Raw genomic sequence first — 56550 nt, forward strand, 5'->3', positions numbered from 1 at the left:
TCTGATGCGTGTTGGGGAGGAAAGCGACTCGGCTTCCGGCTACCCGACCCCGATGGGAGGCGATACGGTGACCGCTGCGGCACCCGTCTTCACCGGGGGAGATACCTGGGTGACCAGCGCAGGCCGAGGGAGGGCCGCGACGTTGCCGGCTGAGCTTGCCGACTTCGGTGCTTTCGTGCAGGCGACCTTGCCCGGCTTGCTGCGGTACGGCCACGCGCTCACCGGCAACCCGCACGACGCGGCGGACCTGGTGCAGACCGTGCTGGAGAAGATCGGTTCGCGCTGGACGTACGTGCACGAGAAGACCGGCGACCCGCTGGCCTACGTCCGCCGGTCGATGGCGAACGCGCACGTCAGCCGCTGGCGGCGGACGCGGCGCGAGAACCTGGTGGCCGACCTGCCGGACACCAGCCCGCACGTGCCTGCGGACCCGTTCGAGCACGAGCCGCTGTGGCGCGCGTTACGAACTCTGCCGCCGAGACAACGTGCGGTCATGGTGCTGCGTTACTACGAAGGCCTCTCCGAAGCGGAAATCGCCAGTGCCCTCGGCGTCACGCAGGGCACGGTGAAGAGCCAGGCCAGCAAGGCGATCGCCTCGCTGCGGATGAAGCTGCAACCGGCCGAAGGCGAAGGGAGTGATGCGGGTTGAACATCTCCGAGGAGGAGCTGGAACAGCGCCTGCGTGAACTGTTCGCCGACGAGCGTCTCGACCTGCCGCCGCCGTCCGGCGCCGCCCCGGTCATCGTGGCGGGCGCGCGACGGCGCCGCCGTCGCCGCCACGCCGTGCAGGCCGTGACGGGTGTCGCCGCGGCCGCCGTGGTCGTCGCGGGTGGGCTGGCGATGCTCCGGCTCCACACCGAAGACAGCACCGCGGTGATGTCCGCCGACGGCGGCACCCTCGGCGTCGCACCACCCGAGAACCTCACCCCCGGCCGTACCCCGCAGCCCTCGCCGTCGACGCCGGGCCCGACCGGCACCCAGAGCATGGCCGGTTCCGTGCCGCCCGGGGCGCCGGCGTCGAAGCCGTCGCGGCCGCCGTCCGCCGCCCAGCCGTCCCGGCTGCCGGACGTGACCACCGGGCCCCTGCTCGCGGCCGACGGCTTCGGCAAGCTCAAGCTCGGCATGTCGCAGGCCGACGCCGCCCAGGTCGTCACGCTCACCGAGACCACGGCCACCCCGGCCTGCACCATCTACCAGGCGCAGGGCGCCGGCGTACCCGCCCCCGCGACCGTCGTCATCTCGAAGTCCGTCGGCGTCGTCACCGTCAGCCCGGACGGGCCCGCGCACACCGCCGAAGGGGTCGGCGTCGGGTCGACCAAGGAGCAGGTGCTCGCCGCCTACCCGACGGCCAAGCAAGACCCCAACGGCGTCGTCGCCCCGGCGAGCGAAAGCGCCACCTACAGCTTCCGGCTCGGGGAGAGCGGAGTCGTCCAGACGACGCTCGCCAGCATCACCCAGGACTGCGCCGGCTGACCGGCCGGCCGCATGCGAAAAGCCGGGCTGTCCACAGGGGGAGAGCCCGGCTTTTTCGTCGCTGCGTGAAGCTCAGAGCTTCCCGCCGGCCACCGGCGGCATCTGCGAGTCGGTGCCGCCGTCGCCGACGGACTCGCGGTACAGGTGGTTCTCGACCTCGAACAGGTTGCCGTTCGCGCGCTTGACGACGTTCAGCAGCGTGTTCATCTGGGAGATCTCTTCGACCTGTTCCTTGAGGAACCACTGCACGAACTGCTCGCTGATGTAGTCCTCTTCGGCGCGCGCGGCCTTGGCCATCGCGGAGATGTCGGCGGCGACCTCCTTCTCCTGGTTCAGCGCGAGCTCGATGAGTTCGGTGACGCTGGAGAAGTCGTTGCGCACCTCCCCGGTGCCCGGGATTTCGACGTGGTGGTCGCGGTCGAGCATGTACTGCACGAGCGCCATCGCGTGGTTGCGCTCTTCGACGGACTGCTTGTAGAAGTGCTTCGCCAGCTGCGGCAGGTCCTCGGCGTCGAACCACACCGCGAGCGCGATGTACTGCTGGGACGCGTTGAACTCGTTGTGGATCTGCGCCTGCAGCAGTTCGTAGAACTTGGAGCGCGGTTCTTTCTTCTTCGTGAGGGCCATGGCACCACCGTACGTCAGTGATCGATTGTTTTCCACTTCGGACTGGTGATCTGCCCCCTATTAGGGTTACCATTCCTAAAGAAGACTCACCTTATTTAAGTAAGCCTTCCCTAAATTGCCGGGCAATTTTAGGGAAGGCTTACTTCATTTACCGCAGTGGATCGCGCCGTACCGGGCAGGACATGCACCGCGGCCCGCCCCGGCCGGAGCCCAGCTCGGACCCGGCGATCGGCAGCACCTCGATGCCTGCCGCCTCCAGCCGCTCGTTCGTCTCGACGTTCCGCTCGTAGCCGACGACGACGCCCGGGGCCAGGGCGAGCGTGTTGTTGCCGTCGTCCCACTGCTCGCGCTCGGCGGTCACCGGGTCGAGGCCGGTGTCGATGACGCGCAGCCGGTCGATCTCCATCGCCTCGGCCGCGGCCGTCAGGAACGGCGCCGGGCCGGCCACCTTCACGCCGCCGTCGCCGGTCGGGCGCAGCGTGAACGCCGTCAGCGAGTCGCGGGCGAGCGGGTACATCACCACCGCGTCGGCGTCGACCATCGTGCACACGGTGTCCAGGTGCATGGTCGCGCGGGACTGCTCGATCGGCACCGCCAGCACGGTGTGCGCGATGCCGTCGGCGAACACCGACCGCGCCAGGGACTCCGCGCCTGCCGCCGTCGTGCGCTCGCCGACGCCGATGGCGAGCACGCCCGGCGCCAGCAGCATGACGTCGCCGCCCTCGATCGGCGCCGAATGCGCGCCGTACGCGCGGGCCGCGTGGCGGAACTGCGGGTGGTAGGCGTAGATCAGGTCGAGGACCGCGGTTTCGCGGCGGCGCGCGGGCATGGTCAGCGACGAAATCGCCACCCGGTCGGCGATCCACACCGACGAGTCGCGGGTGAACAGCAGGTTCGGCAGCGGGTCGACGGCGAAGTCGTGCGGGTGGTTCATCATCCGCACGAGCGACGCGCCTTCCGACGACGGCAGCTCCTCGAACGTCATCCCGGCCATCAGCACCTCGGCGAGGCCCGCGGCGTCGACGCTCGACAGGTGCGACCGCAGCGAGTCGGCGAGGTCGCCGCCGAGCCGCCGGTCGTCGACCGCCGCGTGCACGCCCGCCGCGTGGGCGCGGTCGTCCTCCAGCGCCGTGCGGAGCGCGTCGGCCAGCAGCAGGACGTCGACGCCGCGGCTGCGCAGCACTTCGGCGAACGCGTCGTGCTCGGCCTGTGCCCGGTCGACCCACGGGATCGAGTCGAATAGGAGCTGGTCGTTGTTGCGGGGCGTCAGCCTTTTGAGCTCGTTGCCGGGCCGGTGCAGCAGCACCGCGCGCAGGGGTCCGACTTCGCTGTCCACCCGGGGAGGTGTCGTTTCGTCGATCACCCGCCGAGCCTACTCAGGGCAACCAGGAAACGTGACCCTTGAGCAGCGAATATCCGACGAACGACACGAAGTCGAACAGCGTGTGGGCGGCGACCAGCGGCCACAGCCGGTTCGTCTTCTGCCACAGCCGCCCGAACACCAGCCCCATCACGAAGTTCCCCACGAACCCGCCGAACCCCTGGTACAGGTGGTAGGACCCGCGTAGCACCGCGGCACCGAACACGGCGGTGTTCTCCCGGACGCCGAGCTGCCGCAGCCGCGTCAAGAGATAGCCGACGACCAGGACTTCCTCGGCGAAGGCGTTGCCGAACGCCGAGAGCGTCAGCGAGATCGGCCGCCACCACGTGTCGCCCAAAGTGGACGGTTGCACCGCCAGGCTGAACCCCAGGTGGTAGGAGACGAAGTACAGCGCCAGTCCGGGGATCCCGATCAGCGCGGCGAGCAGGAGCGTCAGCAGCGTGTCGCGCCCCGGCGACCGGCGGTCCAGGCCCAGCTGCGCGCCCTTGATGCCCGCGCGCCACAGCAGGTACAGCCCGAGCGCGCCCCAGCCGACCAGCTGGGCGGCCGACAGCAGCTGCTTGAGCAGGTCGATCAGGCTCGCCGCGGCCTGCGGGACGTTCAGCTGGGCCTGCTGCTGGGCCAGCGGCACCGGCTGCAGCAGCGAGTCCACAAGGGACAGCAGGCTGCGCACGCCGGACAGGCCGAGCGTGATCCCGAAGACGATCAGCAGCTCCAGCTTGATCGCCCGGCGTTCGGCCGGGTCCTCGACCGTGCCGGGGAACTCCGGGCGGGACGGCGCCAGCCACGATCGCGCGGTGAACGTCATGGGCGCACGCTACCTTCGGGGTATGCCGAGGAGCATCGCCACCAACGAAACCGTCGACCGCGCCACGCTGGTCGAGTTCCTGTCCACCCGCCACCGCGCGATCCTGCTGACCACCAAGGCCGACGGCGGCCCGCAGCTGTCGCCGGTGACCTGCGGCGTCGACGGCGAGGGCAGGCTCGTCGTGTCGACCTACCCGAAGCGCGCGAAGGTCGTGAACATCAAGCGCAACCCGAAGGTCTCGGCCTGTGTGCTGTCCGACGAGTGGAACGACCAGTGGGTCCAGATCAACGGCACCGCCGAGGTGATCGACGTCCCGGACTCGGTCGAGCCGCTCGTGGAGTACTTCCGCAGCATTTCGGGCGAACACCCGGACTGGGACGAATACCGCGAAGCCATGGTCAAGCAGGGCAAGAGCATCATCCGCGTCACGATCGAGAGCTGGGGCCCGGTCGCGAAGGGCGGCTTCCCCGCCGAACTAGCCTGACGCGCCGCGCAGGAACGGGCAGCCGACCAGCCGCCGCAGCTCCGCCGCGAGCTGCGGCGGGCTCTCGACCGACCGCGAGAACGCCAGCCGGACGTCGTGGTCGCCCGCCTCGGACTCCACGCGCAGGCGCAGCCCGAACCGGTCGAGCCCGAGCGGGCGGATCCGGCCGCCGCGCAGCTGGGCGGGCAGGTGCTTCGCCAGCTGCTCGACGACGTCGGCGTGGTGGCTCTCCAGGTGCCGCAGCCACTGCGCCTCGTAGTCGTGGAACGGGTCGGGTGGCGCGGCACTGAACATGTGCGGGCGCAGCGAGTGCGTGCCTTCGGCGTCGGCGAGCACCAGGGACGCGGGCGTGAGCCGCAGCATCGTGACGCCGTGGCCGACGTCGAGCAGCCGCTCGTCGGGCCGCGTCTCGGCGATCGCGACCGCCCGCGCGCGGGCCGACACCGGCGAGAGCGGGCGCAGCCAGCCGGTGATCCACAGCAGGCCGCGGATCGGTTCCCGCAGGTCGACCGGCGCCTGGTCGGCCAGTTCGACCATCACGGCGAGTTCGCCGCGCTGGGTCTGTTTCGCCGCGTGGACCAGCGGGTGGTCGTCGGGCAGCAGCACGCTGACGCTGCCGCTGTGGTGGACGTGGTGCAGGAGGGGCACGACCCGCTCGCCGTCGAGGTTCGCGCGGTCGCAGGTGGGCATCAGCGACGCGGGCCCGTTGCGGGTCGCGATCGTCTTGGCTCGCTCGGCGGGGTTCGGTGCCGGCGGGCGGCGGATGGATGCGGGTGCCTCGGTCACGGCTCACCTCCTACTTAGGTGAGCCTAACCTGAATCCGCGGGATCTGGGTAGTCGCCCGATTGCGGCGACCGTCACGTCGCTTCGCTGAGCGGGGCATCCCGGTAACGCCGGTGTGCAATTCGTCGAAAAGCGGATGACCAAGACCGACCCGGTGGGGGCCCGCGTGGAGATCGTCCCGGTGCCCGAACGCGTGCGCGCGTTCGAGCTCGACCCCGCCATGCCGTCGGGGGCACTGCCGATCTTCGGCGAGTACCTCGACCGGCTCGGCAGGGCCACGGCCGACCGGCGGCTGCTGACCTGGCTGTTCCTGGTGTTCGGCGCCGCCCAGTTCTTCACCGGCACGGGCGTGGCGTTGTCGGTCGGCACGATCGCACTGGCCGGTTCGGCCGAGGCGTGGTGGCTCTACCGCGCGTACGTCCGGGTGCCCGAAACGCGGCTGAAGCGGGAGGCGTTCCGGCTGGTGGACATCGCCGCCGACGGCCTGGTCGCGGCGGGCCGCACGGTCGGTGTCCGCCTGCCCGACGGCCGCTGGCTGCACGTCCGGCTCGGCGAGGCGTACCGGCTGCTGCTGGCCGGGCACCGCCGGATCTGGCTGCTGGGCCGCGGTGCGAAGGTGTTCGCCGGCTTTCCCGGCCTGGTGCGGGTCCGCCGCGCCCGCATCCACGACGCGCCTCCGGCAGGAGCGGCGCCGCTGCCCGCGCCGGCCGGATCGGCGTCGCCGCGGCTCGACCCGGTGCTGGCCGCCCACCGCCGTCAGATCGCCCGCGAACTGCGCCGGACGTCGGCGTTCCTGCTGGTCCTTGCCGCGTTCGCGATCTGGGTGCGGCACGACTTCCCGCCGACGGGCTGGGTCGCGTGGACGTTCGCGGCGGGCGCCCTGCTGGGCGCGCTGGCCACGGCGGCCCGTGCGCTCGCCCACACGCGCCCGCTCCCGGCGGACCACTGGACGGAACTCCGCGCGGTCCCGGACGGCCCGGTCCGCATGGGCCGCCGCGGCTCGGCCCGGCTGAGCGGCCTGACCATGCTGGCCGACGGCACGGTGGTCGGCTTCCGCCTGCCCAAGGCGGACCCCTCGATGGCGGCCAACATCGCGGCGACGGGCCGCCTGTGGATCGCGGGAGTCCCCCGCCGCGGCGCGGCGACGACGGGGCTGCCGGGCTACCCGGTGCTGGGCACGGTCTGGCTGGGCTGAGCGGCCCACCCGGCCGCCACGCGCGGGTAACGCGGCAGCCGGGCCTTTCAGCCCATTCCGTCGGCGACCACCGAACGGCTGCGAGGCACGGTCTGGCTGGACTGAGCCCACCCCGGCCGCCACGCTCCGGCGACCTGCCGTCCAGGCCGCAGATACCGCCGAAGCGCCGCCAGCGCGGGATGCGGATCCTCGGGGCGCCAGACCAGCGAATGCGGGTAGACCGGCGTCGGATCCTCGATCCGCACCCGCCGCAGGTCGTACTCCGCGGGCCAGTGCAGCCGGGCGCCGGTGGCGATCAGCGTCGCGACTTCGGCCGACTCCGCGAGGGCGTCGAACACCACCTCCGTGCCGAAGTTCGGGCCCGCCGTGTCGATCGACAGCCCGAACGCCGCCGCGAGGTCCGCGTAGTACGCGGCCCACTCGGTGCCCGGGACGATGCCCGGCATCCACAGCCGGTGCCCGGCGAGCCCGGCCAGGGTCACCGACGGCTCAGCCGCCAGCGCGTGCCCGGGACCGCACAGCAGCTCGAGCGGCTCGTCCCACACCGCCGCCGCCGCGAGATCCGCCGGAAGACCGTTCACCGCGCGGAACGACGCGTCGATCGAACCCTCGCGCAGGGCACTCAGCGCGCTTCCGGCGTCGAACAGCGTCACGACCTCCAGCTCCACCTCCGGATGCGCTTCGTGGAACTCCCGCAGCAGCGCCGCCGGGCCCAGCCGCCTGCCGATCACGTCGACGCGCAACGCCCGCCGTCCCGAACGCACCGAGGCGATCGCGCGTGCCTCGGCCCGCAGCAGCTCGCGGGCATGCGGGAGGAACGCCTCGCCGTCGCCGGTCAGCACGGCTCCGCGGGCCGTGCGCGTGAACAACCGCGCCCCGAGTGTCTTCTCCAGTGCCGCGATGCGCTTCGAGACCGCCTGCTGCGTGATCGACAGGTCGGTGGCGGCGTCCTGGAACCGGCCCGCCGCCACTACGGCGACGAAGGTGCGCACGGCGTCGAGGTCCACGATCACCGACTCTAGATTCACAACGCCGCGTTGTGGCGTCGGTTGTTTGCCGCGCGGGACGCTTCCTCGCTTTGATCTCCCGGTGATGCGCGGGCGGTCGCTGGGACCGCGGTTCAGGTGGCTCTGGTCGGCCTACGCCGTGAGCGCGTTCGGGACGTGGCTCGGCTTCGGAGCCTTCCCGATGCTGGCGATCCTCGTGCTGCACGCCGGGCCCACGGCGGTCTCGGCGCTCGCCGCGGTGGGACCCGCCGTCGGGGCGCTCGTCGCCGTGCCGCTCGGGCCGTGGGTCGACCGCCACCGGAAGCAGCCGGTGCTGGTCGCCATGGACCTCGTCCGGTTCGCCGCGCTGGTCAGCGTGCCCGCCTGCTACGCGCTCGGCGTGCTGAGCTTCGCCCAGCTGCTGGTCGTCTCGGTGGTCGTCGCCGCGGCGGACATCACCTTCACGTCCGCGAGCGGCGCCTTCCTCAAGGGGTTCCTCCCGCCCGAGGACCTCCTCGTCGCGAACGGCCGGTTCGAGTCGACGAACTGGACGGCCACCGCGCTCGGCCCGCCGCTCGGCGGGGCGGCGTTCGCGCTGTTCGGGCCCGTGACGTCGGTTGCCGCCAACGCCGTCAGCTTCCTGCTCTCCGCGCTCGGGATCCGCGCGATCCGCGGGGACGAGCCGCACCCGCACAACGCCGGACGGCTGCGCGTGCGGGAACTCGCCGACGGGTGGCGTTTCCTGCTCGCCCACCCCGGCCTGCGGCCGCTGCTGTTCAACACCATGGTGTTCAACGGCCTGGTGATGGGCACCGAGCCGGTGCTCGCCGTGCTGATGCTCGACCGGCTCGGGTTCCCGCCGTGGCAGTACGGGCTCGCGTTCGCGGTGCCGTGCCTCGGCGGGCTCGCCGGGTCGCGGCTGACCCCGCGGCTGGTCGCCCGGTCCGGCCGCCACCGCGTGCTGGTGACGGCGGGCGCGGTCCGGGCCTGCTGGCTCCTCGCGCTCGCCTTCCTGCCGCCCGGCACCGGCGGGCTCGTCTTCGTCATGGTCGTCGAGCTGGGGCTGATCGTCAGCTGCAGCGTGTTCAACCCGGTGCTGGCGACCTACCGGCTCGAGCAGCTGCCGCCGGGCCGCGTCGCGCGGACGCTGTCGGCGTGGTCGGTCAGCACCAAGGCGGCGATCGCGACGCTGACCGCCGTCTGGGGCGTGCTCGCCGAGGTCATCGGGCCGCGGGTCGCGATCGGGGTGGCCGGGGTGCTCGTGCTGGCGACGCCGCTGCTGCTGCCGCGGCGCGACCGGACGCCGGTGACCGTCTAGCCCAGCGACCTCCGGGTCGCCTGCTCGGTCTCCAGCACGCCCTGCCGGATGCCCTCCAGCTGGTCGCTCAGCTCCCGCACGGCGCCGGTGTCCACGGTGACGTCCGTCGTCGCGGCCGTCAGCTCCGCGACCCGCGCCACCAGGCTGTCCAGGCCGAGGGCGCCCGACTGCAGCTGGGCCAGCAGCTTGTCGCGCGCGCCGGACAGCCGCGCGTGCACGTCGGCCTGTGCCTGGACCGCCGTCAGCGCCTGTTCGAGATCGGCGCGCACGTCCGCGTGGGCCGACCGCAGCTCGCGTTCCAGCCGGCGGCGTTCGCGGGCGACCGCGTCCAGGTCGACGCGGGACAGGGCGTTGCCGGTCGCCGACGCCCGGCCCGCCAGGCGCCGCAGCGTCGCCAGCGTCTCGCGGACCACCGGTTCCATGTCCGCGACGCGGTCGGCGAGCGGGCCGTGGCCGAGGGAGTCGCTCAAGGACACGAACCCGTCCGCCGCGGCCTCGGCCCGGCGCAGCCAGTTCTCCTCGGCCGAGCCGGCGGCGACGTCGAGCACCCGGGCTTCCCGCGGCGCCGGTTCCTTCTCGCGGGTGGCCACGGACACCCCGGCCCAGGCGGCGAGCACGGCGACGCCGATCCCGGCCGACGCGGCGACCGGCAGCTGCACGGCCCACGCCACGCCCGCCGACGTGGCGGCCAGCAGCAGTCCCCACGGCTGGGCGAGCTCACGAGCGAACTTCATGTCAGAAATTCGAGATCACGGAGGTGAACACCTGGTTGATCGAGTCCGGTTTGGACGAATCGTACTCCGATCCGGAGGTCGCTTCGGCGATCTGCTTGAGCACGCCCTGGTCGGCGTCCGAGCCGTAGGCGATGGTGAACAGCCGGACCGTCTCCGCGTTGCCCTCCGGCCGCAGCTGCGGCACCAGGTGCTCGAGGTCGATGCCGCCGGAGTCCTCGTTGCGGCCGTCGGTGAGCACGACGACCGCGTTGATCGCCGCCGGGTCGAGGTGGGACTTCAGGTACTCGTACGCGGCCAGCGACGTGTCGTACAGCCCGGTGCCCGACTGCGGCGTCAGCCCGCTCAGCCGCGTCGCGAGGGTCTCCTTGCCGTTCGCGCCGAGCGGCTGCACCGGCAGCAGCTCCTGGTAGTCCTTGTCGCCGTCGAGCTTGGTCGCGAACTGCCACAGCCCGACCTGGTCCCGCGGCACGAACTGGCCGAGCGAGTCGATCGCGGCCTGCTTGGCCAGGTCGATCTTGCTCTTGCCGGTGCCCTTGACCTCCTCGCCCATCGAGCCCGAGACGTCCACGACGAGCAGCATGTTCGCCTTCTTGCGCAGGTCGCTCCACGACGCCAGCAGCTTCGACAGCACCGGCGGCGCGGGCGGGCGCAGGAAGCTGATCTTCGCGTCCGGCTGGACGCCGTTCGCGGTCGTCACCTGCGGCCCCGGCTTGCCGTCGAACGACCGGAAGCCGAGCGCGGCGAACTTCGCCTGCGTCTCCTCGCCGCGCAGGTAGCCGAGGAAGTCCGCGGCGATCTGCCTGCGTGCCGGGTCCGCCCAGTTCAGCGTGACGAAGGGGTGGTCGGAGTTCAGCGTCCCGTCGCCGGGGTAGAGCGCGACCAGCGGCACCTTCGGCGGCGCGTGCTGCCCGACCTTCGCCGGGTCGTTCGTCGGGTTGCCCTGGTTGTAGCCGATCAGCGAGTTCTCTTCGACGGTGACCGCGGAGATGTACGACAGCGCGGCGCCCTTGTCGTCGGCCTTCTGCAGGTTGGTCAGGAAGGTGAGCGTGGTGTCGCCGTAGTGCACGATCGCCTGCTCGATGTTCGTGACGAACTGCTTCGCCTCCGGCTTGCCGAGCGCGGCCGCGGTGAGGTCGGACGACGTGCCGGTGGCGGCGTAGTAGGCGCCGATGGTGGCGTTCAGCCCGGACGTCGAGATGTTCGGGTTCGTCTTGCCGAGCCGGAACTTCCCCCACTCCGGGTGCCCGTACTTCGCCCAGCCCGCCGGGTCGGTGGCCAGCGCGGCGAGGTCCTTCCAGCCGATCGCCCTGCCCGGCCATCCGAGCGCCTCGGCCATCGGCTTCGGCATCGCGACGACCAGCGGCGAGTTCGCGACCGACTGCGGGTCGCCGTCGGGCACGATCGAGGCGGTGTCGCCCTTCGCGTTGACGCGCAGCAGGTTGACCCAGCCGCTCGCGGCCGGTGTCCAGACGTCCGGGCGCGGCCCGTCGGTGGCCTCGTTCCAGCCGTTGGCCAGCGCCTGCATCGCCACGCCCGAGGACTTGGACCGCACCTTCACGTCGACGCAGTGCCCGGCGACCGACCGTCCGGAGTAGGCCTTCGCGGCCTCCTGGAGGACGCCTGCCTTCTCCGGCGACGAAGCGACGTTGAGCGCGATCGCGTCCGAGCCGGTGCATTTCGCTTCGTCGGCGTCGTCCGAACTGCTGGTCCAGTACCGGATGCCGATGATCAGTCCGGCGGCGACCACGATCGCCGCGAGGAACGGAAGAATCTTTCTCCTGCGCCGAGCCGGCTGGGAATCGATCATCGAACCCTCCCCGTTCCGCCATCCGGATTTCCATTATCCGGGCGGCGGAACGGGATCGGGCCCGCGTTGCGCAGACTTGACTATTGCTTGGGGCCGCGCCGCGACCACGTCCACGCGTACCCCGGGTCTTCGGACGCCGCGGCGGCTTCGCCCAGGTCAAGCGGTGCGAAAGTGTCCACCATGACCGCGGTTTCGTCGAAGAACTCCGCGCCGATCGACGCCTCCGCCGCACCCGGCTGCGGGCCGTGCGTGAAGCCCGACGGGTGCAGGGAAAGCGAGCCGATCCCGATTCCGGAACCCTTGCGGGCCTCGTAGTTGCCGCGCACGTAGAACATCAGCTCGTCGGAGTCGACGTTCGCGTGGTTGTACGGCACCGGAATCGAATCCTTGTGGTAGTCGACCTTCCGCGGGCAGAACGAGCAGACCACGAAGTTCGGGCCCTCGAACGTCTGGTGCACGGGCGGCGGCTGGTGTACGCGGCCGGTGATGGGCTCGAAGTCGTCGATGTTGAACACCCAGGGGTAGAGGCAGCCGTCCCAGCCGACGACGTCGAAGGGGTGCGTCGCATACGTGTAGCGCGTCAGCCCGGCGCGGTGCCGGACGAGCACCTCGACGTCCTCGCCGTCCTCCAGCAGCGGCTCGGAGGGCCCGCGGATGTCGCGCTCGCAGTACGGCGAGTGCTCCAGGAACTGGCCCTTCGCCGAGAGGTAGCGCTTCGGCGGGCCGATGTGGCCGCGTGCCTCCAGGGTCAGCATGCTGACCTCGCCGTGGGGGACGACGCGGTAGGTGCACGACGTCGGGATCACCAGGTAGTCGCCGTCCCCGACGTCGAGGCGGCCGTAGATCGTTTCGACCGTCGCGGACCCGCCCTGGACGTAGCACAGCTCGTCGCCCGCGGCGTTGCGGTACAGCGGGCTGGGCGCGGTCGCCGTGACGAACCCGATGGTGACGTCGTTGTTGCCGAACAGCCGTCGCCGCCCGGTGACCGCGTCGGCGTCGCCGCCGAACTTGAGGTCCTGCGTCTTGAAGGCGCGCGGCTTGAGCGGGTGGTTCGGGGTGAGGGCGCCGCGGTCGTCCTCGACGGCGACGGCGTCGACGATCGCCGTCGGCAGGCCGCGGTGGTAGAGCAGCGCGGAGTCCGCGGAGAAGCCCTCGACACCCATCAGCTCCTCGGCGTAGAGCCCGCCGTCCGGCTTGCGGAACGCGGTGTGCCGCTTGTGCGGGATCTCGCCTACCCGCCGGTAGTAAGGCATCGACGCCCCCTTCTGACGTGTCCGTTGTGCGAACGATTTTGTCCTGATGTCGTACGCTACTAGCGTGTCAGTCGTGTCAAGCGCTGTGGAACTCACGCCCCCCGGCCCCCGTGGAATTCCTCCCCTGTTCGCGAGGCTCGTCGACGACTCGGCGCTGTTCCCTCCGGGCGACGCGGCCATGCCCGAAGCGCTCCGTGCGCACTTCGCCGTCCGGGAGTCCGAACACGCCGGTGTCCTGGGGGTTTTCCTCTGCCAGGCGTCCCGGCTGCCGGAACTGATCACCGAGCTGATCAAGATCAAGCCGAAGCAGCCGCTGCCGCTGTCGCTGATCATCGACACCGGCCTGGGCGGTGTTCCGAAGGCGATCTCGATCGTCGAATCGCGCAGCGAGCTGCTCGCCCTGCGGATGGTCGAGATGCCCGCGCCGTCGGACGTCGACGAGGTGTGGCTGGAGCGCGTCTCGGAGTTCGTCCCCGAGGACGTCATCCGCGTGGTCGAGCCGCGGCGCGGCGTCGGCTGGCTCGACGGCGTCCGCAAGGTGATCGAGCACGGCAGCTGGCCGAAGATCCGCTGCGGCGGCCAGGCGGGCGAGAACTTCCCCAGCGTCGACGAGGTGGCCGACTTCCTCGCCGTCGTGAGCGGCTCCACCGGGGCGTCGTTCAAGGCGACCAACAGCCTGCACCGCGCGGTCCGGCACATCGATCCGGGCACCGGGTTCGTGCACCACGGCTTCCTCAACCTGCTCGTCGCGTCCGCGCGCAGCCTGGCAGGCGGCGACGTCCGGGGCGCGCTGGAGTCGACCGACGCCAAGGCGCTGGCCGACGAGGCCCGTGCGCTCTCCGAGCCGGCGGCGAAGGCCGTGCGCGCGCTCTTCGCGTCGTACGCGGCGGCGTCGTTCGAGGAACCGGTCGCCGACCTGGGCGAACTCGGCTTGCTGTGACCAGCAGGGAGGGGTCGCTGACGCTCGACCGGGGCCTGGCGCTGCTGCAGGCCGTGGCCGACGCCGGTGGGGACGCGGCGACCATCTCCGAGCTGGCGGTGGCCATCGGCGCCAGCCGCGCGGCCGTCTACCGGCTGCTCGTGCCGCTGTCGGAGCGCGGGCTGGTGTGGCGCGACGGCACCAAGGTCCGGCTCGGCGTCGGCCTGCTGCGGCTGGCCGGGCAGGTGCTCCCGCAGCTGCGGGACGCGGCCGGGCCGGTGCTGCGCGAGCTGGCCGAGAAGGTGGGCGCGACCGCGCACCTGTCGGTCGCGCAGGGGACGCAAGCGCTTGCGGTGGCCGTCGTCGAGCCGACCTGGACGAACTTCCACGTCGCCTACCGCGTCGGCAGCCGGCACTCGCTGACCGCGGGGGCGGCAGGCAAGGCGATGAGCCTGCGGCCCGGCGGCGAGGGCTGGGTGACGTCCTCGGGCGAGCTGCAGGCGGGCGCGTCCGGCGTCGCGGCGCCGGTGCGCGGGGTGCCGGGGCTGAAGGCGAGCGTGGGTGTCGTCTCGCTGGAGCCGCTGGCGGCCGCGGAGGTGGGCCCGCAGGTCGTCGCGGCCGCCGCCCGGCTGGCCGACATCCTGCGGACGGACGCCTAACGGCGCGAGACCGCCAGGAGCGGCCGGACCATCGTCAGCAGCAGCGCGACGTCGACGGTGAACAGCAGGCGCTCGAACAGGCCGAGCGTGAGCGTGAGGACGAACCCGCCGAGCACGACGCCGACGCTGGCGAAGCTCGCCGTGGCCAGCCGCCGGATCGTCGTCCGGCGCGGCTCCCACGGGCAGCGCTCACGGCCCTTGCGGGTCAGCACGAACGCGGCCGCGGGCAGCGCGACGAACGCCGTGAGCGCGGCGAGGTTGTGGACCTGCCCGGCGAGCGAACGCGCCTGGCCGTCCGGGTCGACCGGCACGAGGCCGCACACCAGCAGCCCGGCCGACCAGACGCCGAGCAGCACGCAGACGGCCGTGGTGCCCGGCCGGTGCGCCTTCGCGATGCCGGCGAGCAGCGCGACCGAGCCCAGTGAGAGCGCCAGGCACATCACGCTGAACAGGGGAGCGGCCGAGGACGTGCCGAGCTTGCCGTAGACGTACTCCGACAGCGTCTGCCAGATCGGGCTGACCTGGCCGGAGAGCCGCAGGTGCAGGTCGATCGAGATGGTCACGGCGAGGCCGATGCCGCCGAGGGCGATCCGGCCGTGCAGCGGCGAGACCGCGGTCGATGGCTTGTTCACCTGGTGCTCTCCCCTTCGTTGCCGAAAGGTTACCGGGTGAACCTGTGAGCCTGCGGTCAGAAAGCCAGCTGGACCAGGGCGAACGTCGCGAACCCGGCAAACGCGAACCCGGCGCAGCGCTGGATCAGCTTCGGGCGGATGCGGCTGCGGAGCTTCGCGCCGATGAACACCGCGAGCCCGGCGACCACGACGAGCGCGCTGAACGCGCCGACGCCGACGGCGACGGGGTTGCCGATCCGGGCGGCGAGGCTCGCGGTCGCGAGCTGCGAGGCGTCACCCCACTCGGCGGCGAAGAGCACGCCGAAGGACGCCGTCGCCGACCGCAGGAAGGACAGTGGCGAGGGACCCGACCGCGAAGCGTCGTCGCCCGCTTCGTCCGCTTCGCTGAAGCCCTCGCGAAGGAGCATGAAAGCGCCGAGGCCGAACATCGCGGCGACGACGAGCGAAAGGACCACGTCGGGCAACAGCGTGAGCACGCTGCCGAACGCCACCGCGATGACGCATTGCACGGCAAACGCCGCGCACACCCCGGCAAATACCGGCCACGCACGGAAACGGGTGGTCAGCACCAGGGTCGCCACGAGCGTCTTGTCGGGCAGTTCCACGGCGAGGACCAGGCCGAACGCGCTGATCAGCGCCACCATCGCGGCAGTCATGAGTATTTTCTCGCCCCTTTCACTGCAACGATAAAGGGACGTTTCACCGTGCCGCAAGCTGATGGCTTGCGCGAAATTGCCCGATCGGCGGTCATGAATTTGTCATCCCGGGGTGGCGCACATATTTTTTCGGCGTACCGAATTTTGGGTTGCGGCCTGCGGTAGGTTGTCCGGCATGGGGTCTGGGGCGCGTGCTGCGCAGGTCGAAGAGGTCATCCGCCGGGTGGAAGCCCACTACGTCTTTCCCGACGTCGCCGCGAAGGTGGCGGAGGTGCTTCGCGCGCGTCTCGCCGAAGGCGCGTACGCGAACCTCGACGAGCCGGCGCTGGCGACGTCCGTCACAGCGGACCTGCAGTCGGTGAACGACGACAAGCACCTCCGGCTGCGCCACCACGTCGACCCGATCGCCGAGGACGGTGACGGCGAACACGCCCGCGAGGCCTTCCGGCACGCGGCCGAGCTGGAGAACTTCGGGATCGCGTCGGTCCGGCGGCTCCCGGGCAACGTCGGCTACGTCGACACGACCATGCTCTACCCGCTCGACCTCGCGGCGCCCGCGTTCGCCGCGGCGATGACGCTGGTCGCGGCGGCCGACGCGCTGCTGCTCGACGTGCGGCACAACCGCGGCGGCGACCCCGAGACCAGCGCGTTCCTGCAGTCCTACCTGGTCGCCGGGCGGACCCACTACCTCGACTTCTACGACCGCGATGGCGACCGCGTCTCCCAGATGTGGACGCTGCCGTACGTGCCGGGCCCGAAGTTCGGCGGCACCAAGCCGATCTGGGTGCTCACCGGCCCGGCGACGTTCTCCGGCGGCGAGGACCTCGCCTTCTCGCTGCAGCGGCAGGGGCGGGCGAAGACCGTCGGCGAGCGCACCCGCGGCGGCGCCCACCCGTGCGAACAGTACAAAGTGGACACCCACCTGGACGTCACGGTGCCGGTCGCCCGCTCGTACGACCCCGAGACGGGGGAGAACTGGGAGGGCGTCGGCGTGACGCCGGACATCCCGGTGCCCGCGGACGAGGCGTTCGACACGGCGTACAAGCTGGCGCTGGAACACGTGCTGACGCTGGGGGACACGGGCCCGCGGCGGAAGGTCGCGCAGGAGGCACTCGACCAGCTGTAGTCACCCGGGACGTTGGTCCTGTGCCGGACGGGACCAGTTGATCTGGCCGCTCCCTGGCACCGGGAGCAGGCTGGACCACGTGGAGGTCCTTGAGCTAGCGCGGTGGCAGTTCGGCATCACCACCGTCTACCACTTCCTGATGGTCCCGCTGACCATCGGGCTGTCGATCCTGGTCGCGGCGATGCAGACCGCCTGGGTCCGCACCGGCGAGCTGCGGCACCTGAAGATGACCAAGTTCTGGGGCAAGCTGCTGCTGGTCAACTTCGCCATGGGCGTGGTGACCGGCATCGTGCAGGAGTTCCAGTTCGGGATGAACTGGAGCGCGTACTCCCGTTTCGTCGGCGACGTCTTCGGCGCGCCGCTGGCGATGGAGGGGCTCGTCGCGTTCTTCGTCGAGTCGACGTTCCTCGGCCTGTGGATCTTCGGCTGGGACCGGCTGCCGAAGAAGGTCCACCTGGCGTGCGCGTGGGCGTTTTCGCTGGCCACGATGGCCTCGGCGTACTTCATCCTGGCGGCGAACTCGTGGATGCAGCACCCGGTGGGCGTGACGTTCGAAAACGGCAAGCCGACCATGAACTCGATCTGGGCGGTGCTGACGAACAACACGGCCCTCGCCGCGATCCCGCACACCCTCGCGGGCGCGTTCTCGGTGGCGGCGGCGTTCCTGGTGGGCGTCGCGGGCTGGCACCTGTGGCGCCGCCGAGGTCACGAGGACGTCTGGCGCTCGTCGCTGCGCCTCGGCGGCTGGGTCGGCGTCGCGGCGTTCGCGGTCCTCGCGATCACCGGCGACGCACAGGGCAAGCTCATGTTCGAGCAGCAGCCGATGAAGATGGCCTCGGCGGAAGCGTTGTGCCACACGGAAAAGCCGGCCAGCTTCTCGATCATCGCGATCGGCGACGTGTCGGGCGCCAACTGCGAGGACGTCAAGACGTTCAACGTGCCGGCGTTGCTCTCGTTCTTGGCCCACAACGACTTCACGACCGAGGTCAAGGGCGTGGAGAACCTGGTTTCGGAGTACCAGGCCAGGTACGGCACGAACTACCCGGACGACCCGGCCCTGGGTTCCCTGGCGGGCAAGCCGATCGACTACGTGCCCAACCTCCCGGTGACGTACTGGGGCTTCCGCATGATGATCGGCTTCGGCGCAGTCTCGGCAGGCATCGGCCTGCTGGCCCTGTGGCTGACCCGCCGCGGCCGCATCCCGGAAGGCCGCTGGTTCCCGCTCCTGGTCCTGGCCGGCATCGCCACCCCGTTCCTGGGCAACAGCGCAGGCTGGATCTTCACCGAGATGGGCCGTCAGCCGTTCGTGGTCGCCCCGAACCCGACGGGCGTCGACGGAGTGTGGATGTTCACCGCCCAGGCGGTCTCACACCTGACAACGGGCGAGGTGTGGACATCGTTGATCGCCCTGACGAGCGTGTACGCGGCCCTCGGCGTGGTCGAGCTGTACCTGATGCGCAAGTACATCCGCGGCGGCATCGAAGCCGTGATGCCCCCGGAAAAGCAGGATTCGGACAAGCCGGGCGAGGACACCCTCGCCTTCGCGTACTGAGGAGCCACCAGTGGATCCGAAGCCAGCCCCCACCCGTCCCGCCGGCGCCGCGGCAAAATCGCGGTCGCTTCCAGGCGGCCGGTGCCGAGGCGTAACGGCCGACGCCGCGAACAACGCATTCGCGACCTTGGACGCGGGCTCACGGGCTGCCCGGCTTCCGCGAAGGCAGGCCGCGCAACCGACCCCCACCCTTCCCGGGGGGACGTCCCACACCCAGTGTATCGGGGTGATCACTCTCGCGGGTTACCCACAGCAAATCTGTGGACAACTCGACCCCTTGTGGATAACTCCCGGCTACCGGGCCGCGGAGCGCCGGAATCGTCGGAGTGATGTGGTAGGTGCCCGATGACCCTGGAAATCGTCTGGTTCGTCGTCATCGCCTTCTTCTGGCTCGGCTACCTCTTCCTCGAGGGCTTCGACTTCGGCGTCGGCATGCTGCTGCCGGTCCTCGGGCGGGACAACACCGAACGCCGCGTCATGGTCAACACCATCGGGCCCGTCTGGGATGGCAACGAGGTGTGGCTGATCGTTGCCGGCGGGGCCATGTTCGCCGCCTTTCCCGGCTGGTATGCCAGTCTCTTCTCGGCCGCCTACCTGCCGCTGCTGCTCGTGCTGCTCGCCCTCATCGGCCGCGGTGTCGCCTTCGAATACCGCGGCAAGGTCGACTCCGAGCGCTGGCGGCGCAACTGGGACCGCGTCATCATGGCCGGTTCGTGGATTCCGCCGCTGGGCGTCGGCCTCATTCTCGCCACGACCGTCCTCGGCCTGCCGCTGGACGCCCACGGCAACCGTGTCGGGTCGGCCTTTGCCGCCGTGCGGTGGGACACGCTGCTCGGTGCCGTCGCGATTGCCGCTTTCTCGATTGCCCACGGTGCCGCCTTCCTGGCCCTCAAAACCAGCGGTGACCTGCGGGAACGGGCGCGCCGCCTGGCGTTGAAGCTGCTGCCGGGTGCGATGGTGCCGATGGTTGCCTTCCTGTCGGTCGTCCAGTGGCGGGCGGGCACGCTGTGGACGCTGCTCGCGTTCGGGATCAGCGCCGTCGCGGCGGCCGTCGCGTGGCTGCGGCTGCGTGCCGACCGTGACGGCCAGGCGTTCGCCGCGCTCGGCGTGGTCATTGCCGGGGCGGCCGTCACGATGTTCGGCTCGCTGTTCCCGGACGTGCTGCCGTCGACGCTCGACGCCGCCAACACCCTCACCATCGAAGGTGCCGCGTCGAGCCCGTACACGCTGACCGTCATGACGTGGGTCGCCGTCTTCGGCGCTCCCGCTGTGCTGATCTACCAGGGTTGGACGTACTGGGTGTTCCGCAAGCGCATCGGTACCCAGCACATCCCGGCGGTCCACGCACCGTGAGCACACTTCCCGGACGCGCTCCCCTTCTCGCCTCGGAGTCCACAGTGGACTCGGCGCGGCCGGGAAAGGGCCCGCTCGGCGCGCTGCCGGCCCTCGTGCCTGCCGTGCGCCGGGCGCTGGCCCTGGTGGGATTCCTGTCCTTCCTCCACGCCGCCGCGCTGGTGGCACAGGCATTCCTGCTCGCGGACGTCCTCGCGGCGATCGTCGGAGCAGGCTCCGGGGGAAGCACCGCCCAGCTGGTTGCGCTGCTCGCGCTCGTCGCGACGCGCGCGCTGACCGGCTGGGCGGTGCGCACGGTTTCCGCCCGTGCCGCCGCGACGGCGCAACGCGAGTTGCGCGCCAAGGCCGTCGACCACGCGCTGCGCCTCGGTCCCGAGTGGATCGCCCGCCGCGGCCACGGCGAGCTGACCGCGCTCACCACTCGCGGGCTCGACGCGCTCGACGCCTATTTCCGCGAATACCTGCCTGCCCTGGTGACGGCGGCCGTCCTGCCGCTCGGTGCGGGTGCGGCGATCCTGTTCGCCGACTGGCCGTCCGGCGTGATCGTCGCGCTGACCGTGCCGCTGCTGCCGGTCTTTGCGATCCTGATCGGCAAGTACACGGCAGGCCGCGTCGCCGGATCGACCGACGCGGCGCACCGGATGTCCGAACGGCTCCTCGAACTCGTGCGCGTGCTGCCGGTGCTGACCGCGTTCCGCCGCGCGGGCGCGCAGGCCGAGACCGTCCGGCGGCTGTCCGAACGCCACCGCCGCGCCACGCTCAAGACGTTGAAGGTCGCGTTCTCCTCGGCGTTCGCGCTGGAACTGATCGCGACGCTCTCGGTGGCGCTGGTCGCGGTGGTGATCGGCGTCCGGCTCGTCGGCGGCAGCCTCCCGCTGGCCGTCGGGCTGGGCGTGCTGATCCTCGCGCCGGAGTGCTACCAGCCGTTGCGCGCGGTCGGTGCCGCGTTCCACGCCAGCGAGGACGGCGTCGAGGCGGTCCGGCGCGTCGCCGATCTGCTGGCCGAGCCCGTCCCCGCGGCAGGCACCGCGATCCCCGAGCCCGGCGAGCTGCGGGTGTCGGCTCTGCGCGTGGCGCGACGCGGCGGATTCGCCCCGGACGGCGAGACGTTCTCGGTCCGGCCGGGCGAAACGGTCTGGCTCCGCGCCCCGAGCGGCGGCGGCAAGTCGACGACGCTCTCGGCCCTGCTCGGTTTCGTGCCCGCCCACGACGGCGCGATCACGGTCGGTTCGGCGAATCTCGCCGACGCCGACCTGGTGCGCTGGCGCGAGCAGGTGGCGTGGGTCCCGCAGTCGCCGGTGTTCACGGGCGGGACGGTCCGCGAAGAAGCGGGCGACGACGAGGTGCTCGCCGAACTCGGCCTGGCCGGGCTCGCCGACCGCCCGGTGACGAAGCTGTCGCTGGGCCAGCGTCAGCGCGTCGCGGTCGCCCGGGCACTGCACCGGGTGCGGTGCGGCGCCTGGCTCCTGCTGCTCGACGAACCGACCGCCCACCTCGACGAAGCCAACGCACGCCTGGTGCTCGACGCGGTCCAGCGCGCGGTCGACAACGGCGCGGCAGCGATCATCGCGGCCCACGAGCGCCTGGCTGCTGTCGACATGTCGACCGAGCCGGTGGCGCCTCCTGTCGTGTCCACAAAGGACGTTCCCGGGACGCCGCTGGCGTGGCGACGGCTTCTCGACGGACGGCTCTTCGCCGGAGCGGTCCTCGGCGCGGCGGCGTTGCTGGCGGGGGTGGCGCTGACGGCGACGTCGGGCTGGCTCATCGCCAAGGCGTCGCAGCAGCCGCCGATCCTGACGTTGACCGTGGCGGTGGTCGGCGTCCGCGCGTTCGGGCTGGGCCGCGCGGGCCTGCGGTACGTGGAAAGGCTGGTCACGCACGACGCGGCGTTCCGTATTGCCGGACGTCTCCGCGTCCGGTTGTGGACTTCGCTGGTCCGGCTGGGGCCGGCGCGCAGCCTGCGCGCGGGCGAGGGCCAGCGGCGTCTGGTCGCCGACGTCGACACGGTGCGCGACCTGCTGCCCCGGGTGGTGTCGCCGCCGCTGGTGGTGGCGCTGGTCGCGGCGGGAGCGATCGCGGTGCAAACCTGGGTGCTGCCCCCGGCCGGCGCGGCACTGGCGGCGGCGGTGGCGCTCGGGCTGTGCGCGCCGTGGGTGGCGTTGCGGGTGGAACGCCGCGCGACCTCGGCACTGGCGGAGGGCCGCCGCGACGTGGCAGCCCGGGTCCTGGTGCTGTTCGAGGCGGCGGCGGAGCTGCTGGCATTCGGAACGGCCCGGCAGCATCGCGACGCCCTGGCGAACGCCGACACGCGCCTGGCCGCGCAGGCCCGCAGGCAGGCATTCGGCGCGGGCGCGGCGGAGGCACTGATCACGCTGGTCTGCGGGGCGGCCATGGTGATCAGTACGGCGCTCGCTGCGCAGGCGGTCGCCGACGGACGGTTGGATCCGGTGCTGGCGCCGGTGTTGGCGTTGGTGCCGCTCGCGTTGGCGGAGGTGCTGGCGTTGCTGCCGCCGGTGGCGCAGCACTGGGACACGCTGCAACGAGCGCGTCGCCGTTTGGCGGATGTTCGGGAGGAGGTGCCGGGTGGAGGGCCCCAGCCAGGTGCCGCGGTCACGATGCGCGGCGCCGATTTCGGCTGGCCCGACGGACCCGTTGTCCTCCGGGACGTCGATCTCGACCTGGCGCCAGGGACGTATGCCGCGGTCGTCGGGGCGAGCGGGGCGGGGAAGTCCACTCTCGTGGCCGCGCTCCTCGGCTTCCTCGCTCCTCGGCGGGGCGTGGTCTCCGTTCCGGAGCGGGTCGCCTGGGCGCCGCAGGAGCCGATGCTCGCGGCCACCACCGTTGCCGAGAACCTCCGGCTGGCCCGGCCGGACGCCACCGACGACCAGCTGCGCGAGGCGCTGCGCCAGGCGTCCCTCGACGACGTCGACCTCACGACGGTGCTCGGCAGCGGAGGCAGCGGACTCTCCGGTGGACAGGCTCAGCGCGTCGCACTGGCGCGGGCGTTGCTCGGGGCGCCGTCCGCCGGGCTCGTGCTGCTCGACGAGCCCACCGCGCACCTCGACGAGCCGACCGCCCAGGCCGTGCGGGCGCGCTTGCGGGAGGCGCTTGCGGGGCGGACGGTCGTGCACGTCACGCACCGCGCCGAGGAAGCCGACGGCGCCGACGTGGTGCTCGAGGTCCGCGACGGCCGCGTGGTCAGCCGGGTGCCGGTGACGTGATCGGTTCGCGCACTCTCCTTACCGCCCCGCCGCCGCGCCGCGCGATAATGACGGAACTCATGGATCCGACGCTTGCCGCGCGGGCACTGTCCGCAGCCACCGAGATCACGAGCACCGCCCTCTCCGGCGACGACCCGGGCGCGGTGCTCGAGACGGTCGTGGCCAGGGCCGCCGAACTCGCCGACGCCGACCTCGGCCTCGCCATGGTCACCGCCGACGACGGCCGCGTGGTGGTCGAGGCAGCGCACTACGCCACTGCGGGGAATGGGCCGACCGGCAGCGAAGACGCCTTGCCGGGGCAGGCGCTTCCCGCCGAGCCCGGTCCCGCGAGCGGCGGGGAATCCGCGCGACGGGCGTTCTCCGCCGAGCCCGCAGCGGCCGGGCCGGGGCCGACCGGCAGCGAAGCCCCTTTGCCAGGGCAGCCGCTGCCCGCCGAGCCTGATCCGGGGGCCGCGGCCGTCGGAGGTGGGGCGTCGGTCCCGGGGCAGCCGCTTCCCGCCGAGCCCGGTCCCGCGAGCAGCGGCGACTCCCTGCGTGGCCTGGCACTCCCCGCCGACTCCGCGGCCGGGCGGGTTGCGCGGGGTGGCGAGCCCGTGGCCAGTGAGGACTTCACCGTCGATCCGCGGACCGCTCCCTACGTCCCCGCCGAACTGCATGGCTATGGGCCCTTCGCCGCTGCTCCGTTCGGGTCCGGGGGGCGGGTTCTGGGTGCCTTGACCGTCTACCGGAAGCGGGGGCGTGAACCCTTCTCCGCCGGGACCGTCGAGATGCTCGTCGCCTTTGCCGCGCAGGCTGGGGTGGTGCTCGCCCTTGCCGAGGGCGCCAATGCCCGGCACCGGGTCGCGCTGTTCGAGGAGCGGGAACGCATTGCGCGCGAACTGCACGACGTCATCGTCCAACGTCTCTACGGCGCGGGCATGCAGCTGGACCGGGTCCGGCGCAACATGCGCAAGCGCTTCGCCCAGGCCGACGGGGCCCGGTTGTCCGACGCGATCGACCAGCTCGACCAGACCATCGAGGAAATCCGGGGCACCGTGCGCGCGCTGCGGTCACCGGAGCCTCGCCACGACACCGGCACGCCCACCGACCTCGCCGAGTCGGCGCGCGGCGAGGTTCGCATCGCCGGCGAGCTGCTCGGCTACCCACCGACCCTGGAGCTGTCCGGCGAATTCGCCGACATCCCCGCGGAACGCGCCGACCACATCCGGGCCGCCCTGCGCGAAGCACTGTCCAATGTGGTCAGGCACTCCGGCGCCAGTGAAACCCGCGTGACGCTGACCAGGGACTCCAGTGGCGTGAAACTCCGTGTCCGGGACAACGGTTCCGGTGTCCCCCAGGGCGTCGCCACCCGTGGCCTGCGTCATCTCGCCGAACGCGCGGACGCCGCGGGCGGGAAGTTCTTCCTGAACTCCTCACCCAGTCTCGGCACGCTCGTCGCGTTCGATCTGCCTCTCGACTGACCGGTCCTCCGGCACATCTCAGCATCTCAGCCTTCTCGGGTCATCCAGCCTCCCTTCCACGCCCTCGCCATGATCGTACCGAAAATTCGAACACGCATTCGACTCACGTTCGAGTGAATCTCTCGCGCGGAAAACGCTGATCGACATGGCGGTCCGTGACCGGGGCCGGGAAAAGGATCAGCGAACGGCGGATTGCGGACGGGCTGGACCGCGAAGCGTCACTTCTCGCGCCGGGCGATCCAGGCGGCGGCCTGCGTCCGGCGCTGCATGCCCAGCTTCGCCAGCACGGACGTCACGTAGTTCTTCACCGTCTTCTCCGCGAGGAACAGCCGCTCGGCGATCTCGCGGTTCGACAGGCCCTGGCCGATCAGCTCGAGCACGTCGCGCTCGCGCTCGGTGAGCGTCGCCAGCTCGTCGGTCGGCGGGTGCCGCATCTTGTCCAGCACCCGCGCGGTGCTCACCGGGTCCAGCAGCGACCGGCCGGCCGCGACCTCGCGGACCGCGTGCACCACGTCCTGCCCGCGGACCTGCTTCAGCAGGTAACCCGCGGCCCCGGCCATGATCGCGCCGACCATCGCCTCCTCGTCGTCGAACGCGGTGAGCATCAGGCAGGCCGGCGGATTCGGCTTCGACCGCAGCTCGCGGCAGAGCGTGATGCCGTCGCCGTCGCCGAGGCGGACGTCGACCACCGCAACCTCCGGCTCGACGTGCATCGCCACCGCCAGCGCCTCTTCGACGGTGCTCGCCTCGGCGACGACCTCGATGTCGGGCTCGTCGCCGAGGAGGTCGCGCAGCCCGCGGCGGACCAGTTCGTGGTCGTCGACGAGCAGAACCTGGATCGGCATACCCCGAGGTTACGGGGTGCGCGGCGGCCGTGGTGGCGGCCCGCCGGTGCCGTCACACGTGAATTACGTCAAACGTGTGACTTCGAAACCCGTAACATTCTCCGCCGCCGGTATTCCGGGGAGGCGAACCCGCAGGTGACGGCGAATACGGCAGAGAATCACCGGACGCGCGACGCCTGGTGGATCGCTGTCATTTCCGGAATTCCGGAAAGGCGCGTAACAGGCGCGCCGAGGCCGCGATAGTAACCACGCAATCACCCCCTGACGCCCTCCGAAGGGACTCCCGTTGTCCTTGCTCCGCCGTGCCTTGACGACGTCCGCGGCCGTCGCCGGGCTCGCTTTCCTCGGTCCCGTTCCCTTCGCTTCCGCGCAGCTCGCGACGCCTCTGACGGCCGATGTGGACTGTCCAGACTTCGAATACCAGGAAGACGCGCAAGCGGTTCTCGACGCAACGCCGGGAGACCCCAACCACCTCGACGCGGACAACGACGGTATCGCGTGTGATTCGCTGCCGCGCCGACCGCAGCACAACGCCGCCACGCCGACGTCGGAACGGCCCGCCACCACGCCGAAAACCACGGCAAGGAAAGCCGCCTCGGGTGGTCAGGTGAAAATCAAGCCGGTCGGCGGCGTGGCCACCGGCGGCGGTGAGCCCGACGCGGAAGTCCCCGGATTCCTGCTGGTCGCCGGTGCGGTGCTGGCCGCGTCGGCGTCCGGCGGCATGGTGCTCTACCTGCGCCGGCGGCCGAGTTGAGGCACCCGCGTCTGTGGCCCGCGGTCGCGGCGGTCGTCGCCGCGCTCGGCGTCGTCGTGGCCGTCGCGCTCGTCCTCGTCCTGTCGCCGAAGGCGCCGCAGCCCGCCGTCCCGCCGTCCCCCGTCGCGACCGCGGTGGTCACCACCGGCTCGCTGCCCGCGGCGAAACCGGCGTCCCTGACCATCCCGGCGATCGGCGTCCGGGCCGAGGGCCTCCGTGACCTCGGGCTGACGCCGGACGGCGCACTGGAGGTGCCGCCCGACGCCACGACCGTCGGCTGGTTCACCGGTGCGCCGTCACCCGGCGAGGCCGGCCCGGCAGTGCTGGCCGCGCACGTCGACTACCAGCACGTGCCCGGCGCCTTTTCGCGCCTGAAAGACCTGCGGCCCGGAGAACAGGCCAGAGTCGGCCGCACCGACGGCCGGACGGCGGTCTTCACGGTCTACCGCGTCGACCGCTACGCGAAGGCCGCCTTCCCGACCGACCGCGTGTACGGCGACACGGCGGAGCCCGAGCTGCGGCTCATCACCTGCGGCGGGGCGTTCGACCGGGCGAGCGGCAACTACCTCGACAACGTCGTCGCCTACGCGAAACTCACCGCGGTCGAAGCCTGAGCCAGGTCGAGCCGGGCCAGGTCGAGCCGCCGGTAGGTGCGTTCGTTCAGCGACCAGACGTCCAGGAGGTCGCCGTCCAGCTCGGGATACGCGATCACCAGGTGTTCGGGCTCGGCGCCGTCCTCGCGGTACAGGACGTCCACCGGCAGCCCGGCTTCGAGCTGCCAGCAGAGCTGCTGCTGCTTCGTGGTGAGCCGGCCCGCGTAGCGGTCGCTCATCGCGCGCGCGAGCTGGCCGCGCAGCAGGCCCGGTCCGCTTGCCGGCGCCGCGAGAAGGCGCTTCGCGTGCTCGGCGGGATCGGGCGGCCCTTCGTCGGGATCGGCGTCCCGGACGGCGGCCTTCGGCGCGGACTGCTGCTCGCGAGCAGGCAGCACGATGCTGCCGTCGGCGGCATGACGCGTTGGCGCATAACCCGCGTCACGCAAGGCGTTCACCGTTCCCGCAGCGTCCACTGTGGACGTCAGGACCGTCGGAGCCACGGCACGCAGGCCGAGCTTGGCGAGTTTCCGGTGCGCCGCCAGCTCGGCGAGCACGGCGGCGTCCCCGACGACGACGCTCGCGACGTCGATCACCTGCGCCTCGCCGTGCCGCCGCGCGACGTCGTTCACCAGGTACACCAGCGGTTGCGGCAGCTCGCCCGCCGCGATCGTCCGCAGCTCGGCGAGCAGCTCGCCTGCCGTCGCGCCCTGGTCGAACGCCCGCCGCACGGACGACGGCGAGAACCGCCAGCTGGTCGCGGTGCCCTGTGTCTCGCGGTCGGCGACGCGGTCCAGCAACGCGGCGAGCCGCGCGTCCGGCGAGCCGGGCACGATCGCGGTCAGGTCGGTGCCGAACAACGCCGTCGTCCGCGCGCGGGAGACCAGCTCGTCGGTGACTTCGACCAGCCCGTGCCCGGCGAGCAGCGCACGTCCGGCCGCGGTCACGGCACCGTGCGCGACGACGCCGAGCAGCTCGGCTTCGGTGAGCGCTGCCCGGACGTACGCGGCGAAGTCGTCGGCAGGCAGCATCGGCGCGTGCCACTGGACGAGCCGGACCAGCTGGCCGACGTCAGCGACGGCGTCACCGGGGTCGAGCCGCGCCAGCAGCCGCACGAGCGCTCGCCGCACCAGCGCGTCGACGTCGGTTTCGAACTCCGGCGGGACCGGGTCCCACCAGGTCGTCACCAGCAGGCGGTACAGCAGCGCGGGCTCGGGCCGCGCGAGCTCCGGGTTGATCCCCAGCGTCGGCGGCGGAGTCTTGTGCCCGCGCCGCGGCGGCTCCGGTTCGTCGGCCAGCAGCAGCCCGGTCTGCGCCGCGAGGTCGAAGGCCAGCTCGATCTCCGCCGGCGTGCCTCCGGTTTCCTTGGCGACCTTCTTGATCAGGCGCGTCCCGATCGTGCCGTCCTTGAGCAGCGGAAACGGCTCCGCGGCGGCCATGTCGAGAATCGCCGACACGCGATCGAGCAACCGCAGCGCGGCGGCCGACGACGCGGCCTCGCCGGACTCGGTCCCGACGTGCGTGACGGCGTACTCCGGTTCCTCGGGCGTGAACGGCAGCTGGCGGCCGGGGCCGCGCAGGGCGAGCGCGACCTCGATCGGCATGGCGACGCTGCCGTAGTAGGTCGCGAAGAGGAAACCGTGCTCGAAGGCCCACCCCGCCGGCGCGTGACCCTCGACTTCGGGCACACCTTCGGCCATGTCCAGCAACAGTTTGCGGGCATCGCCGGGCGCGGTGGCGAAGCGCTCGCGAACGCGGTCGGCGTCGCGGAAGAAGTCCAGGAGACTCAGGAAGAGGTCCCGTTTCCGCTCGGTGTGCGGCAGCCCGTTGGCCTGCGCCAGCTTCGCCAGCCGCGGCGTGCCGAGTTCGCCGAGCAGGTCCGCGACGGGCAGGCCGAGGCCCTCGGGCTGAAAACTGTTGCGCCGCAGCAGTCTCGGCAGGACGACTTTGTCGTCTTCGCGCCACAGCAGTGAGCGCTCGGCCAGTTCGTCCACATAGGACTCGACATCGGTGGCGCCGAGCAGCCGCGCGACTTCGGCAAGGGGCGCGGGCCCCTCACCGAGCACGTAACACAGCTGGACGGCGCGCATGACCTGCACCAGCGGAAGCGGCAGCCGAAGCAGCGCCGCGTCGATGGATTCGGGCGAGGCGAGCCGCGCCGCGACGACGTCGAGCCGCCGTGGCCACGGCTCTTCGAGCACGTCCGGCCGGTGGGCCAGCAGCTTCGCCAGCTCATCGGCGTTCAGGCGGGTGAGCCTGCCGAGCAGTTCGTCGGCGGTGGTCATGGGCCCAGGCTAGCGGCCGCCGGACGGCTATTCGCAGGCCACACCGTCGTGGTCACGGTCCAGTCCGGGCCGGTACCCGGGATCTCCCACGTGCAGGGGAGTGACTCCCGCTGCCCTCGCCTCACTGCAGTTGGCGTAGTAGGCGCTGCTCGTGTCCGGCTTGGGAGCAGGCGGCTCCGGGGTGGGCGTCCGCACCGGCGGCGGTTTGGGCGCCGCTTTCGTGCTCGGCGCGGGAGGTGCCGAGGTGGGTTCAGGTGCAGGCGTCGTGAGATTGACGGAGCCGTTGCACGGCGGGCCCCAGAATCCGTGCGCTGCCTGCCTGGCCGCGGTCTCGGCGGCGCTGAGTGCGGCCGTCGTGGACTTGAGATAGCCGTTCTGGACCGCCAGCGTTGCGTAGTCCTCGCCGTCGGCGAGGGTCACGGTGACACCGCCTGCCATGTCGGCGCCCAGCTTGACCGGCCGGCCGGCGAGCTTGCTGCCGGCCCAGGCCAGCGATTCCGCGCCAAAGCAGTCGCTGGTCGTCCCCGTCGTCGCCACACCCGTGACGTGCACCGTCTTCCGGGTGCCGTTGCTGCCGATCACCTCGAACGTGGCGCCATCCGTCACGGTTGCGACGGTGTAGGTCTCCGCGACGGGAGCCGGGGTGCCACTGGTGGTGGTGGGAGCGGCCGTCGTCGACGACGGCGAAGCCGTCAGCGCCGGTTCGGGTGACTTCCCGAAAATCGCGCCGAGAACGAACAGCACCAGGAAAACGGCCAGGGTGATCCGGAGCCAATTCGGGAATTGCCTTTTCGGGCGCGGCTGTCCCGGGGTGGGTGCGTACATGCGGGGTGATCCTCGTTCCTCGACGCGACGTGCCGACCCTGGGTTCGGGAAAAGCCCCGCCGGTGTTACGCCTCAGCGCGAAACGGACCACCATCTGTTATCCGGCCGAATATTGCCGTCACGATCCGGTCACGAACATCCGCCGGTGACGGAAAAGCTGTCACGGCCGAACGCGTCGGCGCGATCAGCCAGCGTGATCGAATCTCTCCCGTTGTCCGGCGCCGGCGGCCGTCCCGCGCACGATCTCGACTTCACCGCGGTGGAAATCCGTACCACGGGATTGCGGCCGGGACGCATTGTCGAGCTCGCCGCCGTGCGGATGCGGCCGGACGGCACCGTGGCCGGCGAATTGACGACGACGATCAATCCCGGCCGGGCGGTCACGCCGGGCTCGGTCTTCGTGCACGGCCTCACCCGGGACGAACTCGATGATTCGCCGCCCTTCGGCGCTGTGCTGGGCCCGCTGCTGGACCTGTGCGGCGGCAGTGTCGTCGTGGCGTACAACCTGCCTTTCGTGGCCGCCTTCCTGCGCGACGAAATCGCCCGGCTGGGGGTGCAGGTGCCGGTGCTGCCGGGCGTCGGCCTGCTCGCCGCCGCTCAGTCGGCCGTCCAGCTGCCCAACTACCGGCTCGCGACGGTGGCGCACGCTTTCGGCGTCTCCGTCCGGCTCGGCCGGCCCGCGGTGACCGGCGCCCGTGCGGTCGCGCGGCTGGCGGTCACGCTGTTCGGCAGGCACGGGTTCACTTTCGCGGTCGCTCCGGCCTTTCCCGCGGTGCCGCGGTTCGCGGCAGGCGGACGGCTGCGCCCACGGGGCGAGGAACCGCCGGTCGAGCAGGGCTGGATGGCCGATGTCGTCGAACGTGTGGTGATGGGACCGGTCGGTGGTGATCCGGCGCTCGGGTACGCGTACCTCGACCTGCTCGCCGGAGTCGTCGCCGACGCGCACCTGACGCACGAGGAGGTCTGGGCGCTGGCCGCGCTGGCGACCGAGGCCGGGCTTCCCGAAGCGCAGGTCCGGGCCACCCACGAGCAGTTCGTGACGTCCTTGCGTGCCGTGGCCGAAGGTGACGGGGTGGTGACCGATGCGGAAGTCCGTGAGCTGAACCAGGTTGCGGAAGCGCTCGGCGTGCCGGAACTCGTCAGTGATCTGCGGCGCTCCGGCGGGGACCGGCCGGTCAGGGTGCTCGTGCTGGGCAGCACGGCCGCCGCGGACCGGCTGCGTGCCCGGGTCCTGGCCGAAGGGGCTCAGCTGGCGAAGAAGCTGACCGCGACCGTGACCCATCTGGTTCGCGACGAGACGGTTCCGGACTCCGAGCCCCGGCTGGCCAGGGCAGCGGAGCTGGGGGTGATCGTCCTCGGCCTGCCCGAGGCGACGGCTGTCCTCGGATTCGGTCCGGCGCCGGCCCAGCGCACGTCCGTTCTGCCGGAGGTGCCTGCCGTGGTGGCTCCGCCGGTTCCCCAGCCGGCGCAGGTCGTCGCGCCTGCGCCCCGGACGGTGAAAGTCCTCGGCGGGCGGATCCTGATGGGCTTCGGGCTGCTGCTGATGTTCATCGTCGTCGTCACCATGTTCGCCGGGTCGCCGCTCGCCGTGGGGATCTTCCTCGGGATGCTCGGAGTCGGGGCGCTCCTCGGCGGGTGGTGGATCGCCGAGCCCGCGCCGCGGTGAGCCGATCTTCGGTACTCTCGGTCCGGTGCCCCGGCTGATCCATCTGAACGGCCCGTCCGGAATCGGGAAGTCGACCATCGCGCAGGCCTACGTGGACCGGCATCCCGGTGTCCTCAACCTGGACACCGACCGCGTCGTCTGTCTCATCGGGGGCTGGCAGGACACCTTCTTCCGGACCTTCCAGGCCGCGCAGCTGCTCACGGCCGCCATGGCCGGGGCGCATCTGCGGACCGGGTTCGACGTCGTCATGCCGCAGCTGGCCACGCGCGTTGCCGACGTCGAGCCCTTCGAGGCCGTCGCCGCCGAATGTGGGGCCGAATACCGGGAAATCCTGCTCACCGCGGACAAATCCGTGGCCTGCGAGCGCTTTGCCGGCCGGGCCGCCACGGAGGATGCCGTCACCAAGGGCATCGACGACGTCCTGTGGGAACGCGGGGGCACCGCCATGGTCGAGAAGATCCACGACCAGCTCACCGCCTACCTGCCGCAGCGGCCGCGGTGCGTGGTCGTGCCCACCGGCGGGCGGGCGCCCGAAGACACCTATGCCGACGTCGTTGCCGCGCTCGGCGCCCCCGTGCGGGGCCGCTGAGCCGGTCCGGTTCACTGGAGTCATGGCGGGCATTCCGGAACTGGCGTTGCGGCAGATCGAACGGTGGTGCGCCCAGCGCGTCCCCGAGCGGCTCAGGGACCGGATCCGGGTCGAATGCCGGACCCGCGGCCGGACGGTCACCATCGTCGAACGGCGTGCGCCAGGGCAGCCCGAAGCCGACTGGACCGAGCAGAAGATCGCGCAGCTGCGGCTGGACGACTTCGGGATCTGGTCGGTCTTCTGGGCCGACCGCACCGGCCGGTGGCTGTCCTACCCGGACGCGCCGGTTGCCAGCACCCCGCCCGCGCTGCTCGCCGAGATCGACCGCAACCCCGACGGCGTCTTCTGGGGCTAGGCAGGCGGCGGGAACCGCACCTCGTTGCGGTCGATCTTCGCGTGCGCCGCCGCGGCCAGGTCGACGCCGAGGCGGTCGGCCAGCTGCAGCAGGTACAGCGTGACGTCCGCGATCTCGTCCAGCACCTTCGCCGCCAGCTCGGGATCGTCGCGCCACGCGTCCGACTCCTCCGGCGTCAGCCACTGGAACAGCGAGGTCAGCTCGCCCACCTCGCCGGAAAGCGCCATCACGAGGTTCTTCGGGGTGTGGTACGGCTCCCACGCGCGCGCCGCCGCGAAGCCGCGCAGGCGCCGGGTCACGTCTTCGAAGGTCACAGGCCCGATTATCCCGGCCGTCACCGTGCGCTAACGGCCGTATGGCGGATCCGCGTTGACCGGTGAATCTCTCACTCAATAGGTTGACGCTCGTCGGGATGTGTGCGGGGTCCAAGGCCGGGAAAGGAACGTCTTGAAGTACCTGCGATCCGTCCGCGGCCGCATGCTCGGCATCGCCTGCATCCCCGGCGGTGCCCTCGTCCTCGTGGCACTGGTGATCGCGGTTTTCCTGATCCACCAAGCGGTTCGCACCCGCGACCTCGCCATGGAGACCGCTTCCGCGGCGGAACGGACGGCCCGTGCGGTGGTCGCCCTGCAGGCCCAGCGCAGCGCGGCGATGGCCGTGCCCGGCCAACGGGATGACGCGTACGCGAATTTCACCCAGCGGATCGACGACGCCATCACCGGACTGAGCGGCTACGCGCGGCGGGCGCCGGACGCCGAATCCGGCTTCCAGCAGACCACCGCCGTCGAACTGCTTTCCGTGGCCGAAGGGATGTACCGCTCCGATTCCCTTGCCCTGTCCGGGCTCGACAGCGGAACGCGGCGGCAGTTCACCGCCGCCGTCGCCGCCTACCGCGACCGGCTCGCGCGGGTTGCCCCGCAGCTCACCGAGAGTGGCCGGACGGCGTACGAGTCGCTGGTCCGCAGCGCCGACTGGAGCAGGCTGACCGCCGCGGAGGACGCGCTGACCGCGGCCGAACCGCTGCCGGTACCCGAGTCCACCTGGCGCAGCGCCGCCTACACCGTCTCCGACCAGCTGGGCAGGCTGTACACGCAGCAGAGCGAGTACGCCGTCGAACTCACCCTCGACGACGGCCGCCGCACCCTCGCCGGCGCGCTCGCCGCCGGCGCGGCACTTCTGCTGTGCGCGGTGCTCCTGCTGTTCGTGGTGCGGCGGCTGGTGGCGCGGGTTCCGGTGCCGGTCGTCCCGATCATGGTGCCGACCGTCCGCCCGGCCATCCCGCGGCCCCGGCACGCACGGTCACGACGGCCGCGGCTGCCCGAACCGTGGCCGCTGAAAGCCGTGTTCGACGATCTGCGCCGCCGGTGAGCCGCACACGAAGCGTCACGGACTACTCCGAAAAGAGCACGCGGTTGGCGCACACGCGCCGCACCGGGGGTCGGGCAGACTGGTGCGCGTGAGTCCCCACCCCGATCTTCGCCTCTACCTGCGCACTTTGGACGCGGAGACGCTGGCGGACCTGCTGTACGCCCAGGCCGAGCGTGACCCTGAGTTACGCCACTCGCTCGAACTGCGCGCCGCCACCCAATCCGGTGACGTCAGCGAGGCCCACCGGCTCCTGGACACCGCGGTCACCGGCGGGAACGCCGAGTACGCCGCGAAGGTCGGCGCGGTCCTCGACACGCTGCAGCGGATGCTCGACGCCGGCAGCCGCGCCGACCTCGCGCCGCTGGCCCGCCGCACGGTCGACGACATCAGCGAGGTGCTGGAACAGTCCGGCGACTACACCGGCGACCTCGGCGACCGGCTCGACCGGGCCGTCGAGCTGTACGCCCGCGCGTGTGCCGCCCGGCCACCGGACCCGGAGAAGCTGGCCGACTGGATCCTCGAAGTCGAGTTCGACGGTCCCGGGCGGCCGTCCATCGACCTCGCCGACTTCGCGGCCGCGCTGGGCGAGCCGGGGCTGCAGCGGATCAAGTCCACTGTGGACGACGTGCTCGCGGCGAGCGGGCCCGGCCACCGCCGTGACGTGGCCGAACGGCTCCGCGAACAGCTCGCCGAGGTCCTCGGCGACGTCGACGAGCTGGTCGCGATCCTGTCGGCCAAGCCGCCGCGCGTCGACGTCAGCCTCAAGATCGTCCGGGTGCTGCGGGCCGCGGGACGGCACAGCGAGGCCATCGCGCACGCCGCCCGCGCGCTCACCCACGACAAGCAGCCGCCCCCGGAACCAGAGGACGAAACGTCCCGCCGCCGCAAGGAGTTCGACGCCGAGCCGGGCCGGGAGACCTACGCCGCGCTGCGCGAGGCCGCGCAGGCCGACGGCAAGTGGACGGCCCAGCGGCGGGCCGCGCTCGCCCGGTTGCGGGAGCTGGCCGCCGAAAGCCCGGAACGGGGTGACGAGCTGGCCCGCGTCCTGCTCGACGACGGCCGTCCCGACGAAGCCTGGCGGGCCTGCGTGCGGTTCGGCGCGTCCCCGGAACTCAAGCTGGAACTGGCCGCGCAGCGTGCCGCGGAGCACCCGGCCGAGACCATCCCGGTCTTCCGCGAACACGTCGAGGACCTCATCGAGCGCAAGGACCCGCAGTCCTACCGCGAGGCCGCGCGACGGCTGAAGCTGTTGCGCAGCTTGCACAAGCAGGCCGGAACGCCGGAGGAGTTCACCGCCTTCGTCGGTGCGCTGGCGGAAACCCACCGCCGGAAAACCCGCCTGATCACGGAAATCCGTACCGCGCGCATCGCCATCCCCAAAGCCGTAACCTCTTCGCGCACCTCTCGTTGACCCGGATGAACCGGTGATACACGTGCACCGGGACACCGCGAGCCCGCCAAGGCGGTCACCCGCTCTGGCCAGCGACGTCGCGGTGGCCCTGTTCCGCCGTCCGGCTCGGCGCCTCCCCGCCGGGCAGGCGGGGGGACCCGCGCCAGGGCCACCGCGACCGGCTGACGGGCGCGGTGCAAACATGACGTCATGAGCCCGGTGAGTCGCGCCCGCAAGAGGCAGCCGCAGCCCGTCACCCACAGCGTGACCGGCCTGTTCAAGGACGTCCTGAACGACTTCTCGGCGCTGGGCGCCGACCCCGCGCCCGTGGACGTCGAGCTGCTCGCCTCCGAGGTGCTCGGCCAGTTCCGCGACCTGCCCGCCGAGGACGGCGCCGAGCCGCTCGGCCTCGAGCTGATCGCTTTCGCACAGCGCAAGATCACCCCCGGTGCCGCCGCGCTGCTGGCCGCGCTGAAGGTCGTCGCGGAGACCGACGTCGAACGCAAGGCCGCCGACGCCGCGCTGCAGGTCGTCCTCGGCCGCGGCATCCCCGAGCCCGCCTGGGCCGGCGCGCTCGGGCAGGTCACCTCCGGCGAGTGCTGGCGCACCGGGGACGTCTACGGCGACGAGTCGTCCCTGCTCTGCGTCTTCACCCACGGCGGGCAGGCGTACGGCCTGCTCGCGCTGCTCGACTTCACCGAGGGCGGCCGCGTCCGGGACCTCGTCGTGATCGACCAGCCCGCCGACGTCGTCGCCGAGATGCGCGAGCAGTCCGACGCCGACCCGGAGCTGGTCGTCTTCGAAGCCGTCGACCCGGCCGAAGCGCACCGCCTCGTCGCCGACGGCCTCGCCGCGACCGACCACCTCGAAGACGCCGACGTCAGCGAGGACTACGCGCGCTTCCACGCGATCGCCCTCACCTGGTGCCGCGCGCTGCCGGAGCCCGCACTCGTGCCCGAGGTGGCCGAGTGGTCCGAGGCCGAGCGCGCCGCCGTCGTCGAGCAGTTCGTCGCGGCGAGCGGGGAGGACGCCGGCGCCGCGCGCGCGATCGGGCGCCTGCTGCTGGAGCACGGCCTGCGCACCGACCCGGCGAACCCGCTGCGCGTGGGCCCGGAGAAGATCGCGCGGTTCCTCGAGGGCCTGCTGGGCGAGGAGTACGAACTCGACGCCGACCACGAGGAAGCCGTCGAGCCGGTCGTGCTGGCCTGGGTCCAGTGGGCGGCGGAGCGGGCCGGGCTGACCGAGACGGCGATCGCCGGGCTCGACGAGGCCGTCGCCGACTACCTGAGCGAGTACGCCGACGAGGACGACTCCCCGCTGGAGCGCTACTTCGGCGACGTCGGCGACCTGTCGCCGACCGAGCTGGCCGACGCGCTGGAGCGGCGGATGTTCGCCGTGCCGTCGCTGACCACGGAGATCGACGAGGAAGAGGTCGACCTCGACCCGGCCGACCCCGAGCAGCGCCGCGCGCTGGTCATCGCCGAAGCCGACGAAGACGAGGAGGAGCAGCGGCTGATCCTGCGCGCCACGATCGTCGACCAGCTGTGGGACGACGAGCCCGCCGAGCTCTGGCAGGCCGTCCAGCGGCTGCAGGAGGGCGAGCTGGACCGCGACGAGATCTTCGAGCAGCTGATCGACGCGCTGGAAAACAGCCTGGTCGACGCGGAAACGCTCGAATACGACGCCGAGGCCTACCTGGAGGCCGTTGCCGCACTCTGAGGGTTCAGGGGAGGGGGCCTGCCGGTTCGGCGGGCTTCCCCTTGCGGCGGCGCTCCTGCAGCCTGTCGTCGAAGTCCACGACGAACGTCCCGGCGGCCATCGCGATCAGCAGGGTCAGACCGAGCACCGCACCGACCCAGGTGAGGATCATCGAGAACATCGTGGGCCTCCTCCCCAGCTCAGAGTCGTTTTCCGGACTCCTTCAGGGTCGCTTTCGGACCCGCGCACCGGTATCGGCCAACCGGTTACGGCTGCCGGGCCCGCCTCGGCCGATCGGCCGGGAAACGGCCGCGGAAAGTCGCGGACGGCGACCGCGCGTGCCCCGGTGTTCGCCCACCGTGGAAATGGGACGCGTGTGGGTGACAGCCGGGCTTGCGTCCCGCGGCGGCGAGGCTCAGAGCTTGCGCAGGCGGACCCGGTTGATGGTGTGGTCGCAGTCCTTGCGCAGCACCAGCGTGGCTCGAGGCCGGGTCGGTTTGATGTTCTCCATGAGGTTCGGCTCGTTGATCGACCGCCACAGGTGGCGGGCCTCGGCGCGGGCCTCGTCGTCGGGCAGGCCCGCGAAGTGGTGGAAGTGCGACGCCGGGTCCGCGAACGCCGTGTGCCGCAGCTCCAGGAACCGCTCGATGTACCAGCGCTGGATGTCGTCGGTGTGCGCGTCGACGTAGATCGAGAAGTCGAACAGGTCGGACACCATCAGCCGCGGGCCCGGCTGCAGGACGTTCAGCCCCTCCAGGATGAGGATGTCCGGCTGCTGCACCACCTGCTCCTGGCCCGGCAGGATGTCGTAGGCCAGGTGCGAGTACACCGGCGCCGTGACGCGCTCGGCGCCCGACTTCACCTCGGTGACGAACCGCAGCAGCGCGCGGCGGTCGTAGCTCTCGGGGAAGCCCTTGCGGTGCATGATCCCGCGGCGCATCAGCTCGGCGCGCGGGTACAGGAACCCGTCGGTGGTGACCAGGTCGACGCGGGGGTGGTCGGGCCAGCGGGCGAGCAGGGTGCGCAGGATGCGGGCGGTGGTCGACTTGCCGACCGCCACGCTGCCCGCGATGCCGATCACGAACGGCACCTTCGTGCCGCGGGAGTCGTCGCCGAGGAACGTCGTCGTCGCCTCGTAGAGCCGCTGGCGCGCGGCGACCTGGAGGTTGATCAGGCGGGACAGCGGCAGGTACACGTCGGCCACCTCGGCCAGGTCGACCTGCTCGCCGAGACCGCGCAGCCGCAGCAGCTCGGCCGCGGTCAGCGGCAACGGCGTGGAACTGCGCAGTTCCTTCCATTGTTCGCGGTGCAGCTCGACATACGGGCTGAGTTCGCGGACCCGGGTCATCGCACACTCCTCCGGCCGTCGCCTGCACTGGCGGACGTTCACCTGCCTGATTAACGGTAGGGCTTACGGCCCGTGAACGCGCTGTGATGTAGTCCACCCCTTACCTGGGGGTTGATCACTGCGGGTGACCGAAAACCTCGGTCCAGGCGGCCGCGACCTGCCGGGCGCACGTCGACGGCGCGACCCCGCCGACGCCGGTGCCGAGGCCCGGCATCGCGATCGTCTCGACGAACTCGCGCAGCGGGCCCTGGTCGAGCCGCCCGTCGCGCCACTTCAGGAACACCGCGCGGGCGGCGAGGTAGGGGTGCACCGTGCCGGACGGCAGCAGCTCGCCGGGTTCCCGCATCGTCGGCGCGCTGATCAGCCACGCCGGCCGGTCCTCGCCGGTCGGGACGACCACGGCCTCGCCGACCGGCAGCTCACCGCCGTGAAAGGCCAGGACAGCGCTGCGCACGCGCTGCTCGACCTCGGGAAAAGCCCGTGCGTAGACCGCGTCGATGCCGCCGCGCATCCAGCCGTAGGAGTTGGCCGGGCTGACCACGGCCTGGGCGGCGACGTCGAGCACCGACCCGCGGTGCACGCGGACGCGTCCGCCGAGCTTGTCCGCGGCGGCGCTCCAGGCCGCGGCGAGTGGTTCATCGACGGCGCACAGCACCAGCTCCGGGGTGCGAGGGAAGACCGGCGGCTCGGCGCCCTCACGGCCGGTGTGCGTGCCCGGGTCGGCGGTCACGCGTCCCAGCATCGCAAAAAACGCCACCCGGCGTAACCGGTTCCCGTACCGGCTGTCCGAGTGAAAGTCGCCACGGCCGGGCCCCGTAGCCTGGGTGTGTGTCACGGATCGCATACTTCGGCCCCCGGGGGACCTTCACCGAGCAGGCCGCGCGGGCACTGGCCGCCGGCGAGGACCTGATCCCGCTCGAGACCATCCGGCTGGCCATGACGGCCGTCCGCAAGGGCGAGGTGGACGCCGCGTGCGTCCCCATCGAGAACTCGGTCGAAGGCGTGGTGCCCGCCACGCTCGACGCGCTTTCGGAGTCGACGCCGCTGGTGGCCGTCGCCGAGACCATCCTGCCCGTCCACTTCAGCGTGCTGACCCGGCGCGGCGGCGGCGAGATCCGGACCGTCGCCAGCCACCCGCACGCGCTGGCCCAGGTCCGCGAGTGGCTGGAGGCCAACCTGCCGGACGCGCACCCGGTGGCGTCGTCGTCGACGTCGGCCGCCGCGGTCGGCGTGCTGGAGGGCGAGTTCGACGCGGCCGTCTGCGCGCCGGTCGCGGTCGAGCACTACGACCTCGAGGTGCTGGCCACCGAGGTCGCCGACGTCGCCGACGCGGCGACGCGGTTCCTGCTGGTCCGGCCGCCGGGTGACCTGCCGGCGCCGACCGGGGCCGACCGGACGTCCGTGGTCGCCGCGGCCGCGAACCGCACCGGCACGCTCGCCGAGCTGCTCACCGAGCTGGCCACCCGCGGCATCAACCTGACCCGGCTCGACGCCCGGCCGACGCGCAACAACTTCGGCGAGTACCGCTTCTTCATCGACTTCGAGGGGCACGTGGCCGAGCCGCGGATCCTCGACGCGCTGACCGCGCTGCGCCGGCACTGCCGCAACCTGCGGTTCCTCGGCTCGCACCCGCGGGCCGACAGCACGCGCACCACGATCGAACCCGGCTTCGGCAACGACGACTTCGTCGAGGCGGCCGTGTGGGCGGACGCGGTCCGCAAGGGAGACCTCGCGTGAGGCTGCTGCTCATCCGCCACGGGCAGACGGAGGGCAACGTCCGCGGCGCGCTGGACACCGCCCTGCCCGGCCCGCCGCTGACCGAGCTGGGCCGCCGTCAGGCGGACGACCTGGCGGCGCGGCTGGCGGGGGAGCCGGTGGTCGCGGTCTACGCGTCGCAGGCGATCCGCGCGCAGCAGACCGCCGCGCCTCTGGCGGCGCGGTTCTCGCTGGACGTCCAGGTCGTCGACGGCGTGCACGAGGTCGCCGCGGGTGACCTCGAAGGGGCGACCGACCACCACTCGGTCCGGGTCTACATGGACACCGTCCGGCGCTGGACGCTGGGCGAGCTGACGCCGTCGCTGCCCGGCGGCGAGAGCGGCACGAGCGTGCGCACCCGGATGCTCGACGCGGTCGGCCGGCTGCGGGCCAAGCACGAGCAGGCCGACCCGGACGGGGTGGTCGCACTGGTCAGCCACGGTGGCGCGATCCGGCTGAGCGCGGAGTGGCTGGCCGCGAACGTCCACGCGGACGTCGCCAACGCGGCGCTGATCCCGAACACCGGCCTGGTCGAGCTGGAGGCGCGGCCGGACGGGCAGTGGCACTGTCTCACCTGGGTGGACACCCCGCTGTAGCCGTCACGAAAGTGTGACCCTGTCACGTTTAAGACACGTTTGGTGGGGAATTCACCGGTCCGAACCAACCTGCCCGCGCTGCGGTACGTCTACCCAGCACCAACCAGGGAGGCGATGGAAATGGTTCGGACGAAGCTTTCACGGTTCTTCCCGGTCGCCGCGGCCTCGGCGGGTGTCCTCGCGCTGGCGGCCTGCGGAGGCGGCGGCAGCACGCCCGCGGCGAGCACGTCGACGCCGTCGACCACGGCGTCCCCCACCACCACGACGGCCACCACGGTCGCGAGCGCCAGCACGGCGGCGCCGGCCACCCAGGCGACCGCGCAGCCCGCGGGCAACGGGCTCTGCAAGGCGGGCGACGTCAAGCTCGCGCTCGGCCAGGGCGACGCCGGTGCCGGGTCGGTGTACCGGCCGCTGCTCATCACCAACACGAGCGCGAAGCCGTGCACCGTCCAGGGCTTCCCCGGGGTGTCCTATGTGGCCGGTTCGGACGGGCACCAGGTCGGCAAGGACGCCTTCCGCGAAGGCACCAAGGGCAACGCGGTCAAGCTGAACCCCGGCCAGACCGCGGCCGCCGACATCCAGTTCGTCAACGTGCACAACTTCGACCCGGCCGTCTGCCAGCCGACGCCGGTCAAGGGCCTGCGCATCTACCTGCCGCAGGAGACCGCGTCGAACTTCGTGCCCGCCGACGGCACCGGCTGCGCGAGCACCAAGATCCCGGGCAACCAGCTGGCCGTGAAGACGGTTCACCCCGCCTAAATGCGGCCGCAGATCTCCTTCGCTTCGGTGAGGTGCCGCTGGCCCGAGATGTCGTTGAAGTGCAGGCTGAGCACCATCCGGCTGACGCCGTCGATGTGGTCGGCCAGCGGCTGGTAGTTGGCGTTCACCTGCGCGGCGGCCGCCGACAGGGCGCGCGCCGCCGTCATCCGCTGCAGCCGTTCCGCGCTGAGGGCGGGCGTCAGCGACGGCTGCGCGTCCCGGCTCGTGTCGGGCAGCTCGCCCACCCGGTCGAGCGCCTGGCACGCCGCGACGGCGTCTTCGAGTGCGCCCGCGTGCACCCCCGACAGGCCCCAGAGAAGGCCGAGCACGCTCGCGCCCAGCACGAACCCGGCGACCGCGCTCAGCACGAGCGGACGGCGTGACGGCCCCGCCGTCTCTCCGCGGTCGACCGAAGACTCCTCGTAGTCGGGCTCGGCGTCGGTGCCGGTGCCCGGGTCCACGGTGCGCATAGCCGCCTCCTCACCACCTGGGTGAGGAGCTATTTCAGCTCACATTCCCGGATCCTGGTGCAGCAGCGCCGCGGCTGAGTCCGATTTGTCATCGAGCGGGAACCGCCGCAGTGCCGCGAACGCGCACGCGGCGATCGCCAGCATCGCCACGCCGGACACCGCGAACGTCCGCGCGGCCGTGCCGAGCGCCTCGGTCAGCACGCCGCCGAGGAGCGCGCCCAGCGGGATCGCGCCCCAGACGACCGTGCGCCACACCCCGAGCACCCGGCCCAGCAGCTCGCCGGGCACCAGCGTGTGCCGGGCCGTCGCGAGGACGACGTTCACCGCGACGACCGCCGCCGCGAACAGGCCGAACAGGGCCGCGCCCGCCACCGGCGAGCGCACCAGGCCCATGCCGCCGAAGCCCGCGCCGCAGCAGACGATCCCGCCGACCACCAGCGCGCGCCGCCCGGCCGCGCGCACCAGGCGAGGCGCGACGCCCGCGCCGATCAGCCCGCCGATCCCGCCGACGAACGCGAAGAGCCCGAAGGTCGCTTCGGACAGGTGCAGGTCTTCCAGCGCGTACAGCACCAGCTGGGCCTGCGCCAGCTCGCTGACCAGGCTGAGCAGCCCGGCGACCACGACCAGCCGCAGCAGCAGCGTGTGCCCGCGCAGCCAGCGCAGGCCGTCGGCCAGCTCGGTGCGCAGCTTCGCCGGCCGGACAGCGCTTTCCGCCTGGCCCCGGTAGGTACCGGCCAGCCCGAGCAGCACCGCGGCCGCGATCGCGAACCCGGCGGAGTTGAGGATGAACGGGAAAGCGGCGAAGAGCGCGAACGTCATGCTGCCGACCGGGCCGCCGAGGAACGTCTGGCCGACGATCTCGCACGCCTGCAGCTTGCTGTTGGCCGCGTCGAGTGAGCCGTCGCCGACGACCGCCGGGATCAGCGCGTTCGCCGCGCTGTCGGCGATCGTTTCGGCCGTCCCGATGATCAGCGCGGTGAGGTAGACCAGCCAGATCGTCATGCCGCCGGTGGCGACCAGCACGGCCAGCACGCCGACCGCGGCGGCGCGGGCGGTGTTCGCGACGATCATCGCCCGCCGCCGGTCGATCCGGTCGACCAGTGCGCCGGCGACCGCCGCGAACAGCAGCCAGGGCAGGAACTGCGTGGCCGACAGCCCGGCGATCAGCACCGGATCGCGGGTCAGCGTCGTCGCCAGCAGCGGCAGGGCCACCTTGCCGATGCCGTCCCCCAGGTGGGACGCCGCACTCGACGTCAGCAGCCACCCGAGTCTTCGGCCGCCGTTCCGGGTTCCGTCCACTGTGCCTCCCCGCACGAATCGAAGTCACCCTGCGACTTTGGGTCACCAGGATAACGGCGGTGCTGGCGCGGCGTGGTCACGTTGTCACTACTCGTGAATACCGTGACCGTTCGACGGAATCAGTGCGGAAAGCGGCGGAAGATCTTGGCGGGGCAGGGAAATCCGCGCGGCCCTAACCCCAGCCGAGTTCGTGGAGCCGGGCGTCGTCGATGCCGAAGTGGTGGCCCAGCTCGTGCACGACGGTGATCAGGACCTCCTCGACGACCTCGTCCTCGTCCTCGCACATGGCGAGGATCGGCTGCCGGTAGATCGAGATCCGGTCGGGCAGCACCCCGCCGTAGGACGACGTCCGCTCGGTCAGCGCGATCCCGTGGTAGAGCCCGAGGATGTCCGGTGCCTCGTCGTTGAACTCCTCGACCAGCACGACGACGTTGTCCATCGCCCGCGCGAACTCGGGCGGCACCTCGTCGAGGGCTTCCGAGACCAGTTCCTCGAACCGCTCCCGGCTCATCTCGACCGGCATCAGCCGTTCTTCTTCGACGTCGGGGGAGCCGCGGAGCCGGTGGCCGGGCCGCCGCCCCCGTCCGACGGCGGGCCGCCGTCCTGCGGCTGGCCGCCGTCGGCGCCTGCCGGGGCGGCCTTGATGCTGCCGGTCACCGCCTGCAGGCCGCTCCGGTCGGGCAGCGCCGCCGCCACCTTGCAGTTGACCTTCGTCGAGCCGGCGTCCCAGCTCTCCTGCTCCCGCAGGTCCCAGGTCAGGGTCAGCTTCTTCGCGTCGAGGTCGGCGCCGCCGGTGTAGTCGCCCGCGGCCTTGGTGCACTCGGTGTCGAGCCAGGCCTTCTGGTCGTCCTGCTTCGGGTAGCCGTCCTTGAACTTCGTCTTGAGGTCGAGGGTGGCCACGATCTCGTAGGAGTGCGGCTGGGCGCAGTCGACCGGGTCGCCGACGCCCTTGCCGAGCAGCGCCAGGCAGGTGCCCGGCTCGAAGACCGGCGACTGGTCCTGCTCCTTCGCCGGGCCGGTCGTCGGCAGCAGCTTGCCGCCCGGGCCCGCCCACTGCAGGCCGCAGCGCAGCTGGCGGTCGCCGTCCTCCCACTGCGACGGCGTCGGGCGCAGCAGGTTCGTCGTCAGCTTCCCGTACGGGTCGAGGTTGTGCCCGAGGTAGGGCTTCACGTCGGAGGTGCACTTCTGCTGCGCGATCTGCTGCCACTGCTCCAGCGACGGCACCGGCGCGCCCGCCGGGAACTGCGCGCCGATGTCCACCAGCGCGGTCACCTCGAACAGGTGCGGCTGGGTGCAGGCCACCTTCCGCGCGTCGCTCGCGTCCGGGTTGTCCCAGGTCAGGCAGCTGCCGGGCGGTGAGTGGAACGCCTCTTCGGCGGCCGCGGACAGCTTGCCGGCGCCCCCGCCGGACCCGCCGGCGACGCCGTCGCTCCACGAGAAGACGACGCTGAGCGCGAGCGCGATGAGCGCACCCGCGAAGATCCCGCCCATCACGACGCGGGTGTGCAGCGTCTGCGTGGCGGTGGGGAACCGATCGGCGCTGGGAGACATCGCAGTCCATGATGCCCGCGTCGCGCGCGACGTGCGCGGTCCGGGTGGTTAGGGTGGTCACGGTTTCGCGGTGGCCGGTGATTACGGAGCGCACATGACGCAGGACAACAATACTGGGGACCAGCCGCCCCCCGAGCCGCCGAAGCGCGGCTCGATGAGGTTCCAGGACTCGAACACCCGGCCCCGGCAGCCCTCGATCGCCGAGCAGCGCGCCCGTCAGCAGGCGCTCGCCCAGCAGGAACGCGACGAGGAACTGGCCCGCCAGTCCGACGCGAAGGCGGCGACGCGGCGCAAGATCCTCATCGGCAGCGGTGTCACGGTCGGGCTGGTCGGCCTGGTCGCGACGTTCTACACCGTGGCGAAGCCGACCAACGTCACCGCCGTCTGCACCGACGCGAACGGCGTCGTCCAGAACGACGACTACTGCGACGAGTCGTACGTGAGCAGCCACCACGGCTACCACAGCGGCGGCTTCTGGTTCATCCCGATCCCGGGCGGCGGCTACAACAGCTACCGCTACAACTACGGCGGCACCGGCGTCATCGGCCAGCGCGTGTCCGGCGGTTCCTACGACCCGCCGTCGGCACGCACCAACGTCACCACGAAGACCGGCAAGTCCGTCCAGCGCGGCGGGTTCGGCATCAGCGGCAAGAGCAGCGGCAGCGGCGGCAGCGGCAAGAGCGGGGGATCGTAGGTGTACCGGGACCGGCGGGAGCCGCGGCGCGACTGGCAGCGGATCGTCGAAGAGCAGGGACTCGTCTACGGCACGCCGGCCCGCGACAGCAGCGGCCGGGTGCGGCCGTACTGGGACGAGTCGGTGCACTACGTCTTCGACATGGACGAGGTCCTGTCGCTGGAGGCCGACGTCGAGCTGCTCCACTCGATGTGCCTGGAAGCGGTCGACAACGTCGTGACGACCGAGGGCTACCAGCGGTTCGGCATCCCCGAGTGGGTGTGGCCGCACATCGCCGAGTCGTGGAAGCGGCAGGACCCGCACGTCTACGGCCGGTTCGACCTGCGCTACGACGGCAAGTCGCCGGCGAAGCTGCTGGAGTACAACGCGGACACGCCCACCACGCTGCTCGAGGCGTCGCTGCTGCAGTGGTACTGGAAGACCGACGTCTTCCCGGACGACGACCAGTGGAACTCGGTCCACGAGAAGCTCGTCGAGCGCTGGGGGCAGCTGCGGGACAAGCTGCCGTCGAACGAGCTGCACTTCACCTGGTCCGCGGCCGACCCGACGGGCGAGGACAACGTCACCACGGCGTACCTGCAGGAGACCGCGGCCGAGGCCGGGCTCGACACGGTCGGCCTGGCGATCGAGGAGATCGGCTGGGACCCGGTGCTCAAGCGGTTCGTCGACCTCGAAGAGGCGCAGATGGCGACCGTGCTGAAGCTGTACCCGTGGGAGTGGGTGGTCGACGAGGAGTTCGGCCGCCACGCCGTCGAGTCGCTGCCGCGGACGCTGTGGATCGAGCCGCTGTGGAAGATGCTGCTCTCCAACAAGACGCTGCTGGCGATCCTGTGGGAGAACTACCCGGGCCACCCGAACCTGCTGCCGGCGTTCGCCGACGACCCCGGCATCCTCACCGAGTACGTCCGCAAGCCGAAGCTGGGCCGCGAGGGCGCGAACGTCCAGATCGTGGCGACCGGCTACGAGACCCAGACCGACGGCGTGTACGGCGCCGAAGGCTTCGTCTACCAGGCGTTCGACCCGCTGCCGGAGTTCGACGGCTACCGGCCGGCGCTGGGCGCGTGGATCGTCGGCGACAGCGCCGCGGGCCTGGGCATCCGCGAGACGGGCGGCCTGGTCACCGACGACGGTGCGGCGTTCGTCCCCCACCGCATCCCCGAGCCGTGATAGAACACCCCATCGCTGACCTTTTGGGAGAAAACTCGTGACCTCGACGCTTGCGCTGTCCGAGACGTTCGGCTCCGACCTCGTGCGGGGGATCGGCGCGATCCTGCTGTACGGCGTCGTCGGCCTGCTGCTGATGTTCGCCGGCTTCTACGCGATCGACTGGACCACGCCCGGCAAGCTGTCGAAGCTGGTGCACGCGGGCCTGCCGAACGCCGTGATCGTGACGGCGTCGGGAATGCTCTCGATGGCGTTCATCGTGGTGGTGGCGATCTTCAACTCGGCGAGCGACCTCACCGAGGGCCTGATCACGTCCCTGGTGTACGGCCTGCTGGGCATCATCGTCCAGGTGGTCGCGGTCCGGCTCCTGGAGTGGGCCACCCGCATCGACGTGGCCTCGACGATCGAGAGCGAGAAGTTCGCCCCGGTGAGCATCGTGGTGGCGGCGGCGCACCTCGGCCTCGGTCTCGTGGTGGCGGTCGGCATTTCCTGAGCGTGGCCACGCTGGTCCGTTCGCACTAGCGTGGAGTCCGTGCGCCTGCTGAGGACACCGGACGACCGGTTCACGGACCTGCCCGCCTTCGACTTCGAGCCGCGTTACGCCGAGCTGACCGACCAGCACGGCGGCGTGATCAGAGTGGGGTACGTGGAGGCGGGCCCATCGGACGGCCCGGTGGTGCTGCTGCTGCACGGCGAGCCGAGCTGGTCGTACCTGTACCGGAAGATGCTCCCGGTCCTGGCTGCGGCGGGGCTGCGCGCGATCGCCCCGGACCTGGTCGGCTTCGGCCGGTCCGACAAGCCGGCCAACGTCGCCGACCACACGTATGCCCGGCACGTGGAGTGGATGCGCACGTTCGCGTTCGACGCGCTGGACCTACGTGAGGTGACGCTCGTCGGCCAGGACTGGGGCGGGCTGATCGGCCTCCGGCTCGTCGCGGCGGAGCCGTCCCGGTTCTCGGGCGTCGTGGCTTCGAACACGGGCCTGCCGACGGGCGACGTCGACATGCCGCCGGTGTGGCATGCGTTCCGCGAGGCCGTGGAGAAGGCCCCGGTGCTGGACATCGGCCGGTTCGTGCAGTCGGGCTGCCGGTCTTCCCTGCCGGACGAAGTGCGGGCGGCGTACGACGCACCGTTCCCGAACGAGATGTACAAGGCCGGGCCACGGGCAATGCCTTCGCTGGTGCCGTATACGCCGGACAACCCGGAATCCCAGGCGAACCGGGACGCGTGGAAGACGTTGACGGAGCTGGAAATCCCCTTCCTGGTGGCATTTTCCGACGGCGACCCGATCACCGGCGGAATGGCCCCGGTGCTGCAGCGGGCGATGAGGGGTGCGCAGGGGCGCGAGCATCCGGTGATCGCGGGGGCAGGGCACTTCCTGCAGGAAGACGCCGGCGAGGAGCTGGCCGAGCACGTCGCCCGGTTCGTACGGGGCTGACGGGAAGGCGACTGTGATCTCGCCAGACCTCCCCCGCCCCTCCTCCCAAGCCGCTTTTCAGTCGACGGTCAGGTTTGTCAAGGCACGCTTTCCCGCCTTGACAAACCTGAGCGGCGACTGACACTCCTAGCGGAGGGGCGGGGGAGGTCACGCTCTGCCGCGGCAGAGGTGGTTGCTGAAAAAAACATGTCCTCGCCGGACGGGCAGGCTCCGGGATGACCGCCTTGTTCGTCTTCTTCTCGCCTTTTCGTTGGGTTCGCTGTCCGGTCATCCCGTCGCCTGGACGAGGCCTATCACTTTGAGCCAGGCCCGCAAGCTTTGTGCTCTTGTCCTGGCTTGGTGCTTTGGTTGCGGGCCTGGCTCAAAGTGATTTGACGGCCTCAGGCGACGGGATGACCGGACAGCTCTTTGGGATTGGTCCCTATGACAGCGCTGCGTGCGTTGCCGCCAGTGCGTCCACCAGGATTTCCAGGCCCTCCTGGGCTTCCTCTTCCGTCAGGGTCATCGGGGGGCCCAGGCGCAGCACGTTGCTGTGCAGGCCGCCCTTGCCGATCAGGAGCCCGCGCTTCTTCGTCTCCTCCAGCATTCGGGCCGCGGCCTTGGGGTTCGGCTCCGTCGTGCCCGGCTTGATCAGCTCCACGCCGATCATCAGGCCCTTGCCGCGCACCTCCGCCACGATGGGGCTCTCGTATGCGCGCAACCCCGTCAGCAGCTGCTCGCCACGGGCCGCGCAGTTGGCCTGGAGGTCGTGGTCCTTGATGTAGTCCAGGACCGCCGTTGCTCCCGTCATCGCCACCGGGTTGCCGCCGAACGTCGAGAACGACTGGGCCTCGAAGCAGTCCAGGACGTCGCCGCGGGCCACCACTCCGCCCACTGCCAGGCCGTTGCCCAGGCCCTTGGCGAACGTCATCATGTCCGGGGTCACGCCGTGGGACTCGATGCCCCAGAAGTGCTCGCCCGTGCGGCCCCAGCCCGTCTGGACCTCGTCCGAGACGAACAGCACCCCGTATTCGTCCAGGACCTCCTTCATCGCCCGGAACAGGCCGTCCGGGGGGAGGCTGAAGCCGCCAACGCCCTGGATCGGCTCGGCGATCAGGCAGGCCACGTCGCCTGCCGTCGCCGTTTCCAGGATGTCCACCAGGTCCGCCACGCACGCCTTGATGTAGTCCGCGTCCGAAAGGTCGCGGAACGGGCTGCGGTACCGGTAGCCGCCGTGGACGTAGCTGACCTTCACCGGGCTCAGGGACGAGGCCGACCAGCCTCGGTTGCCCGTGATCGCCACCGTTCCGAACGAGCGGCCGTGGTAGGAGTTGCGCATGGCCAGTACCTGGTTGCTGCGGCGGTACTGCGTGGCCAGCATCAGGGCCGTGTCGTTGGCCTCGCTGCCCGAGTTCGTGAAGAACACCTTCGCGTCCGGGATGCCCGACAGCTTCGCGATGCGCTCGGCCAGCTCGACCTGGGAACGGATCAGATACAACGTCGAGGTGTGCAGGATGCCCGTGTCGAGCTGCTTGCGGATCGCGTCGCCGATCTCGGCGACGTCGTAGCCCATCGAGTTCGTCAGCACGCCGGCGAAGAAGTCGAGGTACGTGCGGCCCTGCGAGTCCGTCATGCGGCGGTCGTGGGCGTGCACGATCTCGATCGGCTCTTCGTAGAGCAAGGACATCCAGCTCGGCATCACTGCGCGGTGGCGCGCCAGCAGCTCGTCGGTCATTCAGACGCCTCCTCTGCGGTCTCCAAGGAGTATGGGGAGGCCGTGAACAGCGCTTCAACGATCAGACTGTCGGGACAACCGAGTAGGAGCGCACAGTCTGTACGGACTACCCTCTGTCTTCGTGATTGACCCCAGGACTCTGCGCGAAGACCCGGAAGCCGTGCGCGCGTCGCAGCGCGCCCGTGGTGAAGACGAGGGAGTGGTCGACAAGCTGCTCTCCCTCGACTCCCGGCGCCGGTCTTCGATCGCGGCCGCCGACAAGCTGCGCAACGAGCAGAAAGTGCTGGGCAAGCAGATTCCGAAGGCGCCGCCGGAGGAGAAGCAGCAGCTGCTGGCCACGGCCAAGGAGCTGGCCGCGCAGGTCAAGGCGGCCGAGGCGGAGCAGCACACCGCGTCGGAGGAGTTCGACCAGCTCTTCCGCACCCTGCCGAACCTCGTGCACCCGGACGCGCCGGTCGGCGGTGAGGACGACTACGCCGTCCTCAAGCACGTCGGCGAGCCCACGAAGTTCGGCTTCACCCCGCGTGATCACCTCGAACTGCTCGAAGGCCTCGGCGGCGTCGACATGGAACGCGGCGCGAAGGTGTCCGGCTCGCGGTTCTACTTCCTCACCGGCATCGGCGCGCAGCTGCAGCTCGGCCTGCTCAACATGGCCATCGCGCAGGCGCTGGAGAACGGCTTCACGCCGATGATCACGCCGTCGCTGGTCCGCCCCGAGGTCATGGCGGGCACCGGCTTCCTCGGCTCGCACTCCAGCGAGATCTACCACCTCGAAGAGGACGACCTGTACCTCGTCGGGACGTCGGAGGTGCCGCTGGCCGGGTTCCACTCCGACGAGATCCTCGACCTCACCGAGGCGAAGCGGTACGCGGGCTGGTCGTCCTGCTACCGGCGCGAGGCAGGCTCGTACGGCAAGGACACCCGCGGCATCATCCGCGTCCACCAGTTCGACAAGGTGGAGATGTTCGTCTACGCCAAGCCGGAGGACGCCGAGGCGGAGCACGCCAAGCTGCTCGGCTGGGAAGAGCAGATGCTCGCCAAGATCGAGGTGCCCTACCGGGTGATCGACACCGCCACCGGCGACCTCGGCACGTCCGCGCACCGCAAGTTCGACTGCGAGGCGTGGATCCCGACCCAGGACACCTACCGCGAGCTGACCTCGACGTCCAACTGCACGACGTTCCAGGCGCGCCGCCTGGCGATCCGCTACCGCGACGAGAACGGCAAGCCGCAGATCGCCGCGACCCTCAACGGCACGCTGGCCACCACCCGGTGGATCGTCGCGATCGTCGAGAACCACCAGCAGGAGGACGGCTCGGTCCGCGTGCCGGAGGCGCTGCGCCCGTTCGTCGGCGGCAAGGACGTCCTCACCCCTCGCTGAATCGGGCGGATCCCCGGTGACCTCCCGTTCGTCCCAGTAAGGTCCGGGCCGAACGGGAGGACGCACATGCGCATGAAGTGGCAGGCCGCGGCGGCCGTCGCGGCGGTGGCCGTGGTGACCGGCTGCACGGTGACGGTCGGTGGCTCGGCGTCGCCGGTACCCGGCCAGGGCCCGGTGGCCAAGGCCGCCGACCCCTGCTCGCTGCTGAGCCCCGAGCAGGCCGACGCCCTCGGCTTCAAGACCCCCGGCCGGGCGACGAAGGAGGACAAGGAGCGCCTCCAGCCGCCGATGTGCCTGTGGAGCACGAAGGACGACGTCGACCCGTCGGCCGTGATGAACGTCGGCGTCGCGACGGACATGGACTTCAACGAGTACCTGGCCGGCGCCGTCCCGAAGTCCAAGCCGGAGCAGATCGGCGGCTTCAGCTGGACGCAGTACGCGTCGATCATGCCCGACGACTGCTCCTACTACGCCGTGCTGAACGACCGGTCGTTCGCCTTCGTCGGCGTCTCGGCGGGCAAGCTCGAACAGTCGTGCGCGCTGGCCAAGCTGGCCATCCCGCAGGCCGCGGCGCACCTGCCGGGCGGGCGGGAAGCGCCGCCGATCACGCCGACGACCTCGGCGAAGCCGGAGCCGGGCGGCCCGCTGCTGTCGGCCGACCCGTGCGCGATGCTCAAGCCCGACCAGGTCGCCCGGCTGAAGAACATCTCGCCGACGGGCGAGAAGGACAACTCCTCCTCGGTCCCCAACGCCACTTACTGCCTGTGGGACGACACCGACGGCGACGACGGCCAGAAGGCGTTCGAAGTCTGGTTCGGCCCCAGCACACCGGTGACCGAGTGGCCCGGCGCGAAGGACGTCACCCCGGCCGAGACCGTCGACGTAGGCGGCCGCAAGTGGGGTCTGTTCCCGAACATGGGCGGCCTGCGGGTCACCTGCGGGGCGACGCTGGCGATCACCGAGACGTCGTCGGTGCAGGTGGTCAGCGGGTTCATCGGCGACGACAGCAAAACCTGCGACCTGGTCCGGCAGGGCCTGCCGCTGGTGACGGCGAACCTGCCGGGCTAGTCCTTCGCGACCCGGTCGGCGATGTGGCGCGCGATCTCCAGCGCGCTCGTCGCGGCCGGGGAGGGCGCGTTGAGGACGTGCACCTGGTCGCGCGCGGTCTCGATGAGGAAGTCGTCGACGAGTGAGCCGTCGCGGCGCATCGCCTGGGCGCGGACGCCGGAGCCGTGGCGGACGATGTCGTCCTCGGTGACGGCCGGGACGAGCCGGGCGAGGCTGGCGGCGAACCGCTTCTTCGACAGCGACCGCCGGACCTCGTCGAGGCCGGTCGGGAACGCGTACCGGCGCGCGAGCCGCCAGACGCCGGGGAAGGCCGCGACCTCGGCGACGTCCTTCGCGGAGAAGTCGCCCCAGCGGTAGCCCTCGCGGCGCAGTGCCAGCACCGCGTTCGGGCCCGCGTGGACGCTGCCGTCGAGCATCCGCGTGAGGTGCACGCCGAGGAACGGCAGTGTCGGGTCGGGCACCGGGTAGATCAGGCCGCGGACCAGGTGCCGGCGGTCCGGCTTCAGTTCGTAGTACTCGCCGCGGAACGGCACGATCTTCGCCGACGGGGTCAGCCCGGCCAGCCGCGCGACCCGGTCGGAGTGCAGGCCTGCGCAGTTCACCAGCGCGTCGGCGGTGACGACGTCGTCGCCGGTGGCGACCTCGACCCCGCCGGTGCGCCCGGGGCGGATGGCCAGCGCGGGACTGTTCAGCCGCAGGTCGGCGCCGGTCTCGTCGAGCAGCCGGACCAGCGCGTGGCACACGGCGGGGAAGTCGATGATCCCGGTCGACTCGACCCGCAGCGCGGCGACGCAGGACACCTCGGGCTCGTACTCGCGGGCTTCGGCGGGCGAGATCTTCTTCGCCGGGACGCCGTTGGCTTCGGCCCGCTCGGCGAGCGTGTTCAGCCCGGGGAGTTCGTGTTCTCCGGTCGCGACGACGAGCTTCCCGCACACCTCGACGGGCACGCCGTACTGGCGTGCGAAGTCCACGATGGACCGGTTGCCCGCAACGGACATCTGCGCCTTGAAGGAACCGGGCTTGTAGTAGAGCCCGGCGTGCACGACGTTCGAGTTGTGCCCGGTCTGGTGCGCCGCCCAGCGGGATTCCTTCTCCAGGACGGTGACGTCCAGCCCTCGCCTGGTCAGCTCCCAGGCCACGGCCAGACCGACGATCCCGCCCCCGACGACTACCACGTTGCGCACGATCGACCAGGCTACGCGAGGCGCGCGGGCTCAGTCCGGCAGACCGGCCGTGGTGAGGGCTTTCCGGGGCGGCATGGACCGGCCGGCCGCGTAGGCCCGCTCGAAGCCGTCGCCGAGGGACGCCTGCAGCCGCGTCCGCACGGCGGCGACGTCCGGATCCCCGGCGATCGCGGTCCCGCGGACCGCCACCGCCGCACCCAGCAGGACCGCGGCCTGCTCCGGCTCGGCCACCTCGGCCAGCGCTTCCAGCGCGAACGCCACGACGTCCGCCGCGTGCCACCGGTGGCCGGTCAGCATTGCCTCGCGGTGCAGGGCGGCCGCTTCGCGCGGGCGGCCTTCCGCCAGCGCGAGCCTGCCCAGCGCGATCATGGCGTGCGCGCGGACCGACTCCGCCGCGAACGACCCGCCCGCGCACTCCGCCAGTGCGCGCTCGCAGAGTTCGCGGCACGCGGCCAGGTCGCCGGACAGCCGCGCCAGCGTCGCCAGGCCGAGGTACGCGGCCGCCCGCGTCTCCGGCATGCCCGTGCGGCGGGCCATCGACGCCGCCAGTTCGTAGTCCGCACGGGCGCCGGCCCGGTCGCCCGCCAGCAGTCGGGTCCACGCGCGGCGGCCGATGAGGTCGGCGGCGTCGTCGGCCGCGCCGATCTCCTGCATCAGGCCCAGTGCCTCGTCCATCATCGGCAGCGCGGCGCCGTGCTCGCCCCGCCACGTCAGCAGCTGCGACAGGTGGTCCAGCGCCATCGACAGCCCCCAGCGCTCACCCAGCGCGCGGAACTGCGCCGCGCCCTCGCGCAGGTTCTCCTCGGCCTCGGCCAGCTCGGCCCGCATCATCGCGCGCAGGCCGGCACCCGTCGGCAGCAGTGCCCACGCCCACGCGTCGCCGTGCTTCAGCAGTCCTTCGCCGCGGGTGAGCAGCTCGTCGTCGTCGCCCGGCGGCCCGGCGACCACGCCCAGCAGCATCACCAGCATGGGGTTGCGGGGTGAGAAGTCCGCGTCCGCCGCGAACCGCCGGACCAGCGGCAGGTACTGCTCCAGCGACTCGTGCGGTGGTCCGGACAACGCGCCGAGCACGCAGATCAGGAACTCCTCGGCGTACTCCTGCTGCAGGTCGGGCGGGCAGCGCCGGACCACGGCCAGCGACAACCCGGCGCCTTCGAACCGCCGTCCGCGCATCCACCAGTACATCGCCAGCAGCGGCACCATCCGCAGCGCGAGCTGGACGTCGTGCTCGGTCGCCCAGCGCAGCGCCGCCAGGATGTTGTCGTACTCGGCGTCGAACCGCTCCAGCCACGTCAGCTGCGCCGCGGTCCGCAGCATCGGATCGGCTTCCTCGGCGAACCGGAGGAAGTACTCGGCGTGCGCGCGGTGGACCGCCTCGGTTTCGCCCGCCTCGGCGAGCTTCTCCGCGCCGAACGCGCGGATCGTCTCCAGCATCCGGAACCGGCCGCCTGCCGCTTCGACCAGCGACTTGTCCGCCAGCTCCGGCAGCAGGCCGTCGACGGCACCGCAGACCTCGGCCGCCGCGGCGAGCGTCGCGCCACCGGCGAACACCGTCAGCCGCCGCGCGAGTTCGCGTTCCTCGCCGGTCAGCAGGTCCCAGCTCCACTCGACGACGCCGCGCAGCGAGCGGTGCCGGGCCTCGGCCGTGCGGCTGCCGCGGGCCAGCAGCCCGAACCGGTCGTCGAGCCGGGCCGCGATCTCGCCGGGCGGCAGCGTCCGGACGCGGGCCGCGGCCAGCTCCAGTGCCAGCGGCAGGCCGTCGAGCGCCGCGCAGACGTGCTGGACGTCGCCGATCGTGGTCTCGTCGAGCGTGAACGCCGGATCGCTCGCGGCCGCGCGGTCGGCGAAGAGCCGGATCGCCGCGAACGTCCCGGCTTCGGCGGCCGGCGTGCCGGGCGGCGGGACGGCCAGCCGCGGCACCGGCGCCAGCTGTTCACCGGTGATGCCCAGCGGCTCACGGCTGGTGGCCAGCACCCGCAGTCCAGCGCAGGCGGCGAGCAGCCGCGCGGCGAGCCGGGCCACGACGTCGACGACGTGCTCGCAGTTGTCGAGCACCAGCAGGACCGGGCGGTCGCGCAACGCCGAGACCAGCCGCTCGACCGGGTCCTGCGGGCCGCCGCGCGCACTCTCGCGCAGGCCGAGCGCGGCCAGCACCGCGCCGGGGACGTCGGCGCCACCGTGCGGCGCGAGTTCGGCGAACGCGACCGGACCGGCCTGGGCCGCGGCGGCCTCGATGGCCAGCCGCGTCTTGCCGGTGCCGCCGGGGCCGGTCAGCGTGACGAGCCGGGCACGGCCGAGGAGGTCCGCGACCTGCCGCAGCTCGGCGTCCCGGCCGACGAAGCTGGTCAGCTGCGCGGGCAACGCGGGAAGAACCGGCTTCTCGCCTTCGCCGCGCAGGACGGCGAGGTGGGCTTCGGCGAGTTCCGGGCCGGGGTCGGCGCCCAGCTCGTCGGCCAGCGTGCGGCGGGCGTCCTCGAACGCGGCGAGTGCGTCGGCGGGCCGTCCCGCGGCATGGAGCGCGCGCACCAGCTGGGCCCGCGGCCGTTCCCGCAGCGGCTGGGCGGCGACGGTGTCCCGCAGGCCAGGGATGACGTCTTCGGCCTGCCCCAGCGCCAGCCGGGCCTCGACGTGGTCGTCCACCGCGTCCGCACGCAGCTCTTCGAGCCGGGCGGCGGCCGCGGGCACGCCGGTCAGGTCGCTGAACGCGGGCCCGCGCCACAACGCCAGCGCCTCGCCCAGCACCCGCGCAGCCCGCGCGTGCTCGCCGTCCTTCAGCAGCGCGCGGCCTTCGCGGGCCAGCCGTCCGAAGAGGAGCGCGTCCACTTCGTCCGGTTCGACGGCCAGCCGGTACCCGGCCGCGGCGAACTCGACCGGCGCCAGGTCCTTCACCGTCGTCCGCAGCCGCGACACCTGCGACTGCAGGGCGTTGGCCGCGCCGTCGGGCGGGTACTCGCCGTACATGCCGTCGATCAGCCGTTCGGCCGGGACGAACCGGCCGGCGTCCAGCGCGAGCAGGGCCAGCAGCGTCCGCGAGCGCGGGCCGCCCAGCGCCACCTGCGTGCCGTCCGGGTGCCACGCGGCGACGGCCCCCAGCACCCCGAATCGCATGGGGCCAGCGTAGGACGTCCGCCGACCTGCGGTGAGCTTCACTCGAAAGTGGGGTACGGCGTGGGGCTGTGAATCACCTGAGCGTGCGTCTATACACTTCGCCGGGTCCCCACGCAATGGGAGAGTTATGTCGTCCGACAGCAGTATCGCCCTCGGTCAGCCGACCGTCGGCGAGGAGGAGCTGGCCGCCGTCGCCGAGGTCTTCCGGTCCGGCTGGCTGGCCGGTGC

At 71.7% G+C, this 56550-nt stretch carries 54 protein-coding genes (1 of these 54 cut by a window edge); 30 read left to right on the forward strand and 24 right to left on the reverse strand.

The genetic code is table 11. From position 1 onward, the window contains the following. Positions 1 to 142: 142 nt before the first annotated feature. Positions 143 to 649, forward strand: coding sequence for a SigE family RNA polymerase sigma factor (locus ABJI51_RS20250; protein WP_348952644.1), 507 nt, complete (start codon positions 143 to 145; stop codon positions 647 to 649). Next, a complete protein-coding gene (locus ABJI51_RS20255; protein WP_348952645.1) occupies positions 646 to 1473 on the forward strand; it encodes a hypothetical protein in 828 nt (275 codons plus the stop codon). The genes ABJI51_RS20250 and ABJI51_RS20255 overlap by 4 nt, the downstream gene beginning before the upstream one ends. A gap of 72 nt (positions 1474 to 1545) precedes the next feature. Here ABJI51_RS20255 and ABJI51_RS20260 read toward each other — a convergent pair whose 3' ends face one another. The 3 genes from ABJI51_RS20260 to ABJI51_RS20270 form a co-directional block, all read right to left on the reverse strand. Continuing rightward, positions 1546 to 2100 (reverse strand): ferritin, encoded by a 555-nt coding sequence (locus ABJI51_RS20260; protein WP_348952647.1) that lies wholly within the window; start codon positions 2098 to 2100, stop codon positions 1546 to 1548. A gap of 148 nt (positions 2101 to 2248) precedes the next feature. After that, the gene (locus tag ABJI51_RS20265) at positions 2249 to 3436 is read right to left on the reverse strand and encodes an arginine deiminase (protein WP_348953039.1); all 1188 of its coding nucleotides are present in this window, start codon (positions 3434 to 3436) and stop codon (positions 2249 to 2251) included. 40 nt (positions 3437 to 3476) lie between these two features. Further along, on the reverse strand, positions 3477 to 4289 hold the full coding sequence (locus ABJI51_RS20270) for a CPBP family intramembrane glutamic endopeptidase (protein WP_348952648.1): 813 nt from the start codon (positions 4287 to 4289) through the stop codon (positions 3477 to 3479). A 22-nt stretch (positions 4290 to 4311) separates the two neighbouring features. Here ABJI51_RS20270 and ABJI51_RS20275 point away from each other — a divergent pair, with 22 nt between their 5' ends. Further along, on the forward strand, positions 4312 to 4773 hold the full coding sequence (locus ABJI51_RS20275) for a PPOX class F420-dependent oxidoreductase (RefSeq protein WP_348952649.1): 462 nt from the start codon (positions 4312 to 4314) through the stop codon (positions 4771 to 4773). Here ABJI51_RS20275 and ABJI51_RS20280 read toward each other — a convergent pair. After that, positions 4765 to 5559, reverse strand: a complete 795-nt coding sequence (locus tag ABJI51_RS20280; RefSeq protein ID WP_348952651.1) for a DUF2470 domain-containing protein — start codon at positions 5557 to 5559, stop codon at positions 4765 to 4767. The two genes, ABJI51_RS20275 and ABJI51_RS20280, sit on opposite strands and share 9 nt — an antisense overlap. A gap of 134 nt (positions 5560 to 5693) precedes the next feature. Between ABJI51_RS20280 and ABJI51_RS20285 the strand changes: the two genes are divergently transcribed. Next, on the forward strand, positions 5694 to 6752 hold the full coding sequence (locus ABJI51_RS20285; protein WP_348952652.1) for a hypothetical protein: 1059 nt from the start codon (positions 5694 to 5696) through the stop codon (positions 6750 to 6752). A gap of 47 nt (positions 6753 to 6799) precedes the next feature. Here ABJI51_RS20285 and ABJI51_RS20290 read toward each other — a convergent pair whose 3' ends face one another. Continuing rightward, a complete protein-coding gene (locus ABJI51_RS20290; protein WP_348952654.1) occupies positions 6800 to 7759 on the reverse strand; it encodes a LysR family transcriptional regulator in 960 nt (319 codons plus the stop codon). Positions 7760 to 7841: 82 nt separating this feature from the next. On the opposite strand from ABJI51_RS20290, the gene ABJI51_RS20295 reads away from it, so the two are divergent. Beyond that, the gene (locus ABJI51_RS20295; RefSeq protein WP_348952655.1) at positions 7842 to 9056 is read left to right on the forward strand and encodes an MFS transporter; all 1215 of its coding nucleotides are present in this window, start codon (positions 7842 to 7844) and stop codon (positions 9054 to 9056) included. On the opposite strand, the gene ABJI51_RS20300 is transcribed toward ABJI51_RS20295, so the two are convergent. The 3 genes from ABJI51_RS20300 to ABJI51_RS20310 all read right to left on the reverse strand — a co-directional run bounded on the left by ABJI51_RS20300 (position 9053) and on the right by ABJI51_RS20310 (position 12850). Next, a complete protein-coding gene (locus tag ABJI51_RS20300) occupies positions 9053 to 9790 on the reverse strand; it encodes a hypothetical protein (RefSeq protein WP_348952656.1) in 738 nt (245 codons plus the stop codon). The two genes, ABJI51_RS20295 and ABJI51_RS20300, sit on opposite strands and share 4 nt — an antisense overlap. A gap of 1 nt (position 9791) precedes the next feature. After that, positions 9792 to 11597, reverse strand: a complete 1806-nt coding sequence (locus ABJI51_RS20305; protein WP_348952657.1) for a substrate-binding and VWA domain-containing protein — start codon at positions 11595 to 11597, stop codon at positions 9792 to 9794. 80 nt (positions 11598 to 11677) lie between these two features. Then, positions 11678 to 12850 (reverse strand): homogentisate 1,2-dioxygenase, encoded by a 1173-nt coding sequence (locus ABJI51_RS20310; protein WP_348952658.1) that lies wholly within the window; start codon positions 12848 to 12850, stop codon positions 11678 to 11680. Positions 12851 to 12935: 85 nt separating this feature from the next. Between ABJI51_RS20310 and ABJI51_RS20315 the strand changes: the two genes are divergently transcribed. Beyond that, entirely contained in the window at positions 12936 to 13790 is an 855-nt protein-coding gene (locus tag ABJI51_RS20315) for a hypothetical protein (RefSeq protein WP_348953040.1), read from the forward strand. Further along, positions 13787 to 14428, forward strand: a complete 642-nt coding sequence (locus tag ABJI51_RS20320) for an IclR family transcriptional regulator (protein ID WP_348952659.1) — start codon at positions 13787 to 13789, stop codon at positions 14426 to 14428. The genes ABJI51_RS20315 and ABJI51_RS20320 overlap by 4 nt, the downstream gene beginning before the upstream one ends. Here ABJI51_RS20320 and ABJI51_RS20325 read toward each other — a convergent pair. Together ABJI51_RS20325 and ABJI51_RS20330 are read right to left on the reverse strand one after the other, a co-directional pair. Further along, positions 14425 to 15060: a DUF998 domain-containing protein gene (locus ABJI51_RS20325; protein ID WP_348952660.1), complete on the reverse strand. Its 636-nt coding sequence runs from the start codon at positions 15058 to 15060 to the stop codon at positions 14425 to 14427. The two genes, ABJI51_RS20320 and ABJI51_RS20325, sit on opposite strands and share 4 nt — an antisense overlap. Positions 15061 to 15116: 56 nt before the next feature. Beyond that, positions 15117 to 15704: a TMEM165/GDT1 family protein gene (locus tag ABJI51_RS20330; protein ID WP_348953041.1), complete on the reverse strand. Its 588-nt coding sequence runs from the start codon at positions 15702 to 15704 to the stop codon at positions 15117 to 15119. A 187-nt stretch (positions 15705 to 15891) separates the two neighbouring features. On the opposite strand from ABJI51_RS20330, the gene ABJI51_RS20335 reads away from it, so the two are divergent. The 5 genes from ABJI51_RS20335 to ABJI51_RS20355 all read left to right on the forward strand — a co-directional run bounded on the left by ABJI51_RS20335 (position 15892) and on the right by ABJI51_RS20355 (position 24428). Beyond that, positions 15892 to 16842 (forward strand): S41 family peptidase, encoded by a 951-nt coding sequence (locus ABJI51_RS20335; RefSeq protein WP_348952662.1) that lies wholly within the window; start codon positions 15892 to 15894, stop codon positions 16840 to 16842. Positions 16843 to 16921: 79 nt separating this feature from the next. Beyond that, positions 16922 to 18394 (forward strand): cytochrome ubiquinol oxidase subunit I, encoded by a 1473-nt coding sequence (locus ABJI51_RS20340; RefSeq protein ID WP_348952663.1) that lies wholly within the window; start codon positions 16922 to 16924, stop codon positions 18392 to 18394. A 345-nt stretch (positions 18395 to 18739) separates the two neighbouring features. Beyond that, on the forward strand, positions 18740 to 19747 hold the full coding sequence (gene cydB / locus ABJI51_RS20345; RefSeq protein ID WP_348952664.1) for a cytochrome d ubiquinol oxidase subunit II: 1008 nt from the start codon (positions 18740 to 18742) through the stop codon (positions 19745 to 19747). 44 nt (positions 19748 to 19791) lie between these two features. Beyond that, a complete protein-coding gene (gene cydD / locus ABJI51_RS20350) occupies positions 19792 to 22968 on the forward strand; it encodes a thiol reductant ABC exporter subunit CydD (protein ID WP_348953042.1) in 3177 nt (1058 codons plus the stop codon). A 59-nt stretch (positions 22969 to 23027) separates the two neighbouring features. Next, on the forward strand, positions 23028 to 24428 hold the full coding sequence (locus tag ABJI51_RS20355) for a histidine kinase (RefSeq protein WP_348952665.1): 1401 nt from the start codon (positions 23028 to 23030) through the stop codon (positions 24426 to 24428). A gap of 218 nt (positions 24429 to 24646) precedes the next feature. On the opposite strand, the gene ABJI51_RS20360 is transcribed toward ABJI51_RS20355, so the two are convergent. Beyond that, positions 24647 to 25273 (reverse strand): response regulator, encoded by a 627-nt coding sequence (locus ABJI51_RS20360; protein ID WP_348952666.1) that lies wholly within the window; start codon positions 25271 to 25273, stop codon positions 24647 to 24649. Between the two features lie 286 nt (positions 25274 to 25559). Here ABJI51_RS20360 and ABJI51_RS20365 point away from each other — a divergent pair, with 286 nt between their 5' ends. Then, positions 25560 to 26027, forward strand: a complete 468-nt coding sequence (locus tag ABJI51_RS20365) for a calcium-binding protein (RefSeq protein WP_348952668.1) — start codon at positions 25560 to 25562, stop codon at positions 26025 to 26027. Beyond that, positions 26024 to 26641 (forward strand): class F sortase, encoded by a 618-nt coding sequence (locus ABJI51_RS20370; protein ID WP_348952670.1) that lies wholly within the window; start codon positions 26024 to 26026, stop codon positions 26639 to 26641. Before ABJI51_RS20365 ends, ABJI51_RS20370 begins: the two co-directional genes overlap by 4 nt. Here ABJI51_RS20370 and ABJI51_RS20375 read toward each other — a convergent pair. Continuing rightward, positions 26611 to 28902 (reverse strand): helicase-associated domain-containing protein, encoded by a 2292-nt coding sequence (locus ABJI51_RS20375; RefSeq protein ID WP_348952672.1) that lies wholly within the window; start codon positions 28900 to 28902, stop codon positions 26611 to 26613. The genes ABJI51_RS20370 and ABJI51_RS20375 overlap by 31 nt on opposite strands. Before the next feature lie 27 nt (positions 28903 to 28929). After that, positions 28930 to 29646 (reverse strand): excalibur calcium-binding domain-containing protein, encoded by a 717-nt coding sequence (locus ABJI51_RS20380; protein ID WP_348952673.1) that lies wholly within the window; start codon positions 29644 to 29646, stop codon positions 28930 to 28932. A 274-nt stretch (positions 29647 to 29920) separates the two neighbouring features. On the opposite strand from ABJI51_RS20380, the gene ABJI51_RS20385 reads away from it, so the two are divergent. Genes ABJI51_RS20385 through ABJI51_RS20395 form a run of 3 tightly spaced genes read left to right on the forward strand, consistent with a single transcriptional unit; the run spans position 29921 to position 32337 of the window. Continuing rightward, positions 29921 to 31393 carry an exonuclease domain-containing protein gene (locus ABJI51_RS20385; protein WP_348952675.1) on the forward strand — a complete coding sequence of 491 codons (1473 nt, stop codon included), beginning with the start codon at positions 29921 to 29923 and terminating at the stop codon, positions 31391 to 31393. Between the two features lie 25 nt (positions 31394 to 31418). Continuing rightward, entirely contained in the window at positions 31419 to 31982 is a 564-nt protein-coding gene (locus ABJI51_RS20390) for a P-loop nucleotide/nucleoside kinase family protein (protein WP_348952676.1), read from the forward strand. A gap of 22 nt (positions 31983 to 32004) precedes the next feature. Next, on the forward strand, positions 32005 to 32337 hold the full coding sequence (locus ABJI51_RS20395; RefSeq protein ID WP_348952678.1) for a DUF3024 domain-containing protein: 333 nt from the start codon (positions 32005 to 32007) through the stop codon (positions 32335 to 32337). On the opposite strand, the gene ABJI51_RS20400 is transcribed toward ABJI51_RS20395, so the two are convergent. After that, a complete protein-coding gene (locus ABJI51_RS20400) occupies positions 32334 to 32651 on the reverse strand; it encodes a nucleotide pyrophosphohydrolase (RefSeq protein ID WP_348952679.1) in 318 nt (105 codons plus the stop codon). The genes ABJI51_RS20395 and ABJI51_RS20400 overlap by 4 nt on opposite strands. 133 nt (positions 32652 to 32784) lie before the next feature. Between ABJI51_RS20400 and ABJI51_RS20405 the strand changes: the two genes are divergently transcribed. From ABJI51_RS20405 to ABJI51_RS20415, 3 genes are all read left to right on the forward strand, one after another. Continuing rightward, a complete protein-coding gene (locus ABJI51_RS20405; RefSeq protein WP_348952680.1) occupies positions 32785 to 33705 on the forward strand; it encodes a nitrate- and nitrite sensing domain-containing protein in 921 nt (306 codons plus the stop codon). A gap of 88 nt (positions 33706 to 33793) precedes the next feature. Then, the gene (locus ABJI51_RS20410) at positions 33794 to 35116 is read left to right on the forward strand and encodes a DUF6880 family protein (protein WP_348952681.1); all 1323 of its coding nucleotides are present in this window, start codon (positions 33794 to 33796) and stop codon (positions 35114 to 35116) included. Positions 35117 to 35305: 189 nt separating this feature from the next. Next, on the forward strand, positions 35306 to 36814 hold the full coding sequence (locus ABJI51_RS20415; RefSeq protein ID WP_348952682.1) for a hypothetical protein: 1509 nt from the start codon (positions 35306 to 35308) through the stop codon (positions 36812 to 36814). Positions 36815 to 36818: 4 nt separating this feature from the next. On the opposite strand, the gene ABJI51_RS20420 is transcribed toward ABJI51_RS20415, so the two are convergent. The 3 genes from ABJI51_RS20420 to ABJI51_RS20430 form a co-directional block, all read right to left on the reverse strand. Then, on the reverse strand, positions 36819 to 36974 hold the full coding sequence (locus ABJI51_RS20420) for a hypothetical protein (protein ID WP_348952683.1): 156 nt from the start codon (positions 36972 to 36974) through the stop codon (positions 36819 to 36821). Between the two features lie 234 nt (positions 36975 to 37208). After that, positions 37209 to 38141 carry a type I pantothenate kinase gene (gene coaA / locus ABJI51_RS20425; RefSeq protein WP_348952685.1) on the reverse strand — a complete coding sequence of 311 codons (933 nt, stop codon included), beginning with the start codon at positions 38139 to 38141 and terminating at the stop codon, positions 37209 to 37211. A gap of 115 nt (positions 38142 to 38256) precedes the next feature. Then, positions 38257 to 38871, reverse strand: coding sequence for a macro domain-containing protein (locus ABJI51_RS20430; protein WP_348952687.1), 615 nt, complete (start codon positions 38869 to 38871; stop codon positions 38257 to 38259). A gap of 98 nt (positions 38872 to 38969) precedes the next feature. Here ABJI51_RS20430 and pheA point away from each other — a divergent pair, with 98 nt between their 5' ends. The 3 genes from pheA (at position 38970) to ABJI51_RS20445 (ending at position 41251) form a co-directional block, all read left to right on the forward strand. Continuing rightward, the gene (pheA, locus tag ABJI51_RS20435; RefSeq protein WP_348952688.1) at positions 38970 to 39878 is read left to right on the forward strand and encodes a prephenate dehydratase; all 909 of its coding nucleotides are present in this window, start codon (positions 38970 to 38972) and stop codon (positions 39876 to 39878) included. Further along, on the forward strand, positions 39875 to 40492 hold the full coding sequence (locus ABJI51_RS20440) for a histidine phosphatase family protein (RefSeq protein WP_348952689.1): 618 nt from the start codon (positions 39875 to 39877) through the stop codon (positions 40490 to 40492). The genes pheA and ABJI51_RS20440 overlap by 4 nt, the downstream gene beginning before the upstream one ends. Before the next feature lie 114 nt (positions 40493 to 40606). Next, the gene (locus ABJI51_RS20445; protein WP_348952690.1) at positions 40607 to 41251 is read left to right on the forward strand and encodes a DUF4232 domain-containing protein; all 645 of its coding nucleotides are present in this window, start codon (positions 40607 to 40609) and stop codon (positions 41249 to 41251) included. Here ABJI51_RS20445 and ABJI51_RS20450 read toward each other — a convergent pair. The 4 genes from ABJI51_RS20450 to ABJI51_RS20465 form a co-directional block, all read right to left on the reverse strand. Further along, positions 41248 to 41721 carry a hypothetical protein gene (locus ABJI51_RS20450; RefSeq protein WP_348952691.1) on the reverse strand — a complete coding sequence of 158 codons (474 nt, stop codon included), beginning with the start codon at positions 41719 to 41721 and terminating at the stop codon, positions 41248 to 41250. The two genes, ABJI51_RS20445 and ABJI51_RS20450, sit on opposite strands and share 4 nt — an antisense overlap. A 39-nt stretch (positions 41722 to 41760) precedes the next feature. After that, on the reverse strand, positions 41761 to 43020 hold the full coding sequence (locus ABJI51_RS20455; RefSeq protein WP_348952692.1) for an MFS transporter: 1260 nt from the start codon (positions 43018 to 43020) through the stop codon (positions 41761 to 41763). 172 nt (positions 43021 to 43192) lie between these two features. After that, positions 43193 to 43543 carry a metallopeptidase family protein gene (locus ABJI51_RS20460; protein WP_020642760.1) on the reverse strand — a complete coding sequence of 117 codons (351 nt, stop codon included), beginning with the start codon at positions 43541 to 43543 and terminating at the stop codon, positions 43193 to 43195. Next, a complete protein-coding gene (locus ABJI51_RS20465; protein ID WP_348952694.1) occupies positions 43543 to 44571 on the reverse strand; it encodes a septum formation family protein in 1029 nt (342 codons plus the stop codon). The genes ABJI51_RS20460 and ABJI51_RS20465 overlap by 1 nt, the downstream gene beginning before the upstream one ends. 94 nt (positions 44572 to 44665) lie before the next feature. Here ABJI51_RS20465 and ABJI51_RS20470 point away from each other — a divergent pair, with 94 nt between their 5' ends. Genes ABJI51_RS20470 through ABJI51_RS20485 form a run of 4 tightly spaced genes read left to right on the forward strand, consistent with a single transcriptional unit; the run spans position 44666 to position 47867 of the window. Then, the gene (locus ABJI51_RS20470; RefSeq protein WP_348952695.1) at positions 44666 to 45265 is read left to right on the forward strand and encodes a hypothetical protein; all 600 of its coding nucleotides are present in this window, start codon (positions 44666 to 44668) and stop codon (positions 45263 to 45265) included. Then, positions 45266 to 46432, forward strand: coding sequence for a glutathionylspermidine synthase family protein (locus ABJI51_RS20475; protein ID WP_348952696.1), 1167 nt, complete (start codon positions 45266 to 45268; stop codon positions 46430 to 46432). 37 nt (positions 46433 to 46469) lie between these two features. Further along, on the forward strand, positions 46470 to 46922 hold the full coding sequence (locus ABJI51_RS20480) for a DUF350 domain-containing protein (protein WP_348952698.1): 453 nt from the start codon (positions 46470 to 46472) through the stop codon (positions 46920 to 46922). 39 nt (positions 46923 to 46961) lie between these two features. Continuing rightward, positions 46962 to 47867, forward strand: coding sequence for a haloalkane dehalogenase (locus tag ABJI51_RS20485; RefSeq protein WP_348952700.1), 906 nt, complete (start codon positions 46962 to 46964; stop codon positions 47865 to 47867). A 421-nt stretch (positions 47868 to 48288) separates the two neighbouring features. On the opposite strand, the gene ABJI51_RS20490 is transcribed toward ABJI51_RS20485, so the two are convergent. Beyond that, positions 48289 to 49581: an aspartate aminotransferase family protein gene (locus ABJI51_RS20490; RefSeq protein WP_348952701.1), complete on the reverse strand. Its 1293-nt coding sequence runs from the start codon at positions 49579 to 49581 to the stop codon at positions 48289 to 48291. A gap of 121 nt (positions 49582 to 49702) precedes the next feature. On the opposite strand from ABJI51_RS20490, the gene serS reads away from it, so the two are divergent. Next, the gene (gene serS, locus ABJI51_RS20495) at positions 49703 to 50962 is read left to right on the forward strand and encodes a serine--tRNA ligase (RefSeq protein WP_348952703.1); all 1260 of its coding nucleotides are present in this window, start codon (positions 49703 to 49705) and stop codon (positions 50960 to 50962) included. A 66-nt stretch (positions 50963 to 51028) separates the two neighbouring features. Further along, positions 51029 to 52030, forward strand: a complete 1002-nt coding sequence (locus tag ABJI51_RS20500; RefSeq protein WP_348952704.1) for a DUF3558 family protein — start codon at positions 51029 to 51031, stop codon at positions 52028 to 52030. Here ABJI51_RS20500 and lhgO read toward each other — a convergent pair. Both lhgO and ABJI51_RS20510 read right to left on the reverse strand, forming a co-directional pair. Next, positions 52027 to 53214, reverse strand: coding sequence for an L-2-hydroxyglutarate oxidase (gene lhgO, locus ABJI51_RS20505; RefSeq protein ID WP_348952705.1), 1188 nt, complete (start codon positions 53212 to 53214; stop codon positions 52027 to 52029). The genes ABJI51_RS20500 and lhgO overlap by 4 nt on opposite strands. Before the next feature lie 30 nt (positions 53215 to 53244). Continuing rightward, positions 53245 to 56322: an ATP-binding protein gene (locus ABJI51_RS20510; protein WP_348952706.1), complete on the reverse strand. Its 3078-nt coding sequence runs from the start codon at positions 56320 to 56322 to the stop codon at positions 53245 to 53247. 127 nt (positions 56323 to 56449) lie between these two features. Here ABJI51_RS20510 and ABJI51_RS20515 point away from each other — a divergent pair, with 127 nt between their 5' ends. Then, positions 56450 to 56550, forward strand: partial view of a DegT/DnrJ/EryC1/StrS family aminotransferase gene (locus tag ABJI51_RS20515; RefSeq protein WP_348952707.1) — the 5' portion only. The gene runs 1036 nt beyond the window's last position; 101 of the gene's 1137 nt are visible here — the first part of the coding sequence; the start codon lies at positions 56450 to 56452; its stop codon lies beyond the right edge, outside the window.

The sequence above is a fragment of the Amycolatopsis melonis genome, assembly GCF_040064235.1.
In the GTDB taxonomy this organism is placed as follows: Bacteria; Actinomycetota; Actinomycetes; order Mycobacteriales; family Pseudonocardiaceae; genus Amycolatopsis; species Amycolatopsis melonis.

Bases quoted from the DNA above. Each gene is read 5' to 3' on its own strand.
- ABJI51_RS20355 (WP_348952665.1), top strand. From the start codon at position 23,028: ATGGATCCGACGCTTGCCGCGCGGGCACTGTCCGCAGCCACCGAGATC.
- ABJI51_RS20270 (WP_348952648.1), bottom strand. From the start codon at position 4,289: ATGACGTTCACCGCGCGATCGTGGCTGGCGCCGTCCCGCCCGGAGTTC.
- ABJI51_RS20260 (WP_348952647.1), bottom strand. From the start codon at position 2,100: ATGGCCCTCACGAAGAAGAAAGAACCGCGCTCCAAGTTCTACGAACTG.
- ABJI51_RS20415 (WP_348952682.1), top strand. From the start codon at position 35,306: ATGAGCCCGGTGAGTCGCGCCCGCAAGAGGCAGCCGCAGCCCGTCACC.
- ABJI51_RS20490 (WP_348952701.1), bottom strand. From the start codon at position 49,581: ATGACCGACGAGCTGCTGGCGCGCCACCGCGCAGTGATGCCGAGCTGG.
- ABJI51_RS20375 (WP_348952672.1), bottom strand. From the start codon at position 28,902: ATGACCACCGCCGACGAACTGCTCGGCAGGCTCACCCGCCTGAACGCC.
- ABJI51_RS20450 (WP_348952691.1), bottom strand. From the start codon at position 41,721: ATGCGCACCGTGGACCCGGGCACCGGCACCGACGCCGAGCCCGACTAC.
- ABJI51_RS20305 (WP_348952657.1), bottom strand. From the start codon at position 11,597: ATGATCGATTCCCAGCCGGCTCGGCGCAGGAGAAAGATTCTTCCGTTC.
- ABJI51_RS20285 (WP_348952652.1), top strand. From the start codon at position 5,694: ATGACCAAGACCGACCCGGTGGGGGCCCGCGTGGAGATCGTCCCGGTG.
- cydB (WP_348952664.1), top strand. From the start codon at position 18,740: ATGACCCTGGAAATCGTCTGGTTCGTCGTCATCGCCTTCTTCTGGCTC.
- ABJI51_RS20465 (WP_348952694.1), bottom strand. From the start codon at position 44,571: ATGTCTCCCAGCGCCGATCGGTTCCCCACCGCCACGCAGACGCTGCAC.
- ABJI51_RS20445 (WP_348952690.1), top strand. From the start codon at position 40,607: ATGGAAATGGTTCGGACGAAGCTTTCACGGTTCTTCCCGGTCGCCGCG.
- ABJI51_RS20510 (WP_348952706.1), bottom strand. From the start codon at position 56,322: ATGCGATTCGGGGTGCTGGGGGCCGTCGCCGCGTGGCACCCGGACGGC.
- ABJI51_RS20395 (WP_348952678.1), top strand. From the start codon at position 32,005: ATGGCGGGCATTCCGGAACTGGCGTTGCGGCAGATCGAACGGTGGTGC.
- ABJI51_RS20310 (WP_348952658.1), bottom strand. From the start codon at position 12,850: ATGCCTTACTACCGGCGGGTAGGCGAGATCCCGCACAAGCGGCACACC.
- ABJI51_RS20470 (WP_348952695.1), top strand. From the start codon at position 44,666: ATGACGCAGGACAACAATACTGGGGACCAGCCGCCCCCCGAGCCGCCG.
- coaA (WP_348952685.1), bottom strand. From the start codon at position 38,141: ATGACCCGGGTCCGCGAACTCAGCCCGTATGTCGAGCTGCACCGCGAA.
- ABJI51_RS20275 (WP_348952649.1), top strand. From the start codon at position 4,312: ATGCCGAGGAGCATCGCCACCAACGAAACCGTCGACCGCGCCACGCTG.
- ABJI51_RS20500 (WP_348952704.1), top strand. From the start codon at position 51,029: ATGCGCATGAAGTGGCAGGCCGCGGCGGCCGTCGCGGCGGTGGCCGTG.
- ABJI51_RS20420 (WP_348952683.1), bottom strand. From the start codon at position 36,974: ATGTTCTCGATGATCCTCACCTGGGTCGGTGCGGTGCTCGGTCTGACC.
- ABJI51_RS20330 (WP_348953041.1), bottom strand. From the start codon at position 15,704: ATGGTGGCGCTGATCAGCGCGTTCGGCCTGGTCCTCGCCGTGGAACTG.
- ABJI51_RS20360 (WP_348952666.1), bottom strand. From the start codon at position 25,273: ATGCCGATCCAGGTTCTGCTCGTCGACGACCACGAACTGGTCCGCCGC.
- ABJI51_RS20300 (WP_348952656.1), bottom strand. From the start codon at position 9,790: ATGAAGTTCGCTCGTGAGCTCGCCCAGCCGTGGGGACTGCTGCTGGCC.
- ABJI51_RS20460 (WP_020642760.1), bottom strand. From the start codon at position 43,543: ATGCCGGTCGAGATGAGCCGGGAGCGGTTCGAGGAACTGGTCTCGGAA.
- ABJI51_RS20335 (WP_348952662.1), top strand. From the start codon at position 15,892: ATGGGGTCTGGGGCGCGTGCTGCGCAGGTCGAAGAGGTCATCCGCCGG.